At 41.0% G+C, this 57,671-nt stretch carries 38 protein-coding genes (1 of these 38 running past the window's edge); 14 read left to right on the plus strand and 24 right to left on the minus strand.

Going from position 1 to position 57,671, the window contains the following annotated elements:
* Nucleotides 1-4,110: MBG domain-containing protein (locus CLV48_RS11555; protein ID WP_146140093.1), on the plus strand; the 4,110-nt coding region annotated here is incomplete at its 5' end.
* Nucleotides 4,111-4,420: 310 nt separating this feature from the next.
* Here CLV48_RS11555 and CLV48_RS11560 read toward each other — a convergent pair.
* The 6 genes from CLV48_RS11560 to trxA all read right to left on the minus strand — a co-directional run bounded on the left by CLV48_RS11560 (nucleotide 4,421) and on the right by trxA (nucleotide 10,552).
* A complete protein-coding gene (locus tag CLV48_RS11560) occupies nucleotides 4,421-5,560 on the minus strand; it encodes an MFS transporter (RefSeq protein WP_106567449.1) in 1,140 nt (379 codons plus the stop codon).
* A 347-nt stretch (nucleotides 5,561-5,907) separates the two neighbouring features.
* Nucleotides 5,908-6,393 (minus strand): DUF6691 family protein, encoded by a 486-nt coding sequence (locus CLV48_RS11565; RefSeq protein WP_106567450.1) that lies wholly within the window; start codon nucleotides 6,391-6,393, stop codon nucleotides 5,908-5,910.
* A gap of 13 nt (nucleotides 6,394-6,406) precedes the next feature.
* On the minus strand, nucleotides 6,407-6,988 hold the full coding sequence (locus tag CLV48_RS11570; RefSeq protein WP_106567451.1) for a YeeE/YedE family protein: 582 nt from the start codon (nucleotides 6,986-6,988) through the stop codon (nucleotides 6,407-6,409).
* Nucleotides 6,989-7,019: 31 nt separating this feature from the next.
* Nucleotides 7,020-8,354 carry an OprD family outer membrane porin gene (locus CLV48_RS11575; RefSeq protein ID WP_245889541.1) on the minus strand — a complete coding sequence of 445 codons (1,335 nt, stop codon included), beginning with the start codon at nucleotides 8,352-8,354 and terminating at the stop codon, nucleotides 7,020-7,022.
* A 195-nt stretch (nucleotides 8,355-8,549) separates the two neighbouring features.
* Nucleotides 8,550-9,971, minus strand: a complete 1,422-nt coding sequence (locus CLV48_RS11580) for an MBL fold metallo-hydrolase (protein WP_106567452.1) — start codon at nucleotides 9,969-9,971, stop codon at nucleotides 8,550-8,552.
* Nucleotides 9,972-10,231: 260 nt separating this feature from the next.
* Nucleotides 10,232-10,552 carry a thioredoxin gene (gene trxA, locus CLV48_RS11585; protein ID WP_106567453.1) on the minus strand — a complete coding sequence of 107 codons (321 nt, stop codon included), beginning with the start codon at nucleotides 10,550-10,552 and terminating at the stop codon, nucleotides 10,232-10,234.
* Nucleotides 10,553-10,703: 151 nt separating this feature from the next.
* Here trxA and CLV48_RS11590 point away from each other — a divergent pair, with 151 nt between their 5' ends.
* Complete coding sequence (locus CLV48_RS11590) at nucleotides 10,704-13,685, plus strand: glycosyltransferase family 117 protein (RefSeq protein ID WP_106567454.1); 2,982 nt, start codon at nucleotides 10,704-10,706, stop codon at nucleotides 13,683-13,685.
* A 507-nt stretch (nucleotides 13,686-14,192) separates the two neighbouring features.
* Here the strand turns inward: CLV48_RS11590 and CLV48_RS11595 are convergent.
* Complete coding sequence (locus CLV48_RS11595; RefSeq protein ID WP_106567455.1) at nucleotides 14,193-14,969, minus strand: class I SAM-dependent methyltransferase; 777 nt, start codon at nucleotides 14,967-14,969, stop codon at nucleotides 14,193-14,195.
* 49 nt (nucleotides 14,970-15,018) lie between these two features.
* Here CLV48_RS11595 and CLV48_RS11600 point away from each other — a divergent pair, with 49 nt between their 5' ends.
* Nucleotides 15,019-16,269, plus strand: a complete 1,251-nt coding sequence (locus CLV48_RS11600) for a GWxTD domain-containing protein (RefSeq protein ID WP_106567456.1) — start codon at nucleotides 15,019-15,021, stop codon at nucleotides 16,267-16,269.
* Complete coding sequence (gene rlmB / locus CLV48_RS11605; RefSeq protein ID WP_106567457.1) at nucleotides 16,242-17,015, plus strand: 23S rRNA (guanosine(2251)-2'-O)-methyltransferase RlmB; 774 nt, start codon at nucleotides 16,242-16,244, stop codon at nucleotides 17,013-17,015. The genes CLV48_RS11600 and rlmB overlap by 28 nt, the downstream gene beginning before the upstream one ends.
* 116 nt (nucleotides 17,016-17,131) lie before the next feature.
* Here the strand turns inward: rlmB and CLV48_RS11610 are convergent, their stop codons facing one another.
* Complete coding sequence (locus tag CLV48_RS11610; protein ID WP_106567458.1) at nucleotides 17,132-19,597, minus strand: mechanosensitive ion channel family protein; 2,466 nt, start codon at nucleotides 19,595-19,597, stop codon at nucleotides 17,132-17,134.
* A 216-nt stretch (nucleotides 19,598-19,813) separates the two neighbouring features.
* On the opposite strand from CLV48_RS11610, the gene CLV48_RS11615 reads away from it, so the two are divergent.
* Both CLV48_RS11615 and CLV48_RS11620 read left to right on the plus strand, forming a co-directional pair.
* The gene (locus tag CLV48_RS11615) at nucleotides 19,814-20,242 is read left to right on the plus strand and encodes an Hsp20/alpha crystallin family protein (RefSeq protein WP_106567459.1); all 429 of its coding nucleotides are present in this window, start codon (nucleotides 19,814-19,816) and stop codon (nucleotides 20,240-20,242) included.
* Nucleotides 20,243-20,424: 182 nt separating this feature from the next.
* Nucleotides 20,425-21,921, plus strand: a complete 1,497-nt coding sequence (locus CLV48_RS11620; protein WP_106567460.1) for a Do family serine endopeptidase — start codon at nucleotides 20,425-20,427, stop codon at nucleotides 21,919-21,921.
* A 62-nt stretch (nucleotides 21,922-21,983) separates the two neighbouring features.
* Here CLV48_RS11620 and CLV48_RS11625 read toward each other — a convergent pair whose 3' ends face one another.
* Nucleotides 21,984-23,771: a glycoside hydrolase family 9 protein gene (locus CLV48_RS11625; RefSeq protein WP_106567461.1), complete on the minus strand. Its 1,788-nt coding sequence runs from the start codon at nucleotides 23,769-23,771 to the stop codon at nucleotides 21,984-21,986.
* A gap of 127 nt (nucleotides 23,772-23,898) precedes the next feature.
* Here CLV48_RS11625 and CLV48_RS11630 point away from each other — a divergent pair, with 127 nt between their 5' ends.
* Together CLV48_RS11630 and CLV48_RS11635 are read left to right on the plus strand one after the other, a co-directional pair.
* Nucleotides 23,899-24,846, plus strand: a complete 948-nt coding sequence (locus tag CLV48_RS11630) for a nitrilase family protein (protein WP_106567462.1) — start codon at nucleotides 23,899-23,901, stop codon at nucleotides 24,844-24,846.
* A 42-nt stretch (nucleotides 24,847-24,888) separates the two neighbouring features.
* On the plus strand, nucleotides 24,889-26,181 hold the full coding sequence (locus tag CLV48_RS11635; protein WP_106567463.1) for a serine hydrolase domain-containing protein: 1,293 nt from the start codon (nucleotides 24,889-24,891) through the stop codon (nucleotides 26,179-26,181).
* A 317-nt stretch (nucleotides 26,182-26,498) separates the two neighbouring features.
* Here CLV48_RS11635 and CLV48_RS11645 read toward each other — a convergent pair whose 3' ends face one another.
* From CLV48_RS11645 to CLV48_RS11660, 4 genes are all read right to left on the minus strand, one after another.
* Entirely contained in the window at nucleotides 26,499-28,838 is a 2,340-nt protein-coding gene (locus tag CLV48_RS11645; protein ID WP_106567465.1) for a TonB-dependent receptor, read from the minus strand.
* A gap of 702 nt (nucleotides 28,839-29,540) precedes the next feature.
* A complete protein-coding gene (gene madM / locus CLV48_RS11650) occupies nucleotides 29,541-30,299 on the minus strand; it encodes a malonate transporter subunit MadM (RefSeq protein WP_106567466.1) in 759 nt (252 codons plus the stop codon).
* Complete coding sequence (madL, locus tag CLV48_RS11655; RefSeq protein WP_106567467.1) at nucleotides 30,283-30,660, minus strand: malonate transporter subunit MadL; 378 nt, start codon at nucleotides 30,658-30,660, stop codon at nucleotides 30,283-30,285. Before madL ends, madM begins: the two co-directional genes overlap by 17 nt.
* 2 nt (nucleotides 30,661-30,662) lie before the next feature.
* On the minus strand, nucleotides 30,663-32,138 hold the full coding sequence (locus CLV48_RS11660; protein WP_106567468.1) for an acyl-CoA synthetase: 1,476 nt from the start codon (nucleotides 32,136-32,138) through the stop codon (nucleotides 30,663-30,665).
* A 282-nt stretch (nucleotides 32,139-32,420) separates the two neighbouring features.
* Here CLV48_RS11660 and CLV48_RS11665 point away from each other — a divergent pair, with 282 nt between their 5' ends.
* Nucleotides 32,421-34,142 (plus strand): adenosylcobalamin-dependent ribonucleoside-diphosphate reductase, encoded by a 1,722-nt coding sequence (locus CLV48_RS11665; protein WP_106567469.1) that lies wholly within the window; start codon nucleotides 32,421-32,423, stop codon nucleotides 34,140-34,142.
* Between the two features lie 25 nt (nucleotides 34,143-34,167).
* Here the strand turns inward: CLV48_RS11665 and CLV48_RS11670 are convergent, their stop codons facing one another.
* Entirely contained in the window at nucleotides 34,168-35,013 is an 846-nt protein-coding gene (locus CLV48_RS11670; RefSeq protein WP_106567470.1) for a DUF6671 family protein, read from the minus strand.
* Nucleotides 35,014-35,132: 119 nt separating this feature from the next.
* Here CLV48_RS11670 and CLV48_RS11675 point away from each other — a divergent pair, with 119 nt between their 5' ends.
* The 3 genes from CLV48_RS11675 to CLV48_RS11685 all read left to right on the plus strand — a co-directional run bounded on the left by CLV48_RS11675 (nucleotide 35,133) and on the right by CLV48_RS11685 (nucleotide 42,136).
* Nucleotides 35,133-37,562, plus strand: coding sequence for a TonB-dependent receptor (locus CLV48_RS11675; RefSeq protein WP_106567471.1), 2,430 nt, complete (start codon nucleotides 35,133-35,135; stop codon nucleotides 37,560-37,562).
* 278 nt (nucleotides 37,563-37,840) lie between these two features.
* Nucleotides 37,841-40,876: a PVC-type heme-binding CxxCH protein gene (locus CLV48_RS11680; RefSeq protein ID WP_106567472.1), complete on the plus strand. Its 3,036-nt coding sequence runs from the start codon at nucleotides 37,841-37,843 to the stop codon at nucleotides 40,874-40,876.
* 9 nt (nucleotides 40,877-40,885) lie between these two features.
* Complete coding sequence (locus tag CLV48_RS11685) at nucleotides 40,886-42,136, plus strand: polysaccharide deacetylase family protein (protein ID WP_106567473.1); 1,251 nt, start codon at nucleotides 40,886-40,888, stop codon at nucleotides 42,134-42,136.
* Between the two features lie 116 nt (nucleotides 42,137-42,252).
* On the opposite strand, the gene CLV48_RS11690 is transcribed toward CLV48_RS11685, so the two are convergent.
* The 5 genes from CLV48_RS11690 to CLV48_RS11710 form a co-directional block, all read right to left on the minus strand.
* On the minus strand, nucleotides 42,253-43,869 hold the full coding sequence (locus CLV48_RS11690; protein WP_106567474.1) for a Gfo/Idh/MocA family protein: 1,617 nt from the start codon (nucleotides 43,867-43,869) through the stop codon (nucleotides 42,253-42,255).
* A 12-nt stretch (nucleotides 43,870-43,881) separates the two neighbouring features.
* Nucleotides 43,882-44,370: a DoxX family membrane protein gene (locus CLV48_RS11695; RefSeq protein WP_106567475.1), complete on the minus strand. Its 489-nt coding sequence runs from the start codon at nucleotides 44,368-44,370 to the stop codon at nucleotides 43,882-43,884.
* Nucleotides 44,371-44,472: 102 nt separating this feature from the next.
* Nucleotides 44,473-45,267: a 5'-methylthioadenosine/adenosylhomocysteine nucleosidase gene (locus CLV48_RS11700; protein ID WP_106567476.1), complete on the minus strand. Its 795-nt coding sequence runs from the start codon at nucleotides 45,265-45,267 to the stop codon at nucleotides 44,473-44,475.
* Nucleotides 45,264-46,568 (minus strand): NCS2 family permease, encoded by a 1,305-nt coding sequence (locus tag CLV48_RS11705; RefSeq protein WP_106567477.1) that lies wholly within the window; start codon nucleotides 46,566-46,568, stop codon nucleotides 45,264-45,266. Before CLV48_RS11705 ends, CLV48_RS11700 begins: the two co-directional genes overlap by 4 nt.
* A 77-nt stretch (nucleotides 46,569-46,645) precedes the next feature.
* On the minus strand, nucleotides 46,646-47,599 hold the full coding sequence (locus tag CLV48_RS11710; RefSeq protein WP_106567478.1) for an EamA family transporter: 954 nt from the start codon (nucleotides 47,597-47,599) through the stop codon (nucleotides 46,646-46,648).
* A gap of 143 nt (nucleotides 47,600-47,742) precedes the next feature.
* Between CLV48_RS11710 and CLV48_RS11715 the strand changes: the two genes are divergently transcribed.
* Nucleotides 47,743-49,437: a sulfatase family protein gene (locus tag CLV48_RS11715; RefSeq protein ID WP_106567479.1), complete on the plus strand. Its 1,695-nt coding sequence runs from the start codon at nucleotides 47,743-47,745 to the stop codon at nucleotides 49,435-49,437.
* Between the two features lie 1,365 nt (nucleotides 49,438-50,802).
* Here the strand turns inward: CLV48_RS11715 and CLV48_RS11720 are convergent.
* Nucleotides 50,803-51,582 (minus strand): AraC family transcriptional regulator, encoded by a 780-nt coding sequence (locus tag CLV48_RS11720; RefSeq protein WP_245889542.1) that lies wholly within the window; start codon nucleotides 51,580-51,582, stop codon nucleotides 50,803-50,805.
* Nucleotides 51,583-51,777: 195 nt separating this feature from the next.
* Here CLV48_RS11720 and CLV48_RS11725 point away from each other — a divergent pair, with 195 nt between their 5' ends.
* Complete coding sequence (locus tag CLV48_RS11725) at nucleotides 51,778-52,593, plus strand: phytanoyl-CoA dioxygenase family protein (RefSeq protein ID WP_106567481.1); 816 nt, start codon at nucleotides 51,778-51,780, stop codon at nucleotides 52,591-52,593.
* A 108-nt stretch (nucleotides 52,594-52,701) separates the two neighbouring features.
* Here the strand turns inward: CLV48_RS11725 and CLV48_RS11730 are convergent, their stop codons facing one another.
* From CLV48_RS11730 to CLV48_RS11745, 4 genes are all read right to left on the minus strand, one after another.
* Nucleotides 52,702-53,673 carry a phytanoyl-CoA dioxygenase family protein gene (locus CLV48_RS11730; protein WP_106567482.1) on the minus strand — a complete coding sequence of 324 codons (972 nt, stop codon included), beginning with the start codon at nucleotides 53,671-53,673 and terminating at the stop codon, nucleotides 52,702-52,704.
* A 104-nt stretch (nucleotides 53,674-53,777) separates the two neighbouring features.
* Nucleotides 53,778-54,656 carry an alpha/beta hydrolase gene (locus CLV48_RS11735; RefSeq protein ID WP_106567483.1) on the minus strand — a complete coding sequence of 293 codons (879 nt, stop codon included), beginning with the start codon at nucleotides 54,654-54,656 and terminating at the stop codon, nucleotides 53,778-53,780.
* Between the two features lie 72 nt (nucleotides 54,657-54,728).
* Nucleotides 54,729-57,536: a PQQ-dependent sugar dehydrogenase gene (locus CLV48_RS11740; RefSeq protein ID WP_106567484.1), complete on the minus strand. Its 2,808-nt coding sequence runs from the start codon at nucleotides 57,534-57,536 to the stop codon at nucleotides 54,729-54,731.
* A 27-nt stretch (nucleotides 57,537-57,563) separates the two neighbouring features.
* Nucleotides 57,564-57,671, minus strand: partial view of a sugar phosphate isomerase/epimerase family protein gene (locus CLV48_RS11745; protein WP_106567485.1) — the 3' end only. The gene runs 921 nt beyond the window's last position; only the last 108 of its 1,029 coding nucleotides appear in the window; its start codon lies beyond the right edge, outside the window — the gene reads right to left on this strand; the stop codon is at nucleotides 57,564-57,566.

The raw sequence follows: 57,671 nt of genomic DNA on the forward strand, positions 1-57,671 counted from the left end.
GAGGAATTCACAGCATTTACGGTAAGCTATGACGGATTTATTGAAGGAGAAGATGAGAACGAACTTGGCGGAGAGTTGACCTTTACTACGGATCCTGCGGGTCCTGCTATCAATGCGGGCACATATGTAATCATTCCAGACGGCCTGATCGCGGATAATTACGACATTACTTATGTTTCAGGGACTCTTACAGTGACCAAACTTGAAATTGAGATTACCGCAGCCAGCGATAGTAAGGTTTACGATGGAACGGCTTTGACGAACACGGGGAGCATTCTAACCAATAATACAAATCTGGTTACAGGCCATACATATAATGTGACCTTGACAGGCAGTCAGACGAATGTTGGAACAAGTACAAACGTTGCCTTTGCTGCATTGATTTTAGATGCATTTGATAACGATGTGACTTCAAACTATGAGATCAGCTATGTGAATGGGGTCTTGGAAGTAACCCCGGCCACCCTTAAAATTAAAGCCAATGACAACTCCAAACTTTATGGGGTATTAGATCCTTCATTTTCCGTGAATTATGAAGAATTTGTAAATGGTGAAGGGCCCAATGTGCTGACCGGTACTTTGGTGATAAATAGAGTTACCGGAGAAAACGTGGGTGATTATACAATTACTCCTTCAGGTCTGACAAGTACTAATTATGCCATTGAGTTTGTCCCAGGAAACTTCAGAATCCTTCCACAGACTTTAACTGTGACAGCTGAAGATAAGCAAAAGACTTATGACGGTCTTCCTTTTACCAACTTTACTGCTCAAATCAGTGGCTTTGTCTTGGGTCAAAATGCTATTTCAGCTGGCATTACGGGCACTGTAACTTATTCTGGTGATGCAGTAGGAGCTGTGGATTCAGGTACTTACACGATTGCTCCTGATATTACAGATCTGTCTGCAAGAAATTATGTGTTTGTCACTGCCAATGGTCAACTGAGCATCATCGGTCAGCCACTTACCGTGACTGTGAAAAACAGCAGTAAGTTGTATGGGGAGGATGATCCTGAATTTGAAGTGGAGTTTTCAGGCTTTATACAGGGTGAGGGTCCTGAAGATTTGTCGGGCGAACTTGTATTTTCCCGTGTCACAGGTGAAGATGTTGGAACCTTTGGAGTTTTTGTTACCGGTCTTTCCGGTAATTACCAGATCAATTATGTGCCGGGTACGCTAAGTATTCAGCCGAGACCACTTACCTTATTAGTAAACCAAGGCCAAAGCAAGGTTTACGGTGAAATGGATCCCGTATTAGCCTTCACCGCAGAAGGGTTTGCACCTGGAGAAAATAAAGAAGTCCTTACTGGATCCTTGGCAAGGGTTCCAGGAGAGAATGTGGGTAATTATGCGATCAATCAAGGCACACTTTCTAGTGCGAACTATACCATTAATTTCAATGGGGCCAACTTTGAAATTGTTCGTAGGGTAATCGCAATTAAAGCAGATGCCAAGGAAAAAGTATATGGTAGCGAAGATCCTCAATTGACATATCAGATTACTTCCGGTAGTTTAATAGCAGGGGATAGCTTTTCCGGAGTGTTGAGACGTGAGGAAGGTGAAGAAGTAGGTGCTTATTTGATAGGTCAAGGGATTCTCACTTTGGGCAATAATTATGAGATTAACTATGCTTCAGATGAGCTCAACATTACTAAAGCAGCACTTACAGTTACAGCAGACAGTAAAACTAAAACCTATGGGGCATTAATTCCTTCGCTAACGCTTACTTATGCCGGTCTCGCTAATGGGGATATTGCTCCTGCAACGCTTCCTGTAATCAGTACTTCCGCCATGGCAAGTAGTCCGGTGGGTACTTATCCAATCACTATTTCCGGTGCAGAAGACCGCAACTATGAGATCAGCTACGTAAACGGAATACTGACAGTTACCCCTGAAACCCTGACTATAGCAGCCGACAATCAGATCAAGGCCTATGGGGCTTCGCTTCCAGAATTGACTTTCACCTATTCGGGTCTTGTCAACGGAGATACTTCTCCTGCAACGCTTCCTGTGATCAGCACTACTGCCACAGCAAGCAGCAATGTAGGTAGCTATCCTATTACAGTGAGTGGTGCCTTTGATAATAATTATACTATCAATTTTATAAACGGAACGCTGACTGTCAACCCTGTGGAGCTGACTATAACAGCAGATGACAAGACCAAAACCTATGGTGCGGCAGTGCCTGCACTGACGGTTTCCTACACGGGATTGGTCAATGGTGATCAGGCACCTGCTACAGTACCAGCCATAAGCACCACAGCTTCAGCTTCAAGTCCTGTGGGCACATATCCTATCAATGTTTCAGGTGTGGTAGATGCGAATTATACTATCAGATATGTACAGGGTACCTTGAAGGTTGAACCGGCAAGCCTAATAATTACAGCTGAGAATAAGAGCAAAGTATACGGAGAGGAGCTGACCGCCTTGACCTTCACCTATACGGGTCTGGTTAACGGCAACCTGGCACCTGCCACACTGCCGGTTATTAGTACTACCGCTACTGCATCAAGCAATGTGGGTACTTACCCGATTACGGTTTCCGGTGCTTCTGATCCGAATTATGAAATAACCTATATACAGGGCATTTTGACTGTGACCCCAGCTGTACTGACAATCACTGCAAATGATAAGGAGAGACTATATAAGGAACCAAACCCGGAATTTACCTTCAGTTATTCAGGATTTGTAAATGGGGACACAAGAATTGCAGTAGCCCCATCTATTGCGACTTCAGCTAATTTCAATACACCTGTTGGCTCATATCCGATCATTCTTTCCGGTGCCAGTGACCCTAATTATACCTTTAATTTAGTTAGCGGTACACTTACCATAAAGGCAAGGGCTACTGCAATTAGTTGGGTTGATTTTGAGGCTTCAATAGATGCTGGAAGTATCCTATTTGTGCCAGTAACTACGGATAACACTAGGTCTGTCACTTATTCTATAGCAGATGAGACAATCGCCAGGCTGGAAAACGGAAGACTGGTTCTTTTGAAAGTGGGAACGACTACGATTACTGCTGTACAAGTTTCTGATGGCAATCATTTACCGGCTACAATTACAGTGAAGATCACAGTGCTTCCAGCACGGGAGGAATCCGATGGAGACGGGGTTCCTGATTTTATAGAAACTGAGCAGGGTACAGATCCAAATGATCCTTTGAGCTACAAAGACAGTGATGGAGATGGGGTTCCTGATTACATTGAAATACTTCAGGGAACCGATCCTAATAATAAAAACAGTTACTTGGATTCCAACAGGGATGGCGTTCCAGATTATATCAGAGAAAGAGCCATTTTAAGTGTAGTGGAACTTCCTAGGATCAGGGTGCCTTGGGATACTCCGGTTGCTGGACTCGGCGTTCCGGATCAAGTATTGGCCCTTAATGGAAGAGCTGAGTTCTTAAATTATTCCGTTACTTGGGATTTAAATCCATACAATCCAAGGGCTTCACAGCTTTTGAGAATCATTGGGGACCTTGTCTTACCAAGGGGGGTATTCAATCCTTATGGAATAAAAGCTCTTCAGGAAATAGAAGTATTGTCCAAACCTGCACCACAAGATGTGGTACTCAATAGTAATACATTCCAGGCAGAGATTAATTTCTTTTATATCATCGGTCCTTTTACAGTAATTGATCCATCGGATAATATCCACTTCATTGAGCTGGTGGAAGGCTTTGGAGACAATGGATTCTTTGAGGTCAAGGAAGGCTTCCTATTTTGGAGTTCAGCAGATAGGGCCGCAGGAAAGACTGAATTCAGAATTAAGATTAGGGTAACTGACCGTTCCGGTAATGTAATTGAGAAAGAGTTTGTTCTTACCAGATTAAGGCCAAGTCTCGATCAGATAGATATCAAGAATAGCTTTACACCAGGAGGAGACGGAGTCAATGATACCTGGGGAGTAGAGGACCTTGCTTATTATGATGGAGTGTTAATTCAGATTTTTGATAGGAGTGGGCAGCGGCTGTTTGTAACCTCTGATCCAAGATTTAGGTGGGAAGGGACTTTTAATGGTAAAGAACTTGGCACAGGAACTTACTATTATACCATTGATATTAAAGAAGGGAATCAGACCAGGAGAGGTTTTATCAACTTGTTTAGGTAAATTTTTAATAAAAAGAGGCTGTCCCAAAATGGGACAGCCTCTTTTATATTTGGGTCTTTATACAACCAAATTTCTGGATTTTCTTTTGACTCTTTATAGAGTGCCATTCCTGGTTTTATGCCTTTTGTATCTGCAATTCACAAGTCTTCTCTGAAAGTTTTTTCATAGTGGGCAATCCTGTTTTAATTTGTCGATAATCATAGTTTTACTGACAAATAAGCGGGCAATTTTTTGAAATTCCGTAGTTTGTATTTGAAGATTCATCAGGTTGACAATAGAGTAATTTATTTCCGGCTCTATTTACTTTTTCCTATTTAAAAACTTCAAGGCGAACGGATGACAAAATAGCAATTCCCAAGCCGGTAATCGCTACAAGGGTAAAGGATACTTTCAATTCAAACAGTTCGGCAATATATCCAATCAAGGGAGGTCCCAACAGGAATCCAAAGAATGAGATGGTGGACACCATAGCCAAAGCAACGCCTGGCGAATATAATTTGGATCTTCCAGCTGTGCTGTAAGCAATAGGGATTATGGCAGCTACCCCAAACCCTACCATAAGGAAACCAATTGTAGCAGTTACTGGAAGTGGTAGAAGTACAGAAAGTAAAAGTCCAACAAAAATCAAAGCACCACTGAACTGAAGCATTTTTATCCTTCCAATTTTGTTGATAATCCGATCGGTCAAAAATCTTCCGCTGGCCATAGCTCCCATAAAGGAGACATAACCTAAGGCCACCAGACCAGGCTCTATTTCAACGACTTTTTTGAAAAACACACCACTCCAATCAAACATACATCCCTCGGCTAACATTCCCAGGAAGGCAATCAATCCAATCCTAAGAAGTAGATCGTCTGGTTTTCTTAAGACCAATCCGCCCCCTCCCCCTGCTTTGGATTCATTGATGAGAAAAGACTTAGCGGAAAGGATGGTTGATGCTACTATAAATGCTATAAAAAGGTAATGGATTCTGGGTAAGATGTTAAAGTAGATCATTCCAGCACCAATTCCTGCCCCTGTGAATCCCGCTAAGCTCCAAAGTCCATGAAATGATGCCAAAATACTTCTGCCGTAACTGTCTTCCAGGGCCAGGGCTTGGGTATTAAGTGAAATATTCATCATATTTCCTATCATTCCAAAGATCACAATGACCGGGATAAGCATAAATATGGAATCACTGAAGCCAATCAAAGGCAGAAATGTCATGTATCCTGCAGCACTGGCCAATATGACTTTACGGCTACCAAATCGGTGAACTGCCCAGCCTGCAAGTGGTAATGCAACCAATGATCCGATGGGTAAGCCAAGCAATAAGGTGCCAAGCTGAGCTTCTGAAAGGTTAAATTTGACCTGAATATCCGGAATCCTGGAAGCCCATGAGGCAAAACAAAGGCCTGCTATGAAAAAGAGGCTGCCAAGGGCAATCCTCCTTTTTTGGAGTAGTGTCATCAATAGGTATAGGTTAAGGTTGGTACCGCAAAGCTAACTCCAATTCAACAAATTAGGAAAATAAAATTCTGATAAACTGTCCTGAGAGGCAATTGAACATATTTTTAAATTTGTTGTTGTAAATAAAAAAAACATGGAATTTGTAATCGCAGGGTCTGTCGTACTAGTAGCTATCCTCCTCATTAGGGCATTGATCAAAAGGGTTTTTGGAAATTAAGAATATCCAATATCAAATGTTAATTAAGACACATGGGGTTCGGTCAGTTGGATTTTGGACCGAACCATTGAAGAAAAAAAAGGCTATCCCAATTTAATGAGATAGCCCCTTTAATGTTATAAAGGATGTTTTAATTAGGCAATTTGTCTGCAAATTTACCATATACCCATGTCCCGGCTATAGCAGATAACAAGGTTACCACTATTACAGTGAAACCACTGCCTATCTGCGCAAACAAAGGCCCTGGACATGCACCTGTAAGTGCCCAGCCTAAGCCAAAGATCAATCCTCCAATAATTTGACCTTTACGGAATTCCTTCTTTGGAATGTTGATTTTCTCTCCTGATATGGATTTGATATTCAGTCTTTTGATCAGCTGAACAGAGATCATGCCTACAATAACTGCAGATCCGATAACTCCATACATGAAAAATGATTGCAATCTGAACATTTCCTGAATTCTGAACCAGGAAATAATTTCTGCTTTCACGAATACTATGCCGAATAAAATACCAATGATGAGGTATTTCAGAAGACTTTCATTCTTTTTCTCCTGTAGATTAGGTGCTTCGCATTCTACCGGAGTTGTGTTTTTATTTTTTTCTGTTGCTAACATTGTCATATTAATTTTAAAATCCAACCAGAGACATAAGTGGACCAAGGAAAACATGGGTCATTAAGAATCCACCTAACATAAAGAAGATGGTGGCGACCAAAGATGGCCATTGAAGTGAGCTGATGCCCATGATGGCATGGCCTGATGTACAGCCTCCGGCATACCTAGTGCCGAAGCCTACCAAGAAACCACCGAGTACAAAGAAAAGTAATCCTTTTCCGCTCAATAGGTTTTCCCAATTGAAGATTTCAGCAGGCATTAAACTCGTATAATCTGTGATACCTAATGCTGCCAAATCCTGTTGCGTAGCTTCAGCAACAACGATTGTGTCTGGATTGGCAAAGAATGTTGTAGCAATAAAGCCACCTATCAATACCCCTAGCACAAATATGATATTCCATAATTCTTTCTTCCAGTCATAGGAAAAGAAAGGAATTCCAGCAGGTATGCAGGCAGCACATATGTGTCTTAAAGAGGATGAAATTCCAAAGGTTTTATTTCCCAGAATAAGTAATGCTGGTACTGTCAAACCGATTAAAGGTCCTGCTACCCACCAAGGCCATGGTTGAGAGATCCATTCGATAAATTGTTCCATATTGAATTGTTTTGTTTGTTTTAATTTTCATTTAAAATCTATAATCCATTACTAAGTTGATGTTCCACATTTCTACCCTGTTGATCCGTAGTCTATCTGTCATCATCTCACGGTTTTGTGGTGCTTTATTAACAACCAATAGACTTAAATTGATTCCTTCAAAGTAGTCTTTGAATCGGTAATCCAGCATGCCGGAGAAATGATAATAGGATGGAAGCCCATATTTGTTGGTTCTGTAATCATTAACTTCGGAAAGATTGACTTTTCCTGCTCCAAATTGGGCAAACAGGCCTTTTACCGGAGTGATTAGATCATATTTCAAAACCAAAGCATGCATGTCTCCAGCTCCTTCAAATCTTTCTCTGGACATACTTGCATAGAGAATTTCCCTCCCCCATTCTCTTGGGAAAAGGAACCTTCCTTTGTCATTAATGCCTAGAAAATTGAAAGAGACATTATGTCTACCTGAAAATAAACCAATTTTTGCACCTAAGCCAGAGGCGTTTTCATCAGGGTGAATATAGGTTTTTTGTGTGTCGGGATTTCCTCCATCATTTATCGGTATTTGGTGAAATCCCTGAATTCCTGTATGGATCCTGGTCTTGCCGATATTAATGACATAATCAGATTGCAGAAAAGTCATATTGAAGACATTTTCAGCAAAGTAATTCCATCCCTGAAGTGTCAATCCACTTTTATGATATTGAAGTCCTGTCATGGCAATTCCTTTGGATTTGATCTTTCCTCTGTAATCGGAAGGCTCTCCATAGAGATTCCTTCCAAAGGGATAAACGCCATAAGAATCTTCAATAGTGTACCAATCCACAGTTCCCCTTATGGTCACAGAATTGATCCACATGGCAGTTAATTTAGTACTCATGCCGGAATAAACAGCAGAAAATCCGCCAAAAACATTAGGTCGCATTCTGTTGTCCTGCTCATTGAGTAATGGTGAATTTATTTTTTGCCTTCCAAAGGTGAATTTGAACCTGTTTTTCCTATAAGACAAGTACAATTCTTCCAATCTATCAAGCCTATTGGTATTGCTGAGGTCATTCATGTCATAGAGTAATAGTTCATACCTGTTACCAGCTCCAGTAATTGGATCTGGAACCCGAACATTGTATTCAAATACCTGAAAGGTAAAGAACCCATTGAACCTTGCCTGAAAACCTCTCCATTCAGGTGTAGTATACCCTATCCCTGCTCCGGTTGCCAGGGTTGCATAGTCCGATAATTTCCCTTTGTTAAGGGTTGACATAAAGAAAGAACGTATGTGAAAGTCAATTTCACCGCTTTTAAGTGTTCTGCCTAAGCTTTCTTGTTCTTCCTGGACTTGGGTGCTATCCTTTTCAACTAAATCCATTTGCGCGAAACTCTGAGAGCCAGTAGCAAAAAAGATGACGAAGATCAGTAAACGAAGCATATTCAAAATTGGCCAATCTTTACCCAGAAACAAGTGACATTTATCACCCAAACATTCCCGATATGAAAAATGGCAAGGCTATATGCCTTGCCATCGTTCAATTTTGAATGAAATGCGACTTGTTTTTCAATTCAATTATAGCATTGTAGTAGGACACACATAATCACTCACTTTGAACAGGGATGAATCCTTGATGGCGGTAAATCCTCCTTTCACATCAATCAGGTTTTCATAACCTCGAGCTCTTAGGATAGAAGTAAATGCCATGGACCTGTATCCTCCTGCACAGTGAACATAGTAAGTTTTGTTTTTGTCTACTTTGGTCATGCTGTCATTGATATAGTCCAATGGTGCATTGATAGAGTCGATCACATGCTCACTGTAATGCTCGCTGGCTTTTCTTACATCAAGAATATTGACCTGGCCTTCTTTTTCTATGATTTGGGCCAATTCTTCAGCTGAGACGGATGTAATGGTGTCTATTTCTCTACCTTCTGATTTCCAGGCCTCAAACCCACCTTTGATATAACCTATACAATGATCATAACCTACCCTCGCTAATCTGGTGATGATTTCTTCCTCTTTTCCTTCTTCTGCTACCACAAGAATTTCCTGCTTGACATCTGGAATCAAAGTGCCAACCCATACTGCAAAGCTTCCTTCAATTCCAATATTGATAGAGTTGGGAATAAAACCTTTGGCAAAAACCTGCGCATCACGGGTATCCAAGATCACAGCTCCGGTCTCATTGGCCGCAGCTTCAAATGCAGCTGGATTCAATGGATTGAATCCTCTGTTCAATACCTCATCAATAGAGTCATATCCTTGAATGTTCATCAATACATTTTGTGGGAAATAAGCAGGAGGAGGTGTCAATCCGGTTAAAACCTCTTTGATAAACTCCTCTTTTGTCATGTCCTGAAGGGCATAATTTGTCTTTTTCTGATTGCCCAAAGTATCTGTAGTCTCTTTGCTCATATTTTTACCACAGGCACTTCCTGCTCCATGTGCAGGATAAACAATGATATCATCAGCCAAAGGCATAATTTTGTTTCTTAAGGAATCATAAAGATGTGCAGCCAGTTTTTCCTGTGTCAAATCTTTTATGACTTTCTGGGCCAAATCAGGACGTCCAACATCACCTATGAATAATGTGTCACCTGTAAAGATTGCCTCTTCCTTTCCTTCTTCATTGATCAAAAGGTAACAAGAGCTTTCCATAGTATGACCTGGGGTATGAATTACTTTGATTTTAGCTTTTCCGATTTCAAATATTTGACCATCTTCTGCTATAATGGCATCAAATCCCATTTTCATACCGGTTGGTCCGAATACAATTGGAGCGCCAGTCTTCTCTGAAAGATCTTTGTGTCCAGACACAAAATCTGCATGGAAGTGGGTCTCAAATACATACTTGATTTTTGCTCCTTCTTTTTCAGCTTTTTCTATGTAAGGCTGAACTTCTCTTAGTGGATCAATAATAGCAGCTTCTCCTTCTGATTCGATGTAATATGCCCCTTGAGCCAAACACCCGGTATAAATTTGTTCGATTTTCATATAATAGTACTGTTTTTCAGGTTATTGATTATGTAAATTTATTTTTCTCTCCATTATTTCAAAATGACATTTGTCACACATTTTGGGTAAAAGTTTAGAAATACTGACGACAATATTTCACGTCATGCCGATCCGCCCCAGGTTTAGTCCTAGCTTTCCTCATTTTGGAAGCCCTCCGAATCCCAAGCTATCAGGATGGAACAGGCTTTCTCCGCCCTTGGCGGATAAGGTTGATAGGTAAAAACCTATCATTAATATGGTTAGACTTTCTCAGTTAAATAGCCCTCTATGGTATTTACCAACTGATGAGCCGGAACCACTCCCGATTGTCTCCATAAAATTTGGCCTTTTTGAAATAGTATTAAGGTAGGCACACCTCGAACTTGAAACTTGCTTGCTGCTAGAGGGTTTTTGTCTACATCTACTTTTACGATTTTGATCTTTTCACCCAACTGACGTGCTGTATCTTCAAGGATAGGCTGCATCATCTGGCAAGGTCCGCACCAAGTAGCGAAAAAGTCTACCAAAACTGGCTGATTTCCTGAAATCAATTCGCTGAATGTTAATGGTTGAGTGCTCATAATTGATAAGTTTAAATTGAACATTACAAAATTACAGTCTATAGTTAGTTCTTGACAGTAATTTTTATCACAAATCCTTAAATGCTGTTAATTTGGCTTTCCGTAAGGATTAATTGATTATTTTCGTCCGTCACAACTATTTATTAGAACAATGCTTGATTATAAAAAGGTCAATAACATCACCGGATGGTTGGTATTTGTTGTTTCCACACTGGTTTACGTATTAACAGTCGAACAGACTGCTAGCTTTTGGGATCCGGGAGAATTTATTGCAGTTTCATACAAACTTCAGGTGCCACATCCTCCGGGGGCTCCTTTTTTCCTATTGATCTACAGAATGTTTGCTTTTTTTGCTTTTGGAGATACACTTCAAGTCGCTTATTGGATGAATGTAGGCAGTGCGGTATTTTCAGGTTTGACTATTCTTTTCCTCTTTTGGTCCATTACCCTATTCGGAAGGAAACTATTTCAGATCAAAAATGGTGAAGAAAGTAAAGGACAGACCATCTCCTTGATGGGGGCAGGTTTGATCGGTTCTTTGGTGTACACATTTACAGACAGTTTCTGGTTTTCTGCGGTGGAGGCTGAGGTTTATGCCATGTCATCCTTCTTTACAGCGATTGTAATTTGGGCATTTTTAAAATGGGATACCATCGAAGACCCTAAAGAAGAAAACAGATGGATGCTTTTTATAGCCTATTTGGTCGGACTTTCTATTGGTGTTCACTTGCTCAACTTGGTGACCTTGCCTGCATTAGCACTTATATACTATTTTAAAAAATATCCACAACCTAATCTGAAGGGTGGAGTTATTGCAATTGGTCTTGGTGGAATTGCTCTTATCATTATTAATAACTTTATTATTCCAGGTTTGCCTAGTGTGGCAGGATCCATTGAAATATTCTTTGTGAATAGTATTGGATTGCCATTTGGCTCCGGCATAGTGGTGTTTTCTACCCTGTTTTTGGGAACTTTGGTATATGGAATTCTCTATTCAATCAAAAAGCAAAGGGCTGGATTGAATACCATTTTGCTTTCATTGACCTTTATTTTGATAGGTTATGCTTCTTATGCATTGATCATTATCCGGGCCAACCAAAATCCTGTAATCAATGAAAATGCTCCCAAAGATATCATCAGCTACATTTCCTATCTAAAAAGAGAGCAATATGGTTACCGTCCATTATTGCATGGGCAGTATTTTGATGCAGAGCTCAAAGACCAAAAAGAAGGGGCTCCCATTTATTTGAAGGGGAAGGATAAATACGAGGTAGTGGATTATTCCACTTTAAATGTATATGACCCTGAAAGGACTACCATTCTTCCAAGGATTTATTCTACCCAGGAAAGGCATAAACAAATCTATCGCTCCAAGCTAGGTTTGAGGGAAGGGCAGAAGCCAACCTTCGGGGATAACCTCTATTTCATGTTCTCCCATCAATTGGGTCATATGTATTGGAGGTATTTTATGTGGAATTTTTCGGGAAGGGAGAGTGACTTTTCGGATGCCCCTTGGTTGGGAATCACGGATTTCTTCTCTGATAAATTCCCAGATTATATCAAGGAAAACAAAGCCCATAACAATTATCTGATGCTTCCCTTGATTTTGGGAATCATAGGTTTACTGTTTCAGGCTAAGGTTGATACCCGGTCATTTTATGTGAATGCCATGCTCTTCCTGATGATGGGAGTGGTACTGGTACTTTACCTCAATTCTCCACCGGTGGAACCCAGAGAAAGGGATTACATCTATGTGGGCTCATTCTATGCTTTTGCCATTTGGATAGGGATAGGGGTATTGGCCTTATCGCATTGGATAGGTAAATTAAACAAAAACCTGGCCGTGTCCGGTATCATAGCTACCCTGATCACTTTCCCTATACCTGTTCTGATGGCAGGACAGAACTGGGATGACCATAACCGTCATGGAAGGTATTTTTCAGTGGATTCTGCGAGGAATTTCCTTGCTTCTTGTGCACCGAATGCCATTTTATTTACAGGAGGTGATAATGACACTTTCCCGCTCTGGTATGTACAGGAAGTAGAAGGATTCAGGACGGATGTAAGAGTAGTGGTATTGAGTTATTTTGATACAGATTGGTATGTTGAGCAATTGACAAGACCGGTAAACGAGTCTGCTCCACTTCCATTTTCTTTGGAATACAAGAATTATAGGAAAGGTACCAATGACGTACTTTACGTGATGGACAGGCAAAATTTAGAGGCTATTTCTGCCAAGGAGTATCTTCGTCTGCTTAAAAGTGAAAGTGATCTGCTCAAGCTGACATCTGGAGGTAGATCTACCTTTAATATGGTTCCATCGCGTAACCTCATTCTTGATGTGGATATTGAGAAAGTGTACAATCAAGGGCTAATTCCTGAAGGAATGGAAGACCTGATAGTAGATCAAATGAACCTAAGGGTCAAGGGCAATTACCTGACCAAAGGTAATATGATGCTTATTGATTTAATTGCCTCCAATAATTGGGAAAGGCCAATCTACTTCAACAATACTTCTTTGGCTACCATCACACTGGATATTGAGGATTATGTAGTGATGGAAGGACTTACCTACAGGTTGTTGCCTGTTAGAAAGCCACAAGGCATGCGTACTGAACTTGTCAATACAGACATAGCTTATCAAAATGTACTGGAAAAATTTGCCTTCAGAGGAATGGATAATCCTGACAATTATTTCGATGATGAGTTCAGAAGATTTACTTCCAATCACCGCTCTGCGATCAATTCCATAGCAATAGCCTTATTGGATGAAGATGATCTGGATAGGGCTGCAGAGATTTTGAAGTTCAGCATTCAAGTGATGCCTCATGAGGCAGTTCCTTATGATCTGGCAAGTGGGCAAATGGTACCATTGTTCTTTGAAGTAGGAGAAGATGATTTGGCATTGGATATCGTCGAAAAACTTTCTCATAAGTCTGTTCAAATGTTGGAATTTTACACCAGAGAAGATAGGGTTTTTGACAGAGAAGCCATGATTTCTATAGAAATGCTGAAGTTCTTTATTCCACTGCTCGAAGAACGTGGATATACCGAGCTATCCTCTCAGATTAAAAAGGATTTTGAAAGGGTTATGGGGCCAATTGGTGGTGGTTCTATGTTGGATAGAAGGTAGGCGGCGTTTGTACCAAGTACCAAGTATCAAGAGGGGAGAGATTAGAGGCGAGAAGCGAGAGTCTTGAGACAAGAATTTTGGAAGTAGGAAGTCAGATTGGAGCTCTTCGGGATTTGCAATTCCAAAGAGCGATACCATGGATTTGAAATCCATTTTATCCCTTCTCGAAATTGCAAATTTCGAGAAGCGGGTTGTTGGTGGTTCTATGTTGGATAGAAGGTAAGTGGCGTTTGTACCAAGTACCAAGTATCAAGAGGGGAGAGATTAGAGGCGAGAAGCGAGAGTCTTGAGACAAGAATTTTGGAAGTGGGAAGTCAGATTGGAGCTCTTCGGGATTTGCAATTCCGAAGAGCGATACCATGGATTTGAAATCCATTTTATCCCTTCTCGAAATTGCAAATTTCGAGAAACGGGGGAACTAGGTGAAAGGGGCGAAGTAAAAGGGACGAGGTTTAAGGACAACCTAATTCCTTTCTCCATTGACCTTTTTCCTTTATCCTAATTTTCCTACCCCTTTCTCAACACAAAAAACAAGTCTAGTCCCTTTTCCGGATTGGTCTCCAGAGTATAATCTTCATGGGAAATATCTGTGACTGAATTGCCCTGTTGGCTGTGAAGCTTGTTTCGGTTAAACCTGTTTAAAACCTCATATGGCCAGCGTAATAGGGAAGCCGGTAGTCTATACTGTAAATTAAAAATATCAAAGCGCATAATCCTGTTGACAGACTTCCTGTTGGCCTCATGGTAAGCCCAGACCTTTTCATTGCCGCCAATGCCCATTGCCTCAACCTTTTCAAATATTCCGGTGCATAGATCTTCCAGCTGTTGAGCTGTATATTCCCTGATATGCCAAGGATTTCTGGATAAGGTATGCCGGATATTAGGGGTAGAGATTATTGCTTTGCCACCCGGTTTGAGCACCCTTTTGATTTCTTCCAAAAAAAGGCGGTCATTTTCAATATGTTCGATCACTTGAAAGCTGACAATGGAGTCATAAGTATTTTCTTCTATGCCGCTGAATGGAGGAATAAAAGCTTGTTGGAATTTTGCCTGAGGATACTTCTCCGATAATCTATTTATGACTTCCTGGATTTTATCTATTCCATGATAAGAACTGACATTTTCCATCAATACTTTTACTCCCCGTCCTTCTCCACATCCTACTTCCAAAAGATCACCCTGCACCATGGGTTTGGCTGCAATATAGGCTTTGAGCAGACGTTGATGGATAGGGTTATCACTTACCAACTTATCAGAAGCAATCTCAGTTGTATAGGTAGCCATTTAAAATTTCATTAATTTGGGCAAAATTACGTTTAATTTTTAAAAACAGATGACCAATAAGAGAAACCATACCCCAATCTGCACTTTAATCTTCGTTGCATTCTTTCTATTTTCTCTTCCTATTTCCTTAAATGCCCAACAAACTTTGGAAAGTATAAATCAGGCATTGAGGTATTCCAGGTATTCCAGGTTAGCCTTAAAAATCATTCCCGTTCAGGAAAATGATAGAACTTTTGTTCTTCAAATGCCCATAGAGAAAATTGAAGAAGATATAGAATTTGAAACTTATCAGTTTGCCTTTGCGGTGCTTTCTGGTTTTCAGGACTCTATAGATGAGCAGAATTTGATTCCATTGTCTAAGGAAGACCTCAAAGGGAACACGGATTTCCACTTTTTTTTCGAAAAAAGGGTCCAAATTCCGGAAGATCAACAAGTTGCCATTGCTTTTTTGCAGGCTATTGATACCAGGCAAGGGGATGTTTATTATTATCACATTGACTTGATCAGTCCATTTGTACTTGGCCATCCTAATTTCTGGGCCTATTACAATGACAGGGTGCCATTTGATCAAAGTTTTGTATTGAAAAATGAGGCCTTAGAATTTAAGGGTAGAAGTGGGGTCAATCTGCATGCCTTCCATTATCCAACAATATTCGAAGCCCCACTTCCACCTATGGAAATAAGGCCTGCCAATGTTCCAAAAGAAATAACAGTGAATTATGAAGGGGAGTTTTTTCTAAACACCCCAAAATCTTTTGGTAAAGATGGTTATTATTTTATTCAGGCAGACACCAACTCTACTAATGGAATGTTGGTGAAAACTGTGCATGAATCTTTCCCAAAGGTCAAAGATTATGAAGAAATGGTTGAGATGGTTGTATACATTTCGACCAGAAGAGAGCACGAAGCACTGAGAGAAGCGAAGGACAAGAAACTTGCCCTCGACCAATATTGGATTGGAATGGTCAAAGACGAAGAGTCCGCTAAAAAAGTAATCAGAGAATATTTTAAGCAAATTGAGTTTGCCAATATCCTATTTACAGATTTCAAAGAAGGCTGGAAAACAGACCGAGGAATGGTGTACACTGTGATGGGCCCTCCCAATGAGGTTTTTTTCAGACCCAATGGTGAGATATGGTCTTACTTTACCGGTGATTCCAATTCGAAAATTACTTTTACCTTTGCGCGGGTAAAAAATATCCTCACACCAAACTATTATATACTTAACCGTTCGAGGGCCCTTCAGCCTGAATGGTTTAAAAGCATCACATCATGGAGAAACGCACAGATGGTTTTCTGATCAACAAAGGAGAGCACGATAAAGATTTTATTTTTGGTACAAGGGCAGTGATCGAAGCAATCCATGCCCAGAAAGAAATAGACAAAATTCTGATTGATAAGGATGTCAATAATGATTTGGTAAAACAACTCTTAACTTTGGCCAAGGAGGAAAGGATTCCGGTAGTCAGGGTTCCAGATGCCAAGCTCAACAGGATTACTCGTAAAAACCATCAAGGTGTCATTGCCCACATGTCATCTATCCAATATGCCTCACTGGATAATGTCATTGAAGAGTGCTTTTCCAAAGGAGTGTCCCCTTTGGTGCTTGTTCTGGACAGGATTACAGATGTAAGAAATTTCGGAGCTATTGCTAGGACTGCAGAATGTGCCGGCGTTCATGCCATATTGATTCCTGAAAAGGGAAGCGCCCAGATCAATTCTGATGCTGTCAAAACTTCCGCAGGGGCATTAAATCATCTTCCTGTTGTAAGGGTGAAGAATCTTTACTATACCGTAAAAGACCTGAAGAAAATGGGACTTCAGGTGGTGGCAGTAACTGAAAAAACAGAGCAATTGATTTATGAGGCAGACTTTACGATTCCTACTGCCCTGATTATGGGTTCAGAGGAAGATGGTATTTCGGATGAATTGATGGGCCAATCTGACGCCAAAGTGAAAATCCCAATGGCAGGAAACATTGAAAGTCTCAACGTCTCTGTATCGGCTGGTGTCGTAATTTATGAAGCAATTAGGCAGAGAAATTAGACCCAAGTCATAAGACCCAAGAATCAAGATGAAGGAATTAAAACGAGTTTATCCCGCGTTTCTGAACGCGGGATTTTTTTGTGGATTTTGGATGACTAATAGCTGATTTCTAAGTCCTATTCCTCATGTGGTTTAGATAGTTTTTCTTTAATCAGACCGGGGAAGCTTTTTATATGAAGATCCCGTTGTGGGAAAGGTATCTCTACCCCGTTATCTTTAAAGGATTTAAAGATCCCTCGCATGACCTGGTCCCGGATTGTGACCCAAACATCCACATCTTCCACCCAAAAGAGAACCCTAAAATTAACAGAATTGTCAGCAAATGTTTGCAATAAGATCCTCGGAGGAGGGTAATTGAGTATTCCCTGTACCTCCAATTGATCCTGTATGAGTTTGGTGACCAAATCCAAGTCAGAATTATAACTTACACCAATGATCAATTCAACCCTCCTTTGCTTGTCTGAAAGGGTCCAGTTGGTAAGATGCTGGGCCAATAAATCCCCATTTGGAATGATAACCTCAGCTCCGTCCCAGTTTTTAATTTTACTGGCCCTTATACCAATATCCCTAACAATTCCTTCAATATTGCCCACTTGGACAGTGTCACCGATTTGAATAGGCTTTTCAAAAGCCAAAATTATCCCCGATACCAAATTATTTACTATGGTCTGTAACCCAAAACTGATTCCCAGGGAAAAGGCACCTAGGACAATAGCTATTTTGTCCAATGAGATACCGGAAGCGGCTGCAGCAAGCAAAAACCCAACAATCAGCAAGGAAAGCCTAATCAAAAGTATGGAAGAACCCAGTTTTTTTGATCTTACGTTGACACTTTGTTGATCTTTTATTGCCGCCAGATATGCTACAGTATTGGCTAAAAAATTAGCAACATATAAGATAAGGATGAAAATCGCTACTTGGGAATAAGTAAAAGAGGCATTGAGTAGATTCCTGGGTTTGGATAAAAAATTCCTGGCCTCAAGGATGATGGTGTCGAATACACCTAAGCTTTCTGCGAAGAAATAGGCCCAAATTAAAACCGCCAGGAAAGAGGCGACACGGTTGACCCGCTTTTGTATATCATAAAAATCAATTGAGGAAGTGAAATCATTTTCTCTTTTTTGGCTTACCTCAATCATCAGGTAGATGACTTCCTTGATAATAGCGACGACAATGATCAAAGGCACAGCGTGCATTAGGCTTAAGGTGGCAGTTATGCCTATCATCTTACTTAAAGAGAACCTGCCCAGAATATTGGCAATTATGGAAATTCCACATAAAATCATGTAGGTCCTCGCGACCAAAGGGATATAGGCTGGAAGGTATTCTTTGGTTTCTTTTTGGAGTTGGATCAAATTCCAGCCGATATATATGCCAAACAAGCTAAATACCAAAAGGTGCCATCGTTCCTGATAGGCAACTTCCCAATATAAATTACTGGCTATGCTGATAAGGAACAAAGCAAACATCATCCACCAAACTTTAAAAGAATCTTCACCAATCCTATTCCTAAGTAATATTCCGGACAAACTCACTGTAATTACCAAGATCAAGGAGAAAAGGGGAACCGGCGGATTAGGGTAAAAGAAGGGAGCAAGTGAAGTGATTACCAAGAATGCCGAAAGCAAAGTGTTCTTGGAAATATATTTTAACCTTCCCAGAATCAGCTCAGAAAACTCTTTGTTGGAGGCGATTTTTTTTAAGTTTTTATTGATCCAGGTGTAGAAAAGAATAACCAGAAGCAAAAGGAAAAAAGTAGTTCCAAGATGGTTGATGATGTAATTTCTGGTAATATTTAAATTGAACCTGACAGAATCCCGAAAGACATAAATTAATCTTTCTGTGCTTGGGAAATCTCTAGGTTCCCAGATGAAATTTGTTTCTTTTTCAAATAAAGCACGTTCCAATTCTCTTTTTTGTCCAATGATGCGGTCCTTAATGTCATTAAGCCTTATTATCAGATTGGATGCTCTGGATTGATAACTTGCTGCAATTAATCGTTGTTGGTTGAGCGTGCTGTCCGTTTTACTCAGGTTGGTTCTTAAGGTTGAAATCGTAAGCTGGTATTCTGGAAGCAGTGTAGTATCCCTAAGGCTTGCCCGCATTAAGGCATCTTGCTGGATAGAGTCCAATTTCAATCTTACTTCCATCAATTGTGCGGCCCTATTGCTAATTAACCGCTCCCCGTTCGTGAGTTCTTCTGAGATAGAAACCATCCAATTTTCCAGGGCATTCAAAAACCTTAAGTTCATTTTTGTCTCTTGGTTTTCTAGTCTTGTTCCTGCCAAAACTGAAAATAATTCTGCTCTTGGAAGGATCCGCCCCAATTTGGCAGTGTCCAAACTTTGGTTAACCACATGATTGACCCTGTTGAGCTGCAAGGTGTACTGCTGTGCCTTTTTTATGTTTTCCTCCAAGGTTAGTCTGTCAACTTTTGGGGTATTTTCTTGCAATTGCTCGTCAAAAAACTCTAAAAGGCTGTCAATTGGCGTGGAAATTTCCTGAAGGACCTGTGCGTAATTAGGGAGAGCGTTCAGGGAAAACAAGAGAAGTAGTGTAAAAGTCCTAATTTTTGATAACACGGCTTTTTCTTTTAAATGTAATCAGAATTTTATTTCCAGTCCAGGTCAGCGTTCCAAACCTTCCGGTTTTTATCTAAAAATAGGGTAATCTTTTTAAGGACAAAATGGCGCTATTTTTCGGTTATTTCAAGGAAAAACGGTCAAAACGGCAGTTTATTTGAGTTGGTATATTTTTTTCTAAAGGCTTATCAGAGCAAACATCAAAAATAAAATAATATGAAACTCGTAAGATATAACCAATTTGAACCGGCCTATCCAAGTACCTTTGGAAGCCTGTTGGACAAATTCTTCAATGAATCGTTTGTCCAGAATTCTAAACAGTTCACCCCTGCTGTGGATATTTCTGAGGACGAAAAGCAATATGAAATCCATGTTTCTGTGCCGGGAATGAAAAAATCAGATTTCCAACTTGATTTGACAGAAGGCAGGCTGACCATTTCCGGAGAAAGGAAAATGGAAGAAAAGAAGGAGGGTAAAAATTTCCATTCTGTAGAAACTCACTTTGGTTCATTCAGTAGATCTTTCTATGTGCCTGAGACAGTCAATATTGATAATATATCGGCAGCATATGAAGATGGGCTTTTGAAAGTAGTTTTACCAAAGTCCGAGAAAAAAGTCAATAATTTAAAAATCGAAGTAAAATAATGAGAAGTGGGGAAACCCACTTTCTTTTTTTTTGTTATTTATTTGAAGACAGATGTTTTGAGGAATGAATTCCTGTTAAACAATGTTAAAGGTATATGCCGATTGAAAAAACAAGCTTGATTATTGTTACTGTTATACCATAATTTACGTGTACAATCAAAAGAACTTAAAGCACAGATCAAATGAATAGAAAGCAATTTTTCCTGGGAATTATCTTGGCCTCATTGATTGGAGGAGTGGTAGCACTTGCTGGAGCTAATTACCTTTCTAGGCAGAATTCAGCTACCAATTTCTCTGAAAAACAGGAATCCAGTTTTGTAAACTGGTTGAACAATGAGAAGTTTACAGTACCTGATGGGATTAATTTTGTAGCTGCCGCTGGATTGGTGACTCCGGCAGTAGTCCACGTAAAAAGCACTGTGAATGTGCCGCAAGGACAGCGGGGCGCTGATCCTTTTGAAGAGTTTTTTGGATTTAGAATGCCAGATAGAGGACAAGCTCCAAGAGAAGGTAGAAGCTCAGGTTCAGGTGTTATCATATCTTCCGATGGCTACATAGTCACCAATAATCACGTAATTGAAAATTCCTCAAGAATTGATATTTCATTGGAGGACAATACCAGGTATTCAGCCAGAGTGATCGGTACTGACCCTACCACTGATCTCGCTTTACTTAAAATTGAAGCGGAAGGTTTGCCATTTGTAAAGTTTGGAGATTCAGATCAGGTTAAAGTCGGACAATGGGTTTTGGCTGTAGGTAATCCTTTTGACTTAACTTCCACCGTAACGGCCGGTATTATCAGTGCCAAAGCAAGGAATATTGGTATTTTGAGAGATTTGGAAAATAACCTTCAAATAGAATCCTTCCTTCAGACAGACGCAGTAGTGAATCCAGGTAACTCCGGTGGTGCGCTTGTTAATTTAGCTGGAGAACTCATCGGAATCAATACCGCGATTGCATCCAGGACCGGGACTTTCAATGGTTATGCATTTGCCATACCAACCTCCATTGTCAAAAAAGTAATGGATGACCTTTTGGAGTTTGGAACGGTTCAAAGAGGATTGTTAGGGGTTCAGATTAGAGATGTTAGCCCTGAACTGGAAGAGTATTTGGGAGAAAAATTAGGAGTCAATAGAGGAGTTTATGTGATGGATGTCAATGAAGGTAGCGGCGGTGCAGAAGCTGGCCTTAAAAAAGGAGACGTGATCATAGGTGTAGATGGTGTTGAAACTTTCAATGTGGCTAAACTTCAGGAAATGGTCGCCAGAAAGAGACCGGGTGATAAAGTAGAAGTTAAATACCTGAGAAGTGGAAAACAAATGACCGCGAAAGCGACATTGAAAAATATTTCAGGTGACACCAAAATCGTCAGAAAAGAAGTTCCTAAACAAGTTAGCTTTGGAGGTGTAGTCTTTGAAGATGTAAAAGCAGATTTAAAGAATAGACTTAAACTTCAGGGAGGTGCTTCCATTATTTCCATTGACAATGAGGCTTGGAAAAAGTCGGGAGCAAAAGTAGGATTCATCATTACCTCTGTGATTGGTTCCGATGGTAGATATAGAATTTCTAACGCTGAAGATATGTCCAACATCCTTAATAATAGCAAGGGAGAAGAGGTAGTGATACTTGGTGTATATCCAAATGGACAAGAGTATTACTTTGAAGTAAAAATTGATTAGTGTAATAAGTTGTTTTGTGTTTGATAGTAAAATAGGTCGGCCCATTTTGGACCGGCCTATTTTTATTTCTTACTGAAATGGGTCATCATCAAAATCGCCCCGGCCGTACCATCCATGGTTGGTTCGTTGGTACTGTAATCTCCCACATCATCATGATAGACCACGTGCTCGTTTTGGAAAGCAGCAAATTTGTCGGGTTTTAAAAGAGTAAGTCCCAAAAGACTATTGTAAATCGAGGTATATACAGGTCCATCCACCAGTCCTCCCGGAACTTCAAGACCCAATAGAACATAAAGACTGGTATGCACTTCCACAGGAAACTCACCTTTTTCCGGAATGCCGGTAAACATTGATGTTCCCCAAGGATTTCGACCAAAAAGCCAATCCCTTTGGGCAGAAAGGAAGGGTTCAAAACTACGGTCACCGCTCATTTTTTCATAAAGTATGACTTGGGTTATCAGACTTGTCAAAAGGTTATTGCTGCACCAAATGAATGGCACACCTATATGGAAGGGATTCTTTTCGGCCCGCTTAAGGGTGTATTTGATGCCATCCAAATAATACCCTTCGAGTACCTTTTTAAAGTTTTCATCTACTATTGAATGAAGGGAATAATGTCCCATGTTGATAAACGGATATAATTGGTAATGGGCTGCAGAGTCCCTGACAGTCCAGCTGTCCTGAGTATTGCTCATCAAAGCATATTTTTTGGCTTGCTCCAGGTAGTTGCTTTCTCCAGTAAGCTTATATATTTCTGCGGCGGCCCACTCCATGTCATCCGCCCAGGTCTCTTCATTATATCGGTATGGTGCACTGTAAGAGTTCCCCTGCTGGAATCCTTCATTTTCTCTTCCGAGTTTGTAAAGTGAAAGGGCCGCATTCCTGCATTTTAAGGCAAATACAGGATCATTTAAGTCCTTCTCCCAAATCCTCGCGGCCAAAGCCATGGCTGCAGCACTTCTGCCTGCAAGGTTGGCTACGCCAGTTGCTTCACTTTGGTATTTCATCAATCCCTGCGGTTTGCCGGTCGCGAAGTAGGCCGGCCGGTATTGATTTGCCCCCCAGCCATAATCTGAATTGTCCTTATTGGGGATTTTGAAACCTTTATGGTCTCTATCATCCGCTACTTGGTGAAATAATTGATCAGGAGCAGGATGCATTTTGTGTATCCAGTCCAAGCCCCATTTGGCTTCATCTAAAATATCCGGAATACCATTTGGCCAAGGTTGGCCAAATGCATTGAATTTGTCCTCAAATCTGCCGGGATACATTTCATAAGCCATCAACATATGGGCTGTAGCATAAGAGGAAGTAATCAGGTATTTGAGTTGGTCTCCTGCATCATGCCATCCTCCGCTAACATCAACGTAGCTGCTATCTGGCATGGGGCCAAAAAATGTTCGACCGTCCTTTTCGTGACAGACCATATCCAAAGTTGGGTTATAGCCGCATCGTTGCTGCCGCATAAACTCCAACAAGGTTTCTTGATGGTTTCCAAATGCGTCGTTTCCTATCCTAAATATACTTGATGTAGTACCAGAACTTTTTCCCTTCATAAAGTAATACCCTCTTTGGGTCACTTTGCTGAAATCAACTTCGCAGTACTGGTATCCTGCCCATTGATCTGTTGTAATTGCTTTGGGGCGGAATTCCCCAACAACCTTTCCGGTTTCCTGAAGTATAAGCTGAAAGGGTTCTTTAATGGCTTTGTTGCCAAAAACCACAGCTACTTTGCTGTCCTCTTCCAGGTAACCCAGCTGATTGATTCTGATGTGTACAGAATTTTCCTGCGAAAAAGCTGGATGGTTCAGGAGTAAAATGAATAATAAACATAATTTAAAGTTAGTCATAGGAGGGTTGAGTATTTGGGTTATGTTTCCCACAATTTAGTCAAAAGAATTATTCTTTGACCAAGACCAATCCAGTCTTTCTATCTTCCTTTATTTTGAATATCTTGGATGAATTCTGAATCAAGTCATGAACCCCATTAAGATAGCCACAGCTCAATTTGAAAACCGAAGCGGTGATAAAGCTTACAACCTTTCTGTAATAGATAGGCTAGCAGGTAAGGCTGCAGCCGAAGGCTCACAAATCATTACTTTCCATGAATGTTCTATTACAGGCTATACTTTTGCCAGGAAACTTTCCCGTGAGGAATTGTTGGAAATATCCGAAAGGATTCCTGAAGGACAGAGTGTGCAGGAACTTATTTCCATTGCCAAAAAACATAATATCGTGATTCTGGCGGGGCTTTTTGAAAAGGATGAATCTGATCAGATTTACAAAGGCTATGTCTGTGTAAATGGTGAAGGTCTTATCGCCAAATACCGAAAACTTCATCCATTTATTAACCCCAACATCCTACCTGGGAATGAATATTGTGTATTTGATCTATTTGGATGGAAATGCGGAATATTGATCTGCTACGACAATAATATCATAGAGAATGTGAGAGCTACCAAATTGCTTGGTGCCGATATCATTTTCATGCCCCATGTGACCATGTGTACCCCTTCCACCAGACCTGGTGCAGGCTTTGTGGATCCAAAGCTTTGGGACAACAGGCATGAGGACCCTACCTCTCTCAGGTTGGAATTTGATGGCATGAAGGGTAGGGATTGGCTAATGAAATGGTTACCGGCAAGGGCTTATGACAATGCCATATATGCCATTTTCTCCAATCCTATTGGCATGGATGATGACCAATTAAAAAACGGTTGTTCCATGATCATAGACCCTTTTGGTGATATTTTGGCAGAATGCAGGAATTTTGAAGATTCCTTTGTCACAGCAATGATTTATCCTTGGAAATTGACAGATGCGGGCGGAAGTCGATATATCAAAGCAAGGCGACCTGAATTATATAAAGACATCATTGGCCAAAGCCATCAACCTGAACAGAAGGTGGTCTGGTTGAAGTCCTGATGGAATGAATTGAATTTATCCCTTTAACCCAAAATCAAACCTATGAAGAAATTGTTGCTATTTGCCTTAGGATTAGGACTGACTATCCAAACAGGCTGGACCCAAACCGGATCCATTAAAAAATCCCCAATGCTCTCAGAAGGAACTCCACAAAGTGTAGGTATTTCTGCTGAAAGACTCAAAAAACTGGATGCTATGTTAGAGGAGTCAGTCAACAATGGGGAAATTCCCGGTCTGGTGGCCCTGGTGGCCAGAAATGGTAAAATCGTCTATCACGCAGCCAAGGGTTTTGCAGATGTTGAAGGAGGAAAAAAGATGAGCCAAGATGCGATCTTTAGGATAGCATCTCAAACCAAGGCCATCACATCCACGGCAGTGATGATGCTCTGGGAAGAAGGTAGATTCAGATTGGATGATCCTATTTCAAAATGGATCCCGGAATTCAAAAACCCTCAGGTAATTCGGAATTTTAGGTATGCGGATACCTCTTACACCACAGTTCCTGCAGATAAAGAAATCACCATCCGGCATTTGCTTACCCATACTTCAGGATTGGGATATGGGGTAATCGATGGAGATGAAAGGATTCGCATGATTTACCAAAAAGCAGGGATTGTGGACCTGTATACCACTGAAAATATCAGTATAGAGGAAAATATCAAAAAACTCGCTAAACTTCCTTTGCACCATTCCCCGGGTGAAAAGTACACTTATTCTGAAGGATTGGATGTCTTGGGATATTTTGTGGAAATCATTTCAGGCATGCCTTTTGACCAATTTCTCAGGAAAAGACTTTTTGATCCCCTGGGGATGAATGATACCTGGTTCTACCTTCCCGATGCGAAAGCAAACAGATTGGTCAAAGTTCAACGCAAAGTGGATGGCCAATGGGAAAATTTTCCGGTCACTTTCTATGATCCTCAATATCCCATCACGGGAAATAAAAGGTTCTTTTCTGGAGGGGCTGGTCTATCCAGTACAGCAAAAGATTATGCGACTTTTTTACAAATGTACCTGAATGGGGGAGAACTGAATGGGGTACGTATTCTCAGTCGCAGTACCGTAGAAACCATCATGAAAAATCAGGTAGGGGACCTTTGGTCCGGGGCCAAGCATTATGGACTGGCGTTTGGGGTAGTGACAGAAGCAGGCGTAGCTGAAGGGGGTATTGGCAGTGAAGGAACTTTTGATTGGGGCGGTTATTTCAATACGCAATACTTTGCCGATCCACAGGAAAAAGTCATTGGTATCCTTTTGAAGCAGACCAGCCAAACTTCCGGTGATCAGACCGGTTGGAGATTCAGGCAGATGGTGTTCACGCTACTGGATGATTAAGGGTAGGGGTATTTAACCATAAAAATCCCCATCTCATCACCTTAATTGGCCTTACGGTTTTTTTTGCACCTTTAAATCAGCGATGCTAAAAATTGCGGCCTTCAGACCTAATAGAACACGATTTCTGTCTTTCAGCCCGGGATACAATCCCGGGTTTAATGCATTCCTGCCTAGGGGTATAAGAAATGAAAAATCTTCCCAATAGCTCAAAGAGCTTATCTGTGACAATCCGGAATGGAACCTGATTTAATTTAGGTGACCTCTTGAGGCTTTCGTCTTGTTTCCTGTTTCTGTCCTTTCTTCCATACCCCAAACACTCACTGCCTGATTCTGTAATTTAAACTCAAATTGATCTGCCTTCGGACATTCAGAAAATCCCCAATGGTAAGGAACCCTTCCCCCTCCAAAATATAGCGATCTCTTCTGGAATTGAAAATATCGGCAACATTTAAGACCAGCGTGCCTCTTCTTTTCAGGACTTCTTTACTGGCGGATACATCCATAAAAAAGATTCCCTTTCTGGTTCCTTGGGCAATACGCTGCTTTCCCTGGTAATTATTCCTTAACTGTGCAGTGATTCCATTACCAAAGTTGAACCTGGAATTTTGACGGGCATTCCAAGAATAAGTGGTGGCTGTAAAACTGTTTTGGATGTTACTGCCATCCACAGCCGCGTAAAAGAAGTTCATGTTGAAATCGATTTTCCACCAAGGGAAAATCTGATAATCTTTAGCAAATTCTAAACCAAAGGATTGTTCCCCAAACAGGTTCTCCGGCCGAATGGTAGCGTTTCCTTCATTATCAACAGTTCGTATCCTTTCGATTTTATCAATGGTATTTCTATAAAACACTGTGGAGAACAAAGTTCCTTTTTCAAAATATTTGATGTGGCCCAATTCAATGGCATCTGTAAACTCCGGGTCCAGGTCAGGATTTCCACTGAAGAAATTTCTGGCATCTGAGAAGGTCATGAATGGACTGAGATCATTATAGAATGGCCTCCTTACCCTGCGGCTATAGCTGAGCTGCATTCCATTTTCCTTATTGAAATTATAAGTAAGATGGGCGCTTGGAAAAAGATTGACATAATCTCTGGGATTGACCTCATTGGTTTTTACAAGGGTAGTTTTTACATCCGTCCATTCTGCTCGGAGTCCACCTTGGTAACTCAATTTTTTGCTCTTATTTCCGAGTATGCTATAAACCGCATGGATGTTTTCTTGATATAAAAAAATGTTGTCTAAGCCTGGAATGGGATTGAAATTACCCTGTTCATCCCGCTCCTTGACAACAAAATCATTTTCCATATTACGGAAACTGCTGCGCAATCCGGTTTCAAGTTTTCCTTCCGAACCTATGGGTTTGGTGTAATCCAATTGGATCAAATATTGTTTTTCAAATTCATCATTGACAGAAGTCTGAAGAAGGGAACGTGAGGGTAGTGATATTCCTTCGGAATTAAATGTGTTTTCTGTAAAAACCTGGTCGGAATTTTCCCAATAATCCAGGTAAGTAAGTACTGTGGTCAGTTCATGGCCTTTTTGTTCAAATGACTTTTTGTAAGTAAGAAGTATTTCAGAATTTGGTTCTTTCTCTAGTTCATCCTGTCTCCTCAATGAATAGCTCTGGAGGTTTTCTGGATTAAAGAGAAAATCATTGTACCTGATATCCGTAATCCTGTTGGCATCACTTCTACGGAGGAGATAAGAACCGGTCAATACACTTTTTTCATTGAAATAGTAGTCCAGACCTGCTCTTACATTATTATCCAGCGTAAATAATTTCCCATTTGTACTCTGTTTAGAGATAAATAAACTGTCCCCGCCAAAAGCTTCCTGGTAAAGGGTGCCTTCTCTGAGGATTTTTCTCCTTGCGATACCATAGTTGATAAACCAGTTGATCTTTTTATGTCTATAATTCAGATTGGCTGACATCCCAAGATTGGTAGGGTTACCTGCAATCGCCTCAAAAGATCCGTTAAATCCCTGATTTTTTTCTTTTTTGAGAATGATATTGATGACTCCGGCCATACCTTCTGCCTCATATCGGGCCGATGGGTTGGTTATGATTTCCACCCTTTCAACCATACTTGCCGGTAATTGCTGTAGTCCCTGACTGCCTTTGAAACTGACGAGTCCAGAGGGTTTTCCATCTACCAGAATCCTTACATTATCAGATCCCCTTAGACGGACATTTCCCTGTGAATCCACAGTGACTGAAGGTAGATTCATTAGAATGTCTGCTGTGGTACGGCCAGCATTGGCAAGGTCTTCACCTACATTGAAGATCCTTTTGTCCAGTGACAATTCCATCAAAGGTTTTTCTCCCTGAATAACCACTTCATCCAATTGACTTAAGCCACTGCTCAGAACTACCTTTCCAAAGTCAAGAGGTGAATTGTTCCTTGATAAAGTAAAAATACCGGATTGATAAGCTTCATAGCCCATGAATTCTACTATGAAGAAATAAGAACCATGAGTTAGGGAAATTTCAAATTTACCATCTGCATCAGTAATGCTACCTTCCAGCATTTCTTTAGCTTCATTATAAACAGTTACAGTTGCGAATGGTAAAGCCAGTTGTGATTCTTTGTCTAAAACTGTTCCCCTGATCCATCCTTTCCCCGATTGTTGGGGAAAAGCAGAACTTATAGTCATAAAGAAAAAGAAGGCCAGCAATATTTTAATACTACCGGGAATGGGAATTTTGTAGAAACTGGATTTCACTGTGCGAGGCAAGGCTTTATAGGTTCAGGTTTGGCTTGAGCTTTTGAAGATTTTCAATCCTTCAATTAAGTAATTTAGGGAAAATACAATTGTTTTCTTGGAGTTTTTTGATCAGTGGGGTTATTGTGATGCTACCTCTGGAAATTTTGCTTTACCCAAATGATTTCTCAATGGATATATTAGACATCATTGTATAGGTTTCGGATCGGGAATAATTTGAAAATCAATTTAATTTGGCTAAAATCCAGGCTTTGATTTAATTAAGGCAATGTCATTAAGTGCTGGGTTGAGTAAATTTTATTAATGAGTTTAGCTTAAATTTTACCTTAATTCTATTTGCCAGGGAACAAATACTTTAATAGAATAATCAGCCAGGTGCTGTTATTTTGTTTTGTCCTGTTCAATGGGTGTAATTACTTTAAAACAAAATCTACCATTTTGAAGTCAAATTAAATCTATAATGAAAATTCAAATCTCCTTCAAATGAATCATTACTAGAAGCTATTCAGGATTTGAAAAATGCTTTCTGGCCTGGAATTTTTATAAACAGTGTTGATAATTAGCTTGCAAACTGCGTTTCTATATTGGAAGTTGGATTAAGTCAGTCTGGCTAAAATAGTCCTAAGAATTCCTTCAAAAGAACAGGGATAGCAGGATATAAAACGCTGAGGGACACAACAGGCATCCTAATCCTGTGTAAAAAGTAGCTGTCACTGCCCCATAAGGAACCAATTTGGGGTCAGTGGCAGCCAATCCTGCGGCCACACCACTGGAAGTTCCCATTAATCCCCCATAAGCCATGGCGGCCTCAGGTCCGTTTAATCCAATTTTCTTGGCTGCAATGGGAGTGAAAATCGTAACTGCTATAGTTTTTACCAGCCCGGTTCCGATGCTTAGTGCGATAACTTCAGAAGAAGCCCCTATGGCTGCGCCTGTCACCGGGCCTACAATATATGAACATGCGCCAGCACCAATGGTACAAATACTTGCTGCATCCCTGAAGCCCCAGGCGAGGGCAATCAATACGCCTATAAAAAAGAACAGAACAATCCCTGCTAAAAGAGAGACCAGACCTAAAACCCCAGATCTTTTGATCAGATAAAAACTGGCTCCCATTGCGGTCGCAACTATGGTAAAATCGCGAAACATAGCTCCTCCAAAGAAACCTATGCCTTTGAAAAGAGTAATGTCTGCAAGTCCTTTTTCTCCTCCTGTTAAAAATCCCCCCATATAACCTAAAATCAAACCAGTTAAGATAGCTATCGCAGACCCTGGAATTCGGGAATGGAAAATTTTCCTGGAAATGATTTCAGCCACCAAAACGATCAGGCCTATTACCAAAAAAGCGAAGATGAGACCGTTTTTTTCAATTATTTCATGCGCTATGGTCATCTTCCTTGGGTTTGAAAGTCTTCAATATACTAGGGAAAACAATAAATGATACTAATACAGGCAGGGTTCCTGCTGCAATTGCCAGGGTTCCAGAAGAAATGGCAGATTTGACATTGAGGCTTGCAGCCATGGCAATTACTACGGGGATATATAACTTATTCCAAAAATCAATACCCTTCTCCATTTCCAGAGACATCAGGCTGTTTTTGACCAGCCATTCTTTTAGTAGCATAAAAATCATCATTGCAAAGCCCACGCCGCCTACATTCGCTTCAATCCCAATCAGGCTTCCCAAAAACTCACCCATCCATTGTCCCAAAAGATAGGAGATTGCCAAAACGGCTATTCCATAAATATTCATTTTTAGAATAATTTTTTCAATTCGTTTTTGGTCACCTTACCCATGGCATTCCTCGGCAAATCTTCCACAATCAGGTATTTCCTGGGAGTTTTATAAGCCGGCATTTTTTCTCTTATCCATTGGTTCAACACTTCGGTATCTATGGGTGAATTGGTGACCAAGGCCGCTACCACTTTTTCTCCCCATTCTTCATCCGGGATACCTACTACACCGCAATCTTTGATCGATGGATGGGTTCTGAGAACTTCCTCAATCTCCAGTGCGGAGATTTTGTACCCTCCTGATTTGATGATGTCAATGGAATCCCGGCCCAGGATTTTAAAATAACCGTTTTCCACCTGGGCAATATCACCGGTTTTGAACCAGCCATCCTTGGTAAAAGCCTTTGCTGTGGCTTCCGGTTTACCCCAATATTCTTTAAATACGTTTGGTCCCTTGATTTGTATTTCTCCTGGCTGCTCAAAGGGGATTTTATTATCCTGTTCATCACATAGTCTTACACCGACCCCTTTCAATGGTTGACCGATATGCCCTGCTCTTCTTTCTCCGCTGTATGGATTGCTGATAGCCATACCAATTTCCGTCATGCCGTACCTTTCCAAAAGATAGTGGCCGGAAATCTGATGCCAACGCTCCATGACCGAAACCGGAAGGGCTGCAGAGCCGGATACCATAAGCCGGAAGGTTTTCATTTTCTCTGTTAATTCAAACTGCTCCGATTTTGGAAGAGAATCATAATAGGCAATAAGTTTGAAATAAATGGTCGGTACTGCCATAAACACATTTACATTTCCCCGCAAGAAAATTTCAAATACCCTTTTTGCATCAAAATGGGGCAGGAATTCTATAGTGGCCCCTGCCCAAAGCGCGCAGGAATTCACATTAATGATGCCGTGCACGTGGTGAAGAGGGAGTATGGAAAGGGTATAGTCGCTTGATTTCCATTGCCATGCGTCCACCAATGTGCTGATCTGAGCCTCAATATTGGCATGGGTACTTAAGACACCTTTGGGCAGACTGGTGGTGCCACTTGTGTATAAAATCATTGCCCCGCGATCTTTTTTGATGCTGGGTAAGTCTTTTGGTTCCTGCTGATGAAAATCTTCTGTACTTATAAATCTAAGCCCTGGATTTCCCCTATAGGGAGCAAGAATTCCATCAAATTCCGGAGAAACAACTAAGATTTTGGCTTGGGTATCTTCAATGACATATTGCAGGGATGGAAAGGGATAAGTTACACAAAGTGGAACAGCAATTCCACCTGCCCTCCATATACCCCATTGAACAACAAGGTAGTCGAAGCCCGGTTGGACAATAAATGCCACTCTGGCTTCAGTTAAATCACCATATTCCTGAATCAGGTAAGAGGCGAATTGATGACTTTTATCTAGCAGATCTTGAAAGCTGTAGGGGATTGATCTATCTACAACAGCAATATTTTTCCCAAATTGGAAGGCATGCTGGATGAGTTGAAGCATAGATGTTTTAATTTTTGTCGGAATATACTTCCAAATTATGTATTTCCGCAATGATACTGGTAATCATTAAAAATCGGTTATTGAACAGACTTGTATAGGTTCATATTGGATCCACCTCGGCGGACAATTTATTCTTGGATATTGATTCTAATTTAAAGGTAAATTCAATTAGTAGCGTGATTACGGTGGCCATATTCCAAAAAAACAAAACTGTCCTTTTCTAAAAAGTCTATGTTTTTAGGCAATATGCGTATTTGTGGGTATAGAATGTTAAATTAAGGCATGGAAAAACTCAGCGATAATGCCTTTCGTGTCCTTAAAGAACGATACCTCTGGAAAAAGGGGGTCGGGGAAGATTTGGAAACTCCGGAGGACATGTTCCGACGTGTCGCCAGGCATATTGCCAAAGCAGAATTGAAATGGGGAGACTCATCTGAAGAGAAAAAGTGGGAGGAAACTTTTTTTAGGATCATGTCAGACTTGTTTTTTCTTCCCAATTCCCCCACTCTGATGAATGCTGGTTTAGAAAGTGCCCAATTGAGCGCTTGCTTTGTGCTTCCTGTCAATGACAGTCTTTCAGGTATTTTTGACACCTTAAAACTGGCTGCTTTGGTCCATCAAAAGGGGGGAGGTACCGGTTTCAATTTTTCCGAGCTAAGACCGGTTGGGGACAGTTTGGGTTCACAGGGAGGATATGCATCCGGACCGGTTTCTTTTATCAAATTATACGACTTTGCAACTGGGCAGGTGAAGCAAGGTGGTAAGCGCAGAGGGGCCAACATGGGTGTCCTGAATGTGGATCATCCTGACATTTTGGAATTTATCCGTTTGAAGGTTAATGGTAAAGCCTTGCAGAATTTTAACCTTTCTGTGGGTATTACCGATCAATTCATGGAAGCAGTGATAGCAAATAAGAACTGGGGCTTGATACATCCCAATTCTGCCAGAGTGATAAAAATTATCCCGGCCAGGGATATTTGGGAAAACATTGTACAGGGAGCATGGGAGAATGGAAACCCGGGACTGGTCTTTTTGGACAATATTCAAGCCTCTAATCCTTTGGCAAAAATGGGTAAAATCTGGGCCACCAATCCCTGTGGGGAAGTGCCTTTGATGGAGTATGAATCCTGTAATTTGGGATCTGTCAATTTGGCCAGATTTGTTTATCAGGGCAAGGTGGACTTTAAGACTTTAGGAAAGACAGTAAAGGAAGGGATACGTTTTTTGGATAATGTCATCGAGGTCAATCATTATCCCAATAAAAAAATTGAAAGGGCAACGCTGTCCAACCGGAAAATCGGATTGGGCGTCATGGGCTGGGCCGAAATGCTCTTACAGCTGCATATACCTTATGATTCGCAGGAGGCAGTGGACCTGGGGAAAGAAATCATGTCTTTTATCCAAAATGAAAGCAAAGAAGCCTCTCATCAGCTGGCTTTGGAAAGGGGAAGTTTTCCAAATTGGGACAAAAGTATCTACCATCCAGCCAAGCCAATGAGAAACGCCACGGTCAATAGCATAGCACCTACTGGTACTATTTCGATTTTGGCAAATACATCTTCTTCCATCGAACCCTTGTTTGCATTGGCTTTTCAGAGAAGGAGGGTCCTTTCAGGGGAACCATTGGATACAGAAGTGCATCCTCTTTTTGCCAAAGCGATAGCCGAGGGAGCTTTTCCACAGCAGGAAATACTGGAAGAAGTCAGGGCAACCGGGCAATGTGGACATATAGCAGCATTGCCTTACGAACTGAGATCAGTCTTTAAAACTGCTTTGGAAATCGATCCCAAATGGCACCTTCAGCATCAGATTGCCTTTCAACAATTCACTGACAATGCTGTCTCCAAAACCGTCAACCTGCCATCTTCTGCATCCCCTGAAGATATTGGCAGGATATATTTGGAAGCTTGGCGGCATAAGGCTAAGGGAGTAACGGTCTTTAGGAACAATGCCGGAAATGAACAAGTGATTTACCAAGGGATTGGCAGGGCTTGTAAGGTGTAAAGCAAAGGGTAAAAATTTCTGGCAATTAGGGGTTACAAAAATCGCAATACATGGGATCCTCTGTTTGTTTTCCGTTTGGAAAGGGTATTTCTTTTTGAAAACCGCAATGGGTACAGTTCATCAGATGGCTTAATACCGATCGCGTAGGTTGGCCACAATATTCACAGGGAAGCCCTTGTATGCTTTCTGTTACACTGAATCCCGGTGTTTGGCATTTGGGACAGGTAGAGAGTGCTTTTAATGCCAATTTTTCACTCAATTTTTCAATAAAAGCCAATCTCATTGGGTTGTGCATTGCGCGCATGTCTGTTTCTACGTACACTTCTCCATATGTCTCCCTTAATTCCCGGTATTTTGTAATTAGCAAATTCAAAGAATTGATTCCTTTATAAATAGGTTTTATAGAATTTTTATTGGGGCGGAGGATTAGGGCATGATCAGGAAATCCACTTTTTTCTGCAAAGGAAAGTAATTCTTCCTCCGAAGTTAGGCTTATACTATCAAAATTAGTGTCAGTAGTCAGGTCCCTTGCCAAGATTTCCAGGCCTTGACTTCTGTCTATGAGCAGGATGATTTCTTCATGTCCGGCAATAAAGGGGAAATATGGATGTGGTCCAAAGGATCCTTCTGTGGCTAGGGCTAAGTCATAGTTGTTGTCCTTAAAACCTTCCTCACACTTTTTTCTGAGCGTTGTTAAGGCATCGTCTTTCCTTTCAATTTCACCACTGAAAGTTCCCAAACTGTCAGTGTCAAAATCTAAATTTAGCACGCATTTCACGCCTAATAAACGTTCCAGAACAGGGGCAATAACACGCTGTTTTTCGTGTTTGCTCGTGATAATCAGATGCCTTCCATGAAAATAGTTTGACATAATGGTTTTTGATTAATTTTTATTTAGAAAAAATCTAAATAAATATTGCATCCTATATGTTCATCACTTAAGTTTGCACTGTAATTTTAAATCAATCTAAATAAATATACAAATTTGATATGAGGTTCATCTTTACAACTTGGCTCCTTTTATTATTGATATGTTTTCAGGCTCAGGCACAAAAGAATACTTTATCAGGTAATATTGTTGATGAAAAGCAACAGCCTGTGGTTGGAGCTTCTGTTTATTTACAGGGAACAGTAAGGGGAGTTCAGACGGATGCATTCGGAAACTTTATCCTTAAGGATTTTCCAAAAGGAGAATATGTATTGAGGGTAAGTATGGTTGGATTCAAAGATGCATCAAGGTCTTTTACAATAGGAGATAGGGAGGCCAAGGAAGTGAATTTAGTCCTCGAGGAGGATTTGTTATTGTTAGATGCTTTTGAGTTTTCGGTAAGCAGAGGTATAATGGGGCAAGAAAAAATGCCAGAGGTAGATAACTTCAGAGTCAATGCCGCCAGAAAAAACGAGGTGATCCGGGTCGGAGAAATCAATGCAAACCTCGCTATGAATAATAGCAGGCAGATTTTTGGACGTACACCAGGTATTTCAATCTGGGAAAATGATGGTTCAGGTATTCAATTGGGTGTTGCTTCCAGAGGATTGAGCCCGAATCGTTCCTGGGAATTCAATGTCCGTATGAACGGCTATGACGTAACTCCGGACCCCATGGGATATCCTGAAGCCTATTTCACCCCTCCTATGGAAGTGGTAGAGCAGATTGAGATCGTAAGAGGAGCTTCTTCGTTGCAATATGGCCCTCAGTTTGGTGGATTGATGAATTTCGTGATGAGAAAGCCGGACAAGTCCAAAAGGTTCACTTTCGAGACACTGAATACAGTAGGAAACAATGGCCTTTTCAGTACATTCAATTACCTGGGCGGTACTGAAGGTAAGTGGAATTATACTGCATACTATCAAAAAAGAATAGGTAATGGATGGAGAGAAAACGGTTATTTCAATACAGACCATGCCCATGTTGAAGTAAACTATGCTGCCAGCAACAAGCTCAAATTGGGTCTGGAGATGACTTACATGACTACAGAAAGTCAACAGCCTGGTGGACTTACCGATGAGCAGTTTGCCCAAGATCCAAGACAAAGTACCAGAGGAAGGAACTGGTTCAGTACACCTTGGTTTGTCCCGGCACTTACCGCTGAATACATCGTTTCGGAAAACACCAAATTTAGCTTGAAGACTTTTGGAACTTTTGCTGAAAGGAGTTCTGTAGGATTCATGAGACCGATCAATCAAGAAGATGATTTGGGCAATCGTCAATTGGACAGGGATTTTTATAATACCTATGGCTCAGAACTGAGAATGATTACCGATTATCAGCTCTTTGGTAAAAAGCAGACTTTGGCATCAGGTTTACGATATTTTAATGGATTGATTGACCGTAAGCAGAATGGTCAGGGAGATTCAGGAAACCGAATGAATTTTGATTTGATCGAAGGAGGGGTTTACAATAGGGACCTTGATTTCAGGAATATCAATTATGCTGCTTTTGCTGAAAATATTTTCAGAATTTCAGATAAACTTTTGGCTACAGCCGGTGTCCGTGTAGAAAGCATCTATTCCAATATGGAAGGCAGGTTCAATATTGTCAATGGACAAGAAGTACTGCTCAGCCCTCAATCCAGAACCAGGAATTTTCTCCTCTTTGGCTTAGGTTCTGAATATAAGCTGACAAAAACCACGGAATTTTATACCAATTTCTCACAGGCTTACAGACCTGTTTTGATCTCTGACCTAACCCCTCCCGCAACTACTGATATCATAGATGAAAATCTCCAGGATTCAAGAGGATATAATTTTGATTTTGGGTATAGAGGAAGTTTAGGTAGTTATCTGAAATTTGATGCGAGTTATTTCTACCTCAACTATGCAGATAGAATTGGTACAATTGCTCAGCTTAATCCCAATGGAACAATCTATCAGTTTAGGACCAATTTAGGGAATTCTGTGAGCCAGGGATTTGAAGGATATGTTGAATTTGATCCGATTACCGCATTTCTGAAAAGCTCCAGATTTGGATATATCCACTTGTTTGCCTCATTGGCAATAGTTGATGCACGGTATGGGGATTTTATGACTACTACTGTAGTGGATGGTCAGATCAGGGAAGGAAATCTCAATGGTAACAGAGTTGAAAATGCACCTAGAAAAATCAACCGCTATGGTATTACATACCAATTGAAGAACTTTTCGGTTACATGGCAGTTGAGTGATATAGGAGAGGCTTTTGCTGATGCATCAAATACTGTATCACCAAATGCAGCTGCTACAGTTGGACTGATTCCCGCATATCAAGTTCAGGACCTCTCCGGTTCAGCAACCTTTAAGAAAAGGTATATCTTAAGAGGAGGTATCAATAACCTGACCAATGAAATGTATTTCACAAGAAGGGCAGGAGGCTATCCTGGGCCGGGCATCATGCCGGCAGATGGTAGGACTTTCTACCTCACGTTCGGTTTGAAACTATAACAAGAATATGGTAAATCTATTTAAGAGGCTGTTCCAAATCGGAATGGCCTTTTTTTTACCAAAGGCATGATTCAATAGATATAGTGCAAATCACAAGCCTTTTATTTGAGTTTGAAAAATCCTGTTAAAATGAAATTTTCCAGTATGGATTTAGAATAGAATAAATAATTTGTTTTAGAATTTTTTTAATCGATTTAATTTTGTCAATAGTTCAAATTTAGTAATATTTACATGATCTCACCCATTCGATTGCCCCTACTTAATCATCCAATAAAACAATGTCAATTATTAAAAACCCAATTTGGCAGTTTTTCATAGTCTTTGCATTCTTAGTATTATTCTTTCAAGGATGTAAGCAAAATCAGCTCCATCATGATAGGAAGAATTTGGAAAATGCCTTAAAATCTTTCGAGTTAGAGGAGGGGTTCCAAATTGAACTCATAGCAGGTGAACCCTTAATATCTGATCCAGTTGATATGGAAATTGATGAATTTGGGCGCCTCTATGTTGTGGAAATGCACGGATATCCTCTTGATCTAAGCGGTAGCGGGAGAGTTAAATTATTGTCTGACACCAATGGGGATGGGGTTATGGACAAATCTGTTGTCTTTGCAGATAACTTAAGGTTACCTACAGGAATAATGCGATGGAAAAAAGGGATTTTGGTCACAGATCCACCGGATGTACTTTACTTAGAGGATAGCGATGGAGATGGGAAAGCAGATATCAGGGAAACCTTATTGACGGGATTTGCATTATCCAATCCCCAGCATAATGTCAATAGTCCAAGACTTGGATTGGATAATTGGATTTATCTTGGACATGAACCGGCTGTATCTACTTCACAATATGTAGAGGAGTTTGGAGATAGGGGATCTGAAATATTTTTTCCAAAGCAACCAAATGGTCCCCGCTTACCCCAAAATGCCGGGGGAAGAAGTGTCAGGTTCAGGCCAGATGTTTTTAATCTGGAAGTATTGGCCAGCAGAACCCAATTCGGTCACACTTTCGACCCTTGGGGACGCCGGTTTGTGGTGAACAACAATAACCATATCATCCATGATGTGATGGCTGCCAGGTATCTGGACCGTAACCCTTATCTGGTAGTTCCCTCTAGCACGGAGTCAGTTTCAGACCATGGTAATGCAGCCAAAGTTTTTCCGATTACTATCAATCCAGAACATCAATTACTGACCGATGTAGGAGTTATGACATCTGCATGCGGGATTACAGCGTATTTGGGGTCTGCATTTCCTGCAGTTTACAATAATGCGGTTTTTGTGGCAGAACCTGTCAGTAACCTTATCCATATTGATTTCATTGCGGAATACAAATCAACCTTTATAGCTAGCAGACAGCATGAGGAAAGGGAATTCCTTGCTTCAACTGATGCATGGTTCAGACCTGTGAATATGTATATCGGGCCTGATGGCGCATTGTATGTGGTTGATTATTACAGACAAATTATTGAACATCCTGAATGGATGGCAGAAGATGTGGTCAAATCCGGAGCCCTTTATAATGGCACTGATCAAGGTAGAATTTATCGGATTACTCCTAAAGGTTCAAAATCATTGGATTGGTCTGATAATATTGATTTGGGTAATTTATCAAATGGGCAACTGGCCCAGAAATTAAACGATCCAAATATTTGGTGGAGACGAAATGCCCAAAGGTTGTTGCTGGATAGAAATCCTGAAAATATACCTGAAGAATTGCTCCAACTGGCCAAGGAAACTCATTCTCCTTTAGGAAGAGTCCATGCCCTTTGGACATTGGAGGGCTTAGGTAAGATTTCTCAGGATTTGATTTCCAATGCTCTTTCTGACCCTGAACCTGGCGTTAGGGAAAATGCCATTAAAATCGCCGAACTTCATCTGGATGAATTTCAAGGATTGATCAATGACTTGGTAAAGCTTCAGCAAGACGGTCATCCTAAGGTAAGGTTTCAATTATTGTGTTCCCTGGGTAATGTCAATAGCCCCATTGCCATTAGGACTAGAAATGAATTGCTTTTTGGCAATTTGGATGACCCTTGGATGCAGGTTGCCGCCCTTTCTGCTCCATTTCAGGATAATCAAAAACTCATCAACGAAGTGTTGGCCAATTATGATGGCCAAAATCCAAATTATGCAACTTTACTTCAGCGCTTAAGTTCGATGGTAGGTGCCAGTCAGGATTATGAAACGATAGAAGGGTTAATAATTAAAGGTACGGGTGCAAATTCCTCTAATCGGAATTCCTGGCAGGCGCCCCTTTTGCAGGGATTAGCCATGGGCTTGGAAAGTAAGAAACTCCAAAAGGGAACTTTTCATTCTTTCGAAAAACTGTTGGCAACAGCCAATATTGACCATCCATCCATAGAAGTAAAACAGGCTGCTTTTCAGTTTTTGCAGGTTATTGGATTATCTGATAGCCCAAGATCCAAGGAATTGATGATGGGAGCCAAAGCAATTGCATCATCAAATAATTATTCAAAGGAGGAAAGGGTAAATGCCATCAATATCCTTTCACTTCAGAATCCCGCTTCCTTTGAAATAATACTCAAAGATCTGATCAAACCTTCAGAGCCCAATGAGATTCAGGTAGCAGCTATAAGAACCCTAAGTAAGATTCCAGGAATTGGTATTTCCCAGTTTATTGTATCTAAATGGCCCACTTTGACCCCTGAAATCAGGGAGGAATGTTTAAGGGCAATGATGCTTAATGACACAAGAATTACCTTGCTTCTGGACGCCATTGAAAAAGGAGAAATCCAGCCAAATTCATTGGGATGGGAGAGGAGTGTCCGACTGATGAACCACTCTGAAGAAGCTATCAGGAGCCGTGCCAGGAGCCTTATCAACAAAACTGAAGAAAGTGGGGAAGAATCTTTAAAGGAATATCAGCAAGTCCTTGCATTGGATGGCTCTGCGGTAAAAGGCAAAAAGGTGTATGAAACCAACTGTGCTGTCTGCCATAAAATGGGGCAGGATTTGGGTTTGTCTTTCGGGCCTGATTTGGCTACATTAAGAAACAGAAGGCCGGAAAATATTTTGAGTGATATCATTTTACCTGGCTTATCCATTGCTGATGGGTTTGATCTCTGGATGGCAGAACTGAATAATGGTGAGAAATTCCAGGGCATAGTAGCTTCTGAAACTCCAAGTGCCCTCTTGTTTCGTCAGGCTGGAGGCCAGGAAAAAAGAATTTCACGGCAGGACATCAAATCATTAAAAGTACTGAATTATTCTGCCATGCCTTCCGGGCTTGAAAATAACATCAGTAAGCAGGAAATGGCAGATTTAATTGCATTTATCAAAAAAGGAAAATAAAAATATTCTATGAAACAGATAAAAAAAGGTCTTCAGATCCTGTTTGCACTAGGAATTCTATGTGTAGCTAACATTTTCCATTTGGAGGCACAAACTTCTAAATTCCCTTGGCCGGAAGGTAAAAAAATGGCATTGAGTTTAAGTTTTGACGATGCCAGAAAAAGTAATCTAGAATTAGGAATTCCATTATTGAATAATTATGGTATAAAAGCTACATTTTTTGTACTTCCGTCAGCAGTGCAGGCTAATATCGGTGCTTGGAAAGAGGCGATAGCAGCTGGCCATGAAATCGGAAACCATTCAATAATCCATCCCTGTAGTGGGAATTTTCCATGGGCAAGGGATAAGGCAATTGAGAATTATACTTTGGACAGGATGCAAAATGAGTTAATTCTTGCAAATGAACAGATACGGGATTTATTGGGAGTGACTCCCTTGGTTTACGCTTATCCTTGTGGTCAGACTTTTGTCGGAAAAGGGGAATTTACACAAAGCCTTGTTCCAATGGTTTCATCCATGTTTTTGGCGGGTAGGGGAGCTGGAAATGAAGTCGCTTCAGATCCTTTTTTTGTAGATTTGGCACAGGTGACAGGAATGGGAATGGATGAGAAAAGTTTTAAGGATATACTTCCTTTGATTGAGTCAGCTCAAAAGAATGGTCAATGGCTTGTTTTGGTTGGGCATGATACCAAGGAATCCGGAAGTCAGGCCACCTATTTGAATATGTTGAGTGAACTGGGAGCATATATCAACGATCCAGCCAATGGAATTTGGTCTGCACCGATCGGGACTATTGCCCAATATGTAAAAAGCGCAAGGGAAGCGGTTTCTGATACTGTCAATAACCCTCAATTGGTACGTATTTCTTCCAATGGACAGTTGAGATTAACAGCTGAAAATGGAAAAGGAATCGGTCCTGAAATAAAGTACATGCCTGATTGGAGGGCTTTTGGTTGGTTTACTTCCAAAGATAAGGTGGTATGGGATGTTGATGTACCTTCAGGTGGTGTTTATGAAGTTTGGCTGGAATGGTCAGTTTCAGACGAGGAAGCTGGAAAGGAATTTCTTCTCCAAGCCGGTGATCAGTCACTGAAGGGTATCGTAGATAAATCAGGCTCCTGGGAGACATTCAAGAAAAAATCTATTGGCAAAATCCCTTTGAAATCCGGATATGTCCAAATAGAGTTTAAACCTGCCGTACACTTTGAAGAAGAGGCATTGCTTGATTTGAAAGAAATTACATTGAAAAAAGTTGATTAAGGGTGCCAAATCCCACTCTGTAAACTTTATTGAAAAGCAAATAAATAAGCCCTCCGCCAATGGATATGGTGGAGGGCATTTTGCTTGTAGCTTCAGTAAAAAATGGGAGGTGCTGATTAAACTTCATTATTGAGTAATACTGCATCCAAATCCTCACCGGGAAGTGCGAGGATCTGTTCATTTGCTTCATCCCACTCAATTCTCCTGCCCAATTTATAGGAAAGTCCACCCATATGTGCAGTGATAGCTTCTTCAAATCCTTCTTGAATTCCGCAGCTGGGAGTTCCCCCATTTCGGATACAGCTTAGCCATTCCCTGATGTGGAGGAATGTAGAGTCTACCCTTTTGCCATCCCGATAGGTCCAGAGAAGGCCTTTGTCAGCAAAGTACTTAGCGGTGGCAGAGGTGACTGCATCCACGCCATTGGCACTTGGATCGTACTGGTAGATAGGGACTTTTGGGTCAATTCTTCCTTCTTTGATCATCTCCCGGTATTTAGTAGACCTTGGATCGGCATAAATAGAAAGTGTATTGCCAAGTTCCATGGATGCATCATGTCCCATCAGGAGGGTGCCCCGGTCGAATTGATTGCCCAAAGTTGCGCTATATACCATGGTCATCCCTTTTTCTTTTCCAGCTTCCTGACTGCCACCCGTTGTAAAATCCGGAAATTCCATGTTGATATGCATGACATCCGGAACGTTCCTGCCATCTCTATGGGTGTAAATTCCACCCGAAGCAGTGACATATTTAGGAATACCCATTTTTAGGATACAATTGATTCTGTCATAATCATGGGTCAACAAATCTCCTGATAAGCCAGAACCATATGCCCACCATTTTCTCCAGCGGAAGAAATGTTCCGCATTAAAAGGGATCTTAGGGGCATTTCCCAAAAATTCGTTCCAGTCAATGGTGGCAGTGGAAGCTTCGGGATGGATTTCATATTGCCATGCACCATTGTCATCATTTCTGTTGGTTGTGGTCATAATCATGGAAATATGTCCCAAAGTGTTTTTGGAGATGGCATCCATAGCAGTAAGGAAACTTTGCGTCTGCCGGTGCTGGTGTCCCACAGCAAAAACAACATCTGGATTTTTTGTTACTGCATCTCTCAATTCGTATGTCTCCTGTATAGTATGGGTCATAGGTTTTTCGAGATATACATGCACACCTGCTTCTACAGCAGCTTTTGCCATAGGTGCATGCCAATGGTCAGGTGTAGCAATGATCACAGCATCTATTTCACCACTGTTTATTAATTCCAAATGGCTTTTATACCTTTTGCAGCTATTTCCATTGCTGTTGAAAGAACGAAGGGCTTTTTCCGCTCGGACATCAAAAATGTCACAGATGGCAGTCAATTTAACGTTTAGATTTTCCTGGGCTTTGAAATCTTCTAATCTCTTGTCATTTGGATTTTCTAAAGCTGATTTGGCCATATCTTCCAACCATTCATTGGTAGCAAAACCCAGGGAGCGCATCAATTGCTCCCCTCTGATTCCAAATCCAATAAGACCAACACGCAGGGGCTCCCCGCTCATGGGGCCCGATGCAGGGGGAGGAGTGGCTTTTATATTCAATTTTTCAAGCAAAAACTCCCTTTCCAGTTTAGCTTTTTCTGTATTGCTTAGACCGGCATACCAAACTGCCCCTATTATTGGAACACCTGCCAGACTTTTCAATAAATCCCTTCTCGAGAATCCTCTGAATAATTTTTTGTCGTTTGTCATGATCGTAGAGAATTAGGTAGTGGATGCTTGGACATTTTTCTTGGCCCAAAGTCTTTCCAATCCCAAGACTTTGGAAGTTGGGAATAGGAAGATGACCATTAAAGCAGCTGCTTCAATCAAGTTCTTATTGATGATCCAATAGCTGCCTTCCGTAATCCCTTGTGGATATCCCGGAAATGGGGGATGGGCAAAGTAATACATCAATAACAAACCTATACCAATGATGCTAACCAGCTTGGTCTTATAGCCAAGGATCAATCCTAATCCTACAATCAGTAGTGCCGCAATATTTAGGGTATCTACGATTGAAATCATAGATTCTCCGGCAAGCCACTGGAAGAAATTTTTCATATAAGTGGCACTGAGTAAATAACCCTTTGCAGTCCATGAAGGACTGTACAGTTTGATAACACCTTCGTAGAGAAAATGCCAACCTACAAACAAGCGCAAAATTACCAATCCGCTTGTCTGGGCTGTGGTAAGTTTTATGGTTTGGGACATAGCCTAATAGTTTGAATGAACAAACGATATTAGGGTCTTTTGCCTAAAAAAATCATGACCTAAATCAGGAAATTTCCTGATAATGAATTGTAATTAAGGATGTCAATTGCCCATCTCTTCTAAGATTGCCAATACCAGTTTGGCGGAGTTAATGGATGCAGGTTCTACAAATTGATTAAAATCTATACGGGCATTGTTATTGGCATTATCACTGAGGCTTCTGATAACGATGAAAGGAATATTTAAAGTTTGGCACAAATGCCCTACTGCAGCTCCTTCCATTTCAGTGGCCAAGGCCTCAAATTCTTCATATAGCCAAAATGCTTTTTCATTGCTGCTGACAAACATGTCACCTGTTGCGATCACACCTGAAAATACTTTGGGATGCCTTTCTGCAATTGGACCAAAATCTACTTTTCCGGCTGCCATTAAACATTTTATTAACAGTTTTTTATCTGCATCTACATAAAGATTTTCCAAATGGCCTCCAGTAAGTTTACGGTAAGGAGTCACCGAGAAGCCCGTGGAATCAAACTTTCCAAAATCGTGCTGTATGAGTTTTTCCCCTATTACCAAATCCCCTGGAAGGGATTCGGGATGTAATCCTCCCGCTACTCCGGTGAAAATAAGTGATTCTATTTTGAAATTTTGAGTCAAAACTGCAGTACTGTAAGAAGCATTGACTTTGCCGACTCCAGCTTTAAGAACAACTACTTTTTTACCTTGGAGTTTCCCAGTAAAAAAATCAATTCCTCCTTTGTTTACCTTTTTCTGTTTTTTCATTTGATCCAAAAGAATAGCTATTTCCTGATCCAAAGCGCCCATGATGGCAATTTTTTGGGCTTGGGCACTAAGTTGAAGAATCAGAAAGAAATATAATAGCAGTGCTTTTTTCATTGCCAAAGGAAGATTAAGGACAGTAGAGAAATGATGATTAAGATGGGGTTTATCTCTTTTGCTTTGCCGGAAAGGATTTTCAGGATGGTCCAACTTACAAATCCAAATGATATCCCTGTGGACAAACTGTATGTGAACGGGATCAAAACCATGGTAAGAAACGCAGGAATGGCTTCTTCATACTTTTTCCAATCGATCATGGCTGCTGGTATGATCATAAATGAACCTACCAATACCAAGGCAATGGAACTTGCAATAGATGGAATAATAGACAGCAAAGGTGAAAGAAACATGAAAGGCAAAAACAAAAGCCCCGCAGTGATGGCTGTTTTTCCTGTCCTGCCTCCCGCCTCAATTCCAACCGCGGACTCAATAAAAGCAGTGCCCGAACTGCTTCCAACCAATCCTGCAAATAATGTAGCAAACGCATCTGTCAATAAGGATTGACGCATATTTCTTGGAGTTCCATCTGGATCTTTGAGACCGGATGCTTCCGAAAGCCCGACAAAGGTAGAAATACCATCAAAAAGGATGGTGAAAGTGAATACAAATATGACTGATAAATAGGAAAACTTCAGGGATCCAAGGATGTCTGCTTTGCCTACCAAGCTGAAATCGGGCAAGGAAAAAGCGCCGTTGTAATTGACCAAAGTACCCAATCCAAAATTTATCGCTGAAGCATCACCCCACCACCTGCCAATTGGCCAGGCTAATAGGGTGGTAAACAAAATTCCATAGATGATGGCCCCGCTTACTTTTCTGATAACCAAAGCACCTGTTACAAATAATCCCAAAAGAAATGTCAAACTCACGGGATTCTGTAATGAGGCAACGCTTACCAGAGTTTCTGGATTATCTATGATAAAATGGGCGTTTTGAAAGCCAATAAAGCAAATAAAAAGCCCTATTCCAGCAGCTACAGAATGGCGGATAGCAGAAGGAATAGCGGCGATGATTTTTTCCCTGGTTTTGAATGCCGATAGCAAAAGAAAAATCACTCCTGACCAAAAAACCGCTCCCAAAGCTTCTTCATAGCTGAGTCCATAACCTTTTACAGCAGTGTAGGCAAAAAAGGCATTGATCCCCATGCCCGGAGCTACTACGATGGGGTTTTTGGCATACAAACCCATCATTATGCTTCCAAAAGCAGAAACCAGAACTGTAGCTGTCAATACTCCTGAAAAGGGCATATCTGCTGCAGCAAGGATAGCAGGATTTACTACTATGATGTAAAAAGAGGCAAGAAAGGTACTGATCCCTGCAAGTATTTCAGTTTTGAGATTGTTATTTGATTGATCCATTTATTTGGAAATAATGGCGATAGTAAGCTGTAATGATTTTAGGTTCAGGAGGTTTAATTCTAAAGCTTATTGATTCCTTAAAAGTTGATCGGCTTTTCCACCGGTGTAATAGGAACTTTACTTTTCTTGACCTTCTTGGCTAAAGTCAAGATGGCCACAGTTATGATAATGACTAAAGTGCCTAACCAATCCATAAAGGTAAACTGAAGATTTAACCAAACCACAGCAGTAAGTGCCGCAGAAAGGGGTTCCACTGAACATAGCAAACTCGCCGTCTGGGCACCTATGTAATTTAGTGAGGCCAGGAAAATGGAAAAGGAGATAACCGTTCCAAATAAGATAATGTAAGAGAATGCCGTCCAAGTTCCAGGATCCCAGATACCTGAACTTTCCCAAGGGTTTGTAAAGAGTGAAAAGGAAATACCTCCTATCAACATACCCCATCCTGTGACAGTCGGTGCGGAATAACTTCTGAGTAATTGTACTGGCTGAATGGTGTAAAATGCCAGGGCAATTGCTGCTATTATGCCCCAAAACAGGGCAGCCTCAGAAATGACCAAAGTGTCCAGACTCCCGTGGGTGACCAAAAGGAAAGTTCCGGTAAGGGCCAGGATTAAAGCAAGATATTCCATAAAAATGGGCCAGCGTCTGTTTTTGATGGCGTAAAATGCCACTACAAATACAGGACCAATATATTGGAGGACTGTTGCTGTTGCAGCATTGGAAAGACTTATGCTGTAGAAGTAGGTGAACTGTACTGCTACCATTCCCAGTATACCAAAAAGCAGGACTTGTAAGGCATCCTTTGGTTTTCTCCAGATTTTCCAGACATCTGAATTTTTCCGTATGATAGCAAAAGCAACAAGTATAATTCCTGCAATAAGCATCCTCCAGGAGACCAGCCATGCAGGATCAACATTTCTTTTTTCAAACAAAAATTGGGCACAGGTACCTGAAATTCCCCAGAAAATAGCAGCGGATAGGGCCATTATAAAACCAGAAATAATCTGACGGTCGGTAGCGGATGACATAGTGTAGGTTGGCGAAAGATTTAGCAAATAAAACGCATTTTTGGGAAATATTTTGCCCTGCCACCTGTATAAAATTTTATACTCTTCGGATTAATATGGGTTTTGTTTTTTACTTTTAAGCCAAACCTTGCTTCCTATAACCTATGAAGATTGCCAATAGATTCCAATGGGCATTGATCCTTTTGGTCCTGATTTTGGCCTGCAGCCCCAAATCATCCGAGACTGTAGTTTCCAAAAGACCCAATATTATATTCATCATGTCTGATGACCATGCCTATCAGGCTATTTCTGCTTATGATAACAGGCTTATCCAAACGCCAAACATCGACAGGCTGGCCGAAATGGGAATGCTCTTTACCAATGCAAGCGTGACCAATTCCATCTGTGCCCCTTCACGGGCTACAATTCTCACAGGTAAACATTCCCATCTCAATGGAAAAGTTGACAATCACTTTCATTTTGATACTACCAATATCACTTTTCCACAAATTCTACAGCAAGCAGGCTATCAGACAGCTATGTTCGGTAAACTGCATTTTGGTAATAATCCCAAAGGTTTTGACCAATTTAAAATCTTGCCTGGTCAAGGGGCATATTACAATCCGGAATTCATAACCAAATATGAAGGCAATATCACTGTTGACGGTTATGTGACTGATATCATTACAGATATGACTTTGGATTGGCTGGAAAATGAGAGGAAAGAGGATCAGCCGTTTATGTTGATGTACTTGCATAAGGCGCCACATAGGTCTTGGTTGATGGCTGAAAGGCATTTAGAGGAGTTTACTAATAAGAATTTCCCAGAGCCAGCAACCTTGTTTGACGATTATTCTGGAAGGACTACTCCGGCCGGAGAAGCAGAGATGAATATATTAAAGCATATGAGTTGGGCCGGAGACCATAAGGTATTTCCTGAATTGATGGATAAACTTGGAATTCCTGAAATCGGATTTGATAAAAGAAGGTATGATTTTGAATATAGCCGATTCAATGATGCACAAAAGGAGGCTTTTATGAATACCTATGGAAAAGTCAATGAAGAATTTGGCAAAGCTTATCCTTCCATGTCAGAAGAGGATAAAATGCGCTGGAAATACCAGCGCTACATGCAGGATTATCTGGGTACAATTCAGGCCGTAGATGAAAATATGGGCAGGCTTTTGGATTATCTGGAAGCCAATGACCTGATGGAAAATACGATTATTGTGTACACTTCGGACCAAGGATTTTATTTGGGCGAACACGGTTGGTTTGACAAACGATTTATTTATGACGAATCCTTCAAGACACCTCTCCTGATTTCATGGCCTGGGAAAGTGAAAGCGGGTTCCCGTTCAGACGAACTGGTTCAAAATCTCGATTTTGCGCAAACTTTTCTTGAGGCTGCAGGAATTGAAGCACCCTCGGATATGCAGGGGGAAAGCCTGATTCCTATATTGACCGGCCAAGAAAATAAGTGGACGCGTGACGCAGTGTATTACCATTATTATGAATATCCTGCTGAGCACATGGTCAACAGGCACTATGCCATTGTGACCAAGGACTACAAATTGGTGCATTATTATTATGTTGAGGATCAATGGGAATTATTGGACAGGAATAAGGATCCCATGGAACTAAAAAATTTCTATGATGATCCTGCCTATGTAGAAATCAAAGCAGATCTTCACCGAAGACTGGAGGCACTCAGAGAAAAATATAAGGATAATACGGATATCTCTCAGCGATATATTGATGATTTTATGAAAGATGCCCTGGATGGGAAGGTTTTTGGGGTAAGTAAAGATAAGGCCAATGAGATTATCCAGAGGAGGGAAAGGGGGACCGAGCGTTAAAAATTAGTCCAGTTGACTAATTTAGCGAGGGTCCAGGATGTAGGGTGGGAATGTGAATAAGAGCCAAGTAAAAAGGCAAAAGTAAAAAGGGGGATTTCGAAAGTCGGATTTCGGAATGAATAATCTTATCCTATTAAGCATTAGTTTCTGAATAACCGATAAGCCCTGAAGGGCCGTTCTGTATTAGCCAGAGCCAGTTTGCTGCGTAGGAATAAGAGCCAAGTAAAAAGGCAAAAGTAAAAAGGGGGATGTCGAAAGTCGGATTTCGGAATGAATAATCTTATCCTATTAAGCATTAGTTTCTGAATAACCGATAGGGCCTGAAGGGCCGCTCTGTTACAGCCTAGGGCAAAGCCCTAGGTAAAATGACACCTCATTAATCCCATGAGGTCTGAAGGACCGATCGGTGATTGAAGGCAAATGCCCAGTCAAATCATTTTAATTTGGTTTTTATCGATTCAATTTAATGAATTAAACAGGTCGGCCCTTCAGGCCTCTGGTTCAATCTTGGGTCATCTTTGCCCAGACTTCCGCAAGCTTTAGTCTGAGCTGTCACTGGTCAGCCTTTCAGGCTTTTGGTGTCCTTGATTATTTCGGATCCCTTAAGGCTTGAAGGGCCGTTCTGTATTAGCCAGAGCCAGTTTGTTGCGTAGGAATAAGAGCCAAGTAAAAAGGCAAAAATAAAAAGGGGGATGTCGAAAGTCGGATTTCGGAATGAATAATCTTATCCTATTAAGCATTAGTTTCTGAATAACCGATAAGCCCTGAAGGGCCGCTCTGTTACAGCCTAGGGCAAAGCCCTAGGTAAAATGACACCTCATTAATCCCATGAGGTCTGAAGGACCGATCGGTGATTGAAGGCAAATGCCCAGTCAAATCATTTTAATTTGGTTTTTATCGATTCAATTTAATGAATTAAACAGGTCGGCCCTTCAGGCCTCTGGTTCAATCTTGGGTCATCTTTGCCCAGACTTCAGCAAGCTTTAGTCTGAGCTGTCACTGGTCAGCCTTTCAGGCTTTTGGTGTCCTTGATTATTTCGGATCCCTTAAGGCTTGAAGGGCCGTTCTGTATTAGCCAGGGCCAGTTTGCTGCGTAGGAATAAGAGCCAAGTAAAAAGGCAAAAGTAAAAAGGGGGATTTCGAAAGTCGGATTTCAGAATGAATAATCCTATCCTATTAAGCATTAGTTTCTGAATAACCGATAAGGCCTGAAGGGCCGCTCTGTGATAGCCCGGGGCGAGGCCCTGGGAAAATGAAATGTTCAATAAAATCAGATGTCTGAAGGACCGATCTGAAGAAAAGGGAATTGTCAGATCGTGTCGGTTGTGATTATGTTTTGCGTTATGAAAATTCCAATACCTTGTCTCAGGGTTTTTTAGTATGTTTTTCCTTAAATGTTGTGGGAGCCATATTTTTTTCTTTTTTGAAAACTCTATTAAAATGAGAGACTTGTTGAAAACCTACTTTGTAGGCTATTTCTGCTATATCCCAATCTGTGGACAAAATCCATCTGCTGGCCTGTTCAATTCTTAATTTATTGACATAAGTGATCAAAGAGTGGCCCATTGATCGCTTGAACCAAGCACTAAAATATGTCGGACTCATTGGGATCATTTTTGCAATATGCTCCAATTCGATTTTTTGATTAAAATTTTCGTGTAAATAACCTTTAATCCGGTTGATTCTAAAGTTTTCTTTATGAATGTGGTTTAGGTTGTAATCAAGTGAATTGGATAATCTTGTTTTCTCTTGTTTTTCAAGATTAGCTATCAAGCCGATCAAAGATAAAAGTTGATCGGTTGGACTCAAATGTTCAAAACCAATAATGGTTTGGATGATTTCTTCGGATGGATTTGGGAAGAGGTAACCTTTTTCTGCGCATTTCAAAAAATCTACTATATGGGACATTTCTGGGAAATTTCGGAATAATGCTAATGGAAACTGGAAGACAATTCCACATTGTATGGTACTTTTTTGTTCCCCTTGGGTAGCCCAGGTATGGGGTAAGTTTTCGCCCAGTAACACCAAATCCCCTTCCTGGAAAGCATCAATCTGATCACCTACATATCGGATTCCTCTTCCTTGTTGGATATATGTCAGCTCAATTTCAGGATGGTAATGCCAAAGGTGTGGGAATGCTTCCATCTCTAATTTTAAGAATTGGAAGGACTTGGATTTATAAATGGGGGTAATTTCTTCAAGATGGGGCCTCACTTGTTTTATTTTATGGTGTATAAAAATTTTTAATTAAAATATAGCGTAAAATATGTAAATAATTGCGTAAAATTTGAAAAACTTGCATTCATACCATCTTTTTAATTTTGGTAAAAAATTAAAACTATGAGCCATTCAACCATTCAAGATGTTTATCCGCTAACACAGGAGCAAGTTGCTTTTTACGATGAAAACCGATTTATCAAATTAAAAAATGTCTTAAATCCGGATGAGGTCCGGATTTTTGGATCTATCATTTCCAAGGAGGTAGAAAAATTGAATCAACAAAGTAAGCCATTAGAGGAAAGAGATACCTATGGAAAGGCATTCCTTCAGCTTTTCAACTTATGGAGGCACAATGAGACCATCAAAGAACTTGTGTTGAGCAAAAGGTTGGCGAGCATTGCTGCAGGATTGATGGGATGTGAGAAGGTAAGGATTTATCATGACCAAGCACTATTTAAAGAAGCTGGAGGAGGAATAACTCCTTGGCATGCTGATCAATATTACTGGCCTATTGATACAGATAAAACAATTACTGCTTGGATACCTTTACAAGAAACGCCTTTGGAAATGGGACCTTTGGAATTTTCTGCCAAAAGCCATCAGTTACTTTTTGGGAGAGACTTGGAAATTGGAGATGAATCAGAAGCACGGCTAAAGCAAAAATTACGTATTAATAATTTTGAGCATGTCATTGAACCGTTTGAATTGGGAGACGTGAGTTTTCATTCCGGTTGGGTTTTTCACCGGGCAGGTGCCAATAAAACGAATCAAACAAGGAAAGTAATGACCGTTATATTTATGGATGCAGAAGCTAAGCTTAAACAACCTGAAAACCAAAACCAAATAAATGATTGGAACACATGGTGCCCTGGAGCTAAGGTTGGAGAGGTTATTAATTCTCCTTTAAACCCAGTGGTCAATCATATAAACCCGTGATATAGGGGGATTTTTCCGTGAAATCCCTGAGAATAGACTTAAACCGCAACCCAAATAAGGAATTTGCTTTCTTATAAAATCTTAAAGTAAACCTAAATCACAGAAATATCACCACCTATCTAATCCCAGCAATTTTCTGCCCAAAGGGGATAAAACGGCTGTTTCATATCTGGTTTGTTCCCAGTTTCTGGGATCTCCGGGAAATGCATACCCGGTAGGAGCGGTTCTGTTTTTCCAGGAATTGATGCGCCATTGCCGAACTGCTTCATTCTCCTCCTCAGCGGGCACCATAGAGATATACTGTGCGATCCTGACTTTGTCGGAACGGTTAGCACGGATGCCATGTGGTAAAAGACTATTAAAAATCAATAAATCTCCTGCTTCAAGTTTGACCTTCACAATCTTACTTTCCATGCCGCTGATATCAGGAAGGAATCGGTTTCTATCTGCTGGTTGAGTTAGCTTCCAGGTGTCATACTCCCGGTAAAGTTCGGGGATACACTGAAATCCGCCCATGTTTTCATCCGTTTGGTCTGCCAAGGCCAGGACCCCCTGCACATTCTGGGGCTTGGTTTCAGGATCATAATCCCAATGGATGAATGCCTTATATTCATGGCCGGGCCGGATTGGAAAATTTAAATTGGCCCGATCAATGGTCACCCAGAGTTTTTCTGTTCCCCAAATGTCAACAAAGGCATCATAGATTTTTGGCATTTGCCGGTTGTTCCAAAGATGCTGATGGTTATACACCTCCACCATCCCGGTCCCTACCAATTCCTTCATTTCCATTTCGTTATAGGGGTTTTTATACCAAGTATCTGGATTGTCTGGATCCTTGTCCTCAAATTCCCATAAAAAGTCTGCAGTTGCTTTGACCTGTGCATTGGGCACGGCATTTTTGATGATGACATAACCATTCTGAATCCAAAATTGCCAATCTTCCTCATTGAGCATCCTTAAAGACTTCCCGTTTGACCTGTCATTGAGGCGGTTACTCCTGTTGATGGAAGTGGTAGGGTTACCTGGTAAGTTAAGGGTATGCCCGGTTTTTCCCTCTTTATGGTCATAGCCTTTCTGCATATTGTTTCCTTGAACTGGTGATAAAGCAAGATAATCATAATCAAAGGTTTATCAAATCAGGTGGTGTTGAAGGCTTGATAAAGCCCAATCTACCTGGTCTCATTTCATTGAAAATCAATAAGCCCTCTAATGCGAAGCCAATGCTCAAAATCTTTGACCCATTGGTCAGAGCTGGTGCCCTTTCTTGCAAAGCCAAATCCGTGACCTCCATTTTCATACACGTGTAATTCTGATGGATGGCCTGCTGCAAACCAATCCTGATAGAGGGATACACTGTGAGGCATAAAGTCCAGCTCATCATCAGAAGCAACAGCCACGAAAATCGGGGTCTTTTTCTGCGGCATTAACGAACCTAAGACTGCTTTTCTGTAAAGGTAAACCGGTACCAAAAAATCTGGTTTCCATTCTTCAGAAGCACTTAATGCCACCGACATGGTGACTGTGCCGCCTGCTGAAAATCCCATGAAACCAATTTTATTGGGATCGATTTCAAGTTCTTTCGCATGTGACCTGACATATTTCATGGCCTCAATGCCGTCATTTTTTGCCATTTCAACAACGGGGGCATTGATGGAGTCAAGCTTGTCTTTGTCCTGCATCAAGGGTGTTAAGGTTTCAAAAGGGTTATCAGTTTGGCTTTTTACCAAGCGGTATTTTAGCACAAAAGCCGAAATCCCTAATTCATTCAACCATTCCGCAATCCTGATGCCCTCATTGTCAAGGGATAAAATATGAAAAGCACCTCCAGGGGCTATTATGATTGAAGTGCCATTGGTTTTATCTTGTGAAGCTGGGAAATGTAATAATTCAGGTTCCGATACATCATAAAGGATGCGGTTTTCCGGAGATGGTGTAATCACCTTTTCAGTCCATGTCCAAGTCTCAGAACCTGGGGCTTTCCCATGATACAGTTTGATGATATTTTGAGCATTTGTCTGAAAACTGGCGAATAATAAAAGAAAGAGAACAGAAATTGGTTTCATGTTTTTCAGGTTCAAAAATCCCCCGACTTATGGAAGTACAAGCCGGGGGCTAAGGGTTATCAGCAGAATGGGTTAATCTTGAGTGATTATATTGGAAAACTGGATTTCAGAAATACTCATTAGGATATCCTCCTTGCCGGCTTCAGGGTTTCTAAAGATGAAAAATACATCCTGTAAACCGCTGGTTTTATCGATTTTGATCTCGGCTTTGGGTGTATTTTCTCTTCTCCACTGGATGATGTTCACTCCAGCTGGCGGTCTTCTGAATCCCTGGTTCAAGGGTTCCATTTTTTGGGATTGACCGATGATTTGTCCCTCAGGACTTCCCAACCTTACTTCTATATGGCCTCCCACAGCTCCATTTCTTGGGCTGACATTGACATAAAGGTTAATGGCTTCCACTCCTGACAGATCAAAGGATTTGAAACCTATATGAGATCTATCCCCCACCATAAAGAAGTTGATGCTTGGGGTAGTCAAAAGGTTGACTCCTTTTCTCAGTTCAGCAGATTGAGGATCAACAAATGGGTTTTTAAGTGCAACAAAATCCACTCCGCTCAGGGAAGCTATCTGACCGGCACCTTTGTCCGAGTAAGATGCCCTTAACAGGAATCCACCCTGTCCATCTTCTCCCTCAGGAATTTTAGGTTTTATGCTGCCGCTAAGCGGTAAAGGGGTAACTGTAGGTTTCACTTCATTCATACTGAGAATAAAGTCTACCATTCTTTTGGCATCAGACGCACTGAGTTCGGGATGGGCACTCATACCATGATCGCCCCAAACGCCACTACCGCCATTGAGGATTTTGTCCACTAGGTAATCGATATTGCTGGCTGTCTTTGGATATTTTTCCGCTACAGCTGAGTAGCTTGGGCCTATGGACGATTTGTCATATTGATGACAGGATTTGCAATCACTACCTTCGATCAGATTTTTTCCAATATTTAATACAGCCATGGTTTCGGCGCCGCTTTGTTTGGAAGCGATCTCTATTGGGTCAAAGCCGGAAGGTACATAATCAAAAGTGATGGCAACTTCTTCTGCTTTGATTTTTCCATCTTTGGTAGAGCCGTCTTCTTTGTCTGAAACAGTGACGGCATATTGTATTTCAGATTGTCCAAAATAGAAAGTCCGGTTACCCGAAAAATCAATCTTCACCTGTGGAGGTTCATTACCCGCAAAGATCTGGAATCCGGCACTGTTTTGCTCTCCTTTGGTGTCTGTTACCGTCAAAGTTACCTGGTATGTTCCTGCCTCATTGAAATCAAACGATGGATTTTTTTCTTTCAAAAGCGTTTGTTGGCCCTTATCTGAAATAATCTTCCATTCATATTTTAATTTCCCTTGGTCATAGGAATCATAATCCAAGGTGCCTTCTGAAGATAAGTTGGCCGTAAAGGGAACAGCACCTGCCTTCTTGTCTGCCGAAGCCTGAACCATAGGTTTACGGTTTCCCCCATTGTACTCAATTTTGACAATTCGGGAATTCGGATTGCCACGGAACCAGGCTGAGCCATATTCCAAAATATAAAGCGCTCCGTCCGGTCCGAAGTCCATGTCTATGGCTGAACTGAAAGTTTCATTGGGAAGGAAGCGCTCCATGGAAACATAATCTCCATTATTATCCATGGTGACGGCCATTATCCAGCCTCGCATAAAGTCCACAATCAACCATTTGCCTTCATAATAAGCAGGAAAAACAAAAGGAGCCTCTTTTTTGAAATCAGCTTTCCTAAATACAGGCCCTCCAGTAGCAGATCTCCCTGAGCTTCCCAACATAGGGAATTCCTCAGAAACCCCATAAGGATACCATATCATGGCCGGAATAGGAGGGGGAAGCTCCCTCAAACCAGTGTTGTTGACTGATTCATTTACAGGATTATTGACATCATAGGGCTCACCATAAGTATTGGTTTCATGGTTATGCCGTACGTAGGCTTGGTTATTCCCAATGAAATAAGGCCATCCGAAAAAACCAGGCCCTTTGGCCTGATTGAATTCATCATAGCCTTTTGGACCCCAAATGGAATCCGTTACCGCATCAGGCCCGACTTCTCCCCAATAGAGAAAGCCTGTTTTACTGTCCAAGGTTGGTCTCCATGGATTTCTATGCCCCATGGTATAGATTTCAGGCCTGGTTTTTTCCATGCCCACAGGGAATAAATTTCCCTTTGGAATACTGTAAGTACCATCCGGCTCAGGTTTGATCCTGAGGATTTTTCCTCTTAAGTCATTGGTATTGCCGGGAGCTCTTTGGTCATCTGAGTTCTCATGTCCCGGCCTTTCATCCAGATTGGAGGTGCCTTCCCTTGGATTGACGGTGTTGTTTCCGGTAGTCAGGTAAAGGTTTCCATCTTTGTCAAAAACCATTCCTCCGCCAGTATGGCAGCACTCTTCCCTTTGGGTGGGCACTTCCAAAAGGATCTTCTTGGAAGAATTGATCAATTCATTTCCCTTCAACTCCCACCTTGCCAAAACATGTTTGGGAACATCAGGATCTGCATAATACATGTAAATCCAATTGTTTTTCTCATAGTTGGGGTCAGCTATCACTCCCATCAATCCTTCTTCCGCTTCTCTGACTATCCCTTCTTTGTTGGTGTATTTGGTGTTGACAGGAACAAAACCTACCTCGATCATTTCACCAGTATTTTCATCGAAAACTTTGACAGCTCCTTTCCTTTCTACTAATAGGATCTTTCTTCCCGGCAGAAAGGTCATTTCCATGGGTTCGTCCATTCCTTCAGTTAAGACGACCTTTGTAAAGCGGTTTTCTTCAGGTTTGATGCTCGGGTCATCCTTTTGATTTTTACAGGAGAAAATTAATACAAAAAAGAAGGATGAGATAAGGCAAAGCCTAAGTGTAATAGGTTTGATCATAGGTTATTGGTTTTTATTTCGGAGAGATTATCCTAGGGCTTTCCTGCAGAATTCCAGACATTTTTGTACTTCTTTTACTGCATCAGAACTTTGTTCAACTTGGTATTCCAGTTCAATAGTTGCCGGGAAATTGTA

It is taken from the genome of Cecembia rubra (genome assembly GCF_003014575.1).
In the GTDB taxonomy this organism is placed as follows: domain Bacteria; phylum Bacteroidota; class Bacteroidia; order Cytophagales; family Cyclobacteriaceae; genus Cecembia_A; species Cecembia_A rubra.

Bases quoted from the DNA above. Each gene is read 5' to 3' on its own strand.
- trxA (WP_106567453.1), bottom strand. From the start codon at position 10,552: ATGAGCACTCAACCATTAACATTCAGCGAATTGATTTCAGGAAATCAG.
- madL (WP_106567467.1), bottom strand. From the start codon at position 30,660: ATGAATATTTATGGAATAGCCGTTTTGGCAATCTCCTATCTTTTGGGA.
- CLV48_RS11685 (WP_106567473.1), top strand. From the start codon at position 40,886: ATGAAACAGATAAAAAAAGGTCTTCAGATCCTGTTTGCACTAGGAATT.
- CLV48_RS11625 (WP_106567461.1), bottom strand. From the start codon at position 23,771: ATGACTAACTTTAAATTATGTTTATTATTCATTTTACTCCTGAACCAT.
- CLV48_RS11580 (WP_106567452.1), bottom strand. From the start codon at position 9,971: ATGAAAATCGAACAAATTTATACCGGGTGTTTGGCTCAAGGGGCATAT.
- CLV48_RS11660 (WP_106567468.1), bottom strand. From the start codon at position 32,138: ATGCTTCAACTCATCCAGCATGCCTTCCAATTTGGGAAAAATATTGCT.
- CLV48_RS11675 (WP_106567471.1), top strand. From the start codon at position 35,133: ATGAGGTTCATCTTTACAACTTGGCTCCTTTTATTATTGATATGTTTT.
- CLV48_RS11730 (WP_106567482.1), bottom strand. From the start codon at position 53,673: ATGCAGAAAGGCTATGACCATAAAGAGGGAAAAACCGGGCATACCCTT.
- CLV48_RS11725 (WP_106567481.1), top strand. From the start codon at position 51,778: ATGAGCCATTCAACCATTCAAGATGTTTATCCGCTAACACAGGAGCAA.
- CLV48_RS11665 (WP_106567469.1), top strand. From the start codon at position 32,421: ATGGAAAAACTCAGCGATAATGCCTTTCGTGTCCTTAAAGAACGATAC.
- CLV48_RS11735 (WP_106567483.1), bottom strand. From the start codon at position 54,656: ATGAAACCAATTTCTGTTCTCTTTCTTTTATTATTCGCCAGTTTTCAG.
- CLV48_RS11690 (WP_106567474.1), bottom strand. From the start codon at position 43,869: ATGACAAACGACAAAAAATTATTCAGAGGATTCTCGAGAAGGGATTTA.
- madM (WP_106567466.1), bottom strand. From the start codon at position 30,299: ATGACCATAGCGCATGAAATAATTGAAAAAAACGGTCTCATCTTCGCT.
- CLV48_RS11575 (WP_245889541.1), bottom strand. From the start codon at position 8,354: ATGGATTTAGTTGAAAAGGATAGCACCCAAGTCCAGGAAGAACAAGAA.
- CLV48_RS11560 (WP_106567449.1), bottom strand. From the start codon at position 5,560: ATGACACTACTCCAAAAAAGGAGGATTGCCCTTGGCAGCCTCTTTTTC.
- CLV48_RS11645 (WP_106567465.1), bottom strand. From the start codon at position 28,838: ATGACTATAAGTTCTGCTTTTCCCCAACAATCGGGGAAAGGATGGATC.
- CLV48_RS11695 (WP_106567475.1), bottom strand. From the start codon at position 44,370: ATGTCCCAAACCATAAAACTTACCACAGCCCAGACAAGCGGATTGGTA.
- CLV48_RS11680 (WP_106567472.1), top strand. From the start codon at position 37,841: ATGTCAATTATTAAAAACCCAATTTGGCAGTTTTTCATAGTCTTTGCA.
- CLV48_RS11600 (WP_106567456.1), top strand. From the start codon at position 15,019: ATGACCAATAAGAGAAACCATACCCCAATCTGCACTTTAATCTTCGTT.
- CLV48_RS11620 (WP_106567460.1), top strand. From the start codon at position 20,425: ATGAATAGAAAGCAATTTTTCCTGGGAATTATCTTGGCCTCATTGATT.
- CLV48_RS11720 (WP_245889542.1), bottom strand. From the start codon at position 51,582: ATGGAAGCATTCCCACACCTTTGGCATTACCATCCTGAAATTGAGCTG.
- CLV48_RS11715 (WP_106567479.1), top strand. From the start codon at position 47,743: ATGAAGATTGCCAATAGATTCCAATGGGCATTGATCCTTTTGGTCCTG.
- CLV48_RS11570 (WP_106567451.1), bottom strand. From the start codon at position 6,988: ATGGAACAATTTATCGAATGGATCTCTCAACCATGGCCTTGGTGGGTA.
- CLV48_RS11595 (WP_106567455.1), bottom strand. From the start codon at position 14,969: ATGGCTACCTATACAACTGAGATTGCTTCTGATAAGTTGGTAAGTGAT.
- CLV48_RS11705 (WP_106567477.1), bottom strand. From the start codon at position 46,568: ATGGATCAATCAAATAACAATCTCAAAACTGAAATACTTGCAGGGATC.
- CLV48_RS11700 (WP_106567476.1), bottom strand. From the start codon at position 45,267: ATGAAAAAAGCACTGCTATTATATTTCTTTCTGATTCTTCAACTTAGT.
- CLV48_RS11590 (WP_106567454.1), top strand. From the start codon at position 10,704: ATGCTTGATTATAAAAAGGTCAATAACATCACCGGATGGTTGGTATTT.
- CLV48_RS11670 (WP_106567470.1), bottom strand. From the start codon at position 35,013: ATGTCAAACTATTTTCATGGAAGGCATCTGATTATCACGAGCAAACAC.
- rlmB (WP_106567457.1), top strand. From the start codon at position 16,242: ATGGAGAAACGCACAGATGGTTTTCTGATCAACAAAGGAGAGCACGAT.
- CLV48_RS11615 (WP_106567459.1), top strand. From the start codon at position 19,814: ATGAAACTCGTAAGATATAACCAATTTGAACCGGCCTATCCAAGTACC.
- CLV48_RS11565 (WP_106567450.1), bottom strand. From the start codon at position 6,393: ATGTTAGCAACAGAAAAAAATAAAAACACAACTCCGGTAGAATGCGAA.
- CLV48_RS11740 (WP_106567484.1), bottom strand. From the start codon at position 57,536: ATGATCAAACCTATTACACTTAGGCTTTGCCTTATCTCATCCTTCTTT.
- CLV48_RS11635 (WP_106567463.1), top strand. From the start codon at position 24,889: ATGAAGAAATTGTTGCTATTTGCCTTAGGATTAGGACTGACTATCCAA.
- CLV48_RS11630 (WP_106567462.1), top strand. From the start codon at position 23,899: ATGAACCCCATTAAGATAGCCACAGCTCAATTTGAAAACCGAAGCGGT.
- CLV48_RS11710 (WP_106567478.1), bottom strand. From the start codon at position 47,599: ATGTCATCCGCTACCGACCGTCAGATTATTTCTGGTTTTATAATGGCC.